This window comes from Thermococcus aggregans, assembly GCF_024022995.1.
Lineage (GTDB): Archaea > Methanobacteriota_B > Thermococci > Thermococcales > Thermococcaceae > Thermococcus_A > Thermococcus_A aggregans.
In genome coordinates this window covers 1,517,594-1,572,968 of the sequence record NZ_CP099582.1, presented here as the reverse complement: position 1 = coordinate 1,572,968, position 55,375 = coordinate 1,517,594, and the positions used below count along the sequence as shown (strand labels likewise).

62 protein-coding genes, 1 tRNA gene and 1 pseudogene (2 of these 64 cut by a window edge) are annotated in these 55,375 nt (G+C 43.0%); 18 read left to right on the top strand and 46 right to left on the bottom strand.

The genetic code is table 11. The annotated features are described in order from the left end of the window. On the bottom strand, positions 1 to 432 hold the 5' portion of the coding sequence (locus NF865_RS08585) for a TldD/PmbA family protein (RefSeq protein ID WP_253304319.1). Its footprint begins 894 nt before the window's first position; 432 of the gene's 1,326 nt are visible here — the first part of the coding sequence; its start codon is at positions 430 to 432; the stop codon falls past the left edge of the window. A gap of 5 nt (positions 433 to 437) precedes the next feature. Next, a complete protein-coding gene (locus tag NF865_RS08580; protein ID WP_253304318.1) occupies positions 438 to 1,856 on the bottom strand; it encodes a TldD/PmbA family protein in 1,419 nt (472 codons plus the stop codon). 155 nt (positions 1,857 to 2,011) lie between these two features. On the opposite strand from NF865_RS08580, the gene NF865_RS08575 reads away from it, so the two are divergent. Further along, complete coding sequence (locus NF865_RS08575) at positions 2,012 to 3,163, top strand: MFS transporter (protein ID WP_253304317.1); 1,152 nt, start codon at positions 2,012 to 2,014, stop codon at positions 3,161 to 3,163. A gap of 133 nt (positions 3,164 to 3,296) precedes the next feature. Then, a complete protein-coding gene (locus NF865_RS08570; protein WP_253304316.1) occupies positions 3,297 to 3,449 on the top strand; it encodes a hypothetical protein in 153 nt (50 codons plus the stop codon). Between the two features lie 111 nt (positions 3,450 to 3,560). Here NF865_RS08570 and NF865_RS08565 read toward each other — a convergent pair whose 3' ends face one another. Next, positions 3,561 to 5,684: a DUF4350 domain-containing protein gene (locus NF865_RS08565; RefSeq protein ID WP_253304315.1), complete on the bottom strand. Its 2,124-nt coding sequence runs from the start codon at positions 5,682 to 5,684 to the stop codon at positions 3,561 to 3,563. Between the two features lie 132 nt (positions 5,685 to 5,816). Here NF865_RS08565 and NF865_RS08560 point away from each other — a divergent pair, with 132 nt between their 5' ends. From NF865_RS08560 to NF865_RS08550, 3 genes and pseudogenes are all read left to right on the top strand, one after another. Beyond that, positions 5,817 to 6,332, top strand: coding sequence for a cob(I)yrinic acid a,c-diamide adenosyltransferase (locus tag NF865_RS08560; protein ID WP_253304314.1), 516 nt, complete (start codon positions 5,817 to 5,819; stop codon positions 6,330 to 6,332). Positions 6,333 to 6,338: 6 nt separating this feature from the next. Next, positions 6,339 to 6,497 (top strand): annotated as a pseudogene (locus NF865_RS08555) (aspartate/glutamate racemase family protein); the annotation flags it as partial. Positions 6,498 to 6,540: 43 nt separating this feature from the next. After that, positions 6,541 to 6,822 (top strand): hypothetical protein, encoded by a 282-nt coding sequence (locus NF865_RS08550; protein WP_253304313.1) that lies wholly within the window; start codon positions 6,541 to 6,543, stop codon positions 6,820 to 6,822. 8 nt (positions 6,823 to 6,830) lie between these two features. Here the strand turns inward: NF865_RS08550 and NF865_RS08545 are convergent, their stop codons facing one another. The 8 genes from NF865_RS08545 to NF865_RS08510 all read right to left on the bottom strand — a co-directional run bounded on the left by NF865_RS08545 (position 6,831) and on the right by NF865_RS08510 (position 15,259). Beyond that, on the bottom strand, positions 6,831 to 9,338 hold the full coding sequence (locus NF865_RS08545; RefSeq protein ID WP_253304312.1) for a DEAD/DEAH box helicase: 2,508 nt from the start codon (positions 9,336 to 9,338) through the stop codon (positions 6,831 to 6,833). A gap of 5 nt (positions 9,339 to 9,343) precedes the next feature. Then, the gene (locus NF865_RS08540; protein ID WP_253305638.1) at positions 9,344 to 9,826 is read right to left on the bottom strand and encodes an Lrp/AsnC family transcriptional regulator; all 483 of its coding nucleotides are present in this window, start codon (positions 9,824 to 9,826) and stop codon (positions 9,344 to 9,346) included. 41 nt (positions 9,827 to 9,867) lie between these two features. After that, positions 9,868 to 10,566, bottom strand: a complete 699-nt coding sequence (upp, locus tag NF865_RS08535) for a uracil phosphoribosyltransferase (protein WP_253304311.1) — start codon at positions 10,564 to 10,566, stop codon at positions 9,868 to 9,870. 5 nt (positions 10,567 to 10,571) lie between these two features. Beyond that, positions 10,572 to 11,855: a uracil-xanthine permease family protein gene (locus tag NF865_RS08530; RefSeq protein WP_253304310.1), complete on the bottom strand. Its 1,284-nt coding sequence runs from the start codon at positions 11,853 to 11,855 to the stop codon at positions 10,572 to 10,574. Between the two features lie 111 nt (positions 11,856 to 11,966). Further along, a complete protein-coding gene (locus NF865_RS08525) occupies positions 11,967 to 12,338 on the bottom strand; it encodes a cupin domain-containing protein (RefSeq protein ID WP_253305637.1) in 372 nt (123 codons plus the stop codon). Positions 12,339 to 12,421: 83 nt separating this feature from the next. Continuing rightward, complete coding sequence (locus tag NF865_RS08520) at positions 12,422 to 12,601, bottom strand: hypothetical protein (RefSeq protein WP_253304309.1); 180 nt, start codon at positions 12,599 to 12,601, stop codon at positions 12,422 to 12,424. A 1-nt stretch (position 12,602) separates the two neighbouring features. Beyond that, positions 12,603 to 13,298, bottom strand: coding sequence for a SagB/ThcOx family dehydrogenase (locus NF865_RS08515; RefSeq protein WP_253304308.1), 696 nt, complete (start codon positions 13,296 to 13,298; stop codon positions 12,603 to 12,605). A 56-nt stretch (positions 13,299 to 13,354) separates the two neighbouring features. After that, positions 13,355 to 15,259: a S16 family serine protease gene (locus NF865_RS08510; RefSeq protein WP_253304307.1), complete on the bottom strand. Its 1,905-nt coding sequence runs from the start codon at positions 15,257 to 15,259 to the stop codon at positions 13,355 to 13,357. Positions 15,260 to 15,386: 127 nt separating this feature from the next. Between NF865_RS08510 and NF865_RS08505 the strand changes: the two genes are divergently transcribed. The 3 genes from NF865_RS08505 to NF865_RS08495 are packed head-to-tail and all read left to right on the top strand — an operon-like array spanning position 15,387 to position 17,673. Next, entirely contained in the window at positions 15,387 to 15,929 is a 543-nt protein-coding gene (locus NF865_RS08505; protein ID WP_253304306.1) for a universal stress protein, read from the top strand. 11 nt (positions 15,930 to 15,940) lie between these two features. After that, positions 15,941 to 17,218 (top strand): ArsB/NhaD family transporter, encoded by a 1,278-nt coding sequence (locus NF865_RS08500; protein WP_253304305.1) that lies wholly within the window; start codon positions 15,941 to 15,943, stop codon positions 17,216 to 17,218. 5 nt (positions 17,219 to 17,223) lie between these two features. Next, entirely contained in the window at positions 17,224 to 17,673 is a 450-nt protein-coding gene (locus NF865_RS08495; RefSeq protein ID WP_253304304.1) for a universal stress protein, read from the top strand. On the opposite strand, the gene NF865_RS08490 is transcribed toward NF865_RS08495, so the two are convergent. From NF865_RS08490 to NF865_RS08440, 11 genes are all read right to left on the bottom strand, one after another. Further along, entirely contained in the window at positions 17,670 to 17,900 is a 231-nt protein-coding gene (locus NF865_RS08490) for a hypothetical protein (protein ID WP_253304303.1), read from the bottom strand. The two genes, NF865_RS08495 and NF865_RS08490, sit on opposite strands and share 4 nt — an antisense overlap. 1 nt (position 17,901) lies before the next feature. Continuing rightward, the gene (locus NF865_RS08485; RefSeq protein WP_253304302.1) at positions 17,902 to 18,174 is read right to left on the bottom strand and encodes a hypothetical protein; all 273 of its coding nucleotides are present in this window, start codon (positions 18,172 to 18,174) and stop codon (positions 17,902 to 17,904) included. Then, positions 18,171 to 18,683 carry a winged helix-turn-helix transcriptional regulator gene (locus NF865_RS08480; RefSeq protein WP_253304301.1) on the bottom strand — a complete coding sequence of 171 codons (513 nt, stop codon included), beginning with the start codon at positions 18,681 to 18,683 and terminating at the stop codon, positions 18,171 to 18,173. The genes NF865_RS08485 and NF865_RS08480 overlap by 4 nt, the downstream gene beginning before the upstream one ends. Positions 18,684 to 18,753: 70 nt before the next feature. Continuing rightward, positions 18,754 to 18,830 (bottom strand) — tRNA-Thr (locus NF865_RS08475). A gap of 81 nt (positions 18,831 to 18,911) precedes the next feature. Continuing rightward, entirely contained in the window at positions 18,912 to 19,937 is a 1,026-nt protein-coding gene (locus NF865_RS08470) for a polyprenyl synthetase family protein (RefSeq protein ID WP_253304300.1), read from the bottom strand. A 4-nt stretch (positions 19,938 to 19,941) separates the two neighbouring features. After that, the gene (locus tag NF865_RS08465; protein WP_253304299.1) at positions 19,942 to 21,264 is read right to left on the bottom strand and encodes an RNase J family beta-CASP ribonuclease; all 1,323 of its coding nucleotides are present in this window, start codon (positions 21,262 to 21,264) and stop codon (positions 19,942 to 19,944) included. A gap of 336 nt (positions 21,265 to 21,600) precedes the next feature. Then, positions 21,601 to 22,722, bottom strand: a complete 1,122-nt coding sequence (locus NF865_RS08460) for a hypothetical protein (RefSeq protein ID WP_253304298.1) — start codon at positions 22,720 to 22,722, stop codon at positions 21,601 to 21,603. A 147-nt stretch (positions 22,723 to 22,869) separates the two neighbouring features. After that, the gene (gene fni, locus NF865_RS08455) at positions 22,870 to 24,000 is read right to left on the bottom strand and encodes a type 2 isopentenyl-diphosphate Delta-isomerase (RefSeq protein ID WP_253304297.1); all 1,131 of its coding nucleotides are present in this window, start codon (positions 23,998 to 24,000) and stop codon (positions 22,870 to 22,872) included. Further along, positions 23,994 to 24,776, bottom strand: coding sequence for an isopentenyl phosphate kinase (locus NF865_RS08450; protein ID WP_253304296.1), 783 nt, complete (start codon positions 24,774 to 24,776; stop codon positions 23,994 to 23,996). Before NF865_RS08450 ends, fni begins: the two co-directional genes overlap by 7 nt. Continuing rightward, positions 24,773 to 25,774 (bottom strand): mevalonate kinase, encoded by a 1,002-nt coding sequence (locus NF865_RS08445; protein WP_253304295.1) that lies wholly within the window; start codon positions 25,772 to 25,774, stop codon positions 24,773 to 24,775. The genes NF865_RS08450 and NF865_RS08445 overlap by 4 nt, the downstream gene beginning before the upstream one ends. A 351-nt stretch (positions 25,775 to 26,125) precedes the next feature. Beyond that, positions 26,126 to 27,004: an MEMO1 family protein gene (locus tag NF865_RS08440; protein ID WP_253305636.1), complete on the bottom strand. Its 879-nt coding sequence runs from the start codon at positions 27,002 to 27,004 to the stop codon at positions 26,126 to 26,128. Positions 27,005 to 27,101: 97 nt separating this feature from the next. Here NF865_RS08440 and NF865_RS08435 point away from each other — a divergent pair, with 97 nt between their 5' ends. Beyond that, complete coding sequence (locus tag NF865_RS08435) at positions 27,102 to 27,815, top strand: maleate cis-trans isomerase family protein (protein WP_253304294.1); 714 nt, start codon at positions 27,102 to 27,104, stop codon at positions 27,813 to 27,815. A gap of 84 nt (positions 27,816 to 27,899) precedes the next feature. Further along, positions 27,900 to 29,279, top strand: a complete 1,380-nt coding sequence (gene pfkC, locus NF865_RS08430) for an ADP-specific phosphofructokinase (RefSeq protein ID WP_253304293.1) — start codon at positions 27,900 to 27,902, stop codon at positions 29,277 to 29,279. A 1-nt stretch (position 29,280) separates the two neighbouring features. Here pfkC and xerA read toward each other — a convergent pair whose 3' ends face one another. From xerA to NF865_RS10505, 5 genes are all read right to left on the bottom strand, one after another. Then, positions 29,281 to 30,117 carry a site-specific tyrosine recombinase/integron integrase gene (gene xerA, locus NF865_RS08425; protein ID WP_253304292.1) on the bottom strand — a complete coding sequence of 279 codons (837 nt, stop codon included), beginning with the start codon at positions 30,115 to 30,117 and terminating at the stop codon, positions 29,281 to 29,283. A gap of 29 nt (positions 30,118 to 30,146) precedes the next feature. Continuing rightward, on the bottom strand, positions 30,147 to 30,983 hold the full coding sequence (locus tag NF865_RS08420; RefSeq protein ID WP_253304291.1) for a toprim domain-containing protein: 837 nt from the start codon (positions 30,981 to 30,983) through the stop codon (positions 30,147 to 30,149). A 67-nt stretch (positions 30,984 to 31,050) separates the two neighbouring features. Beyond that, positions 31,051 to 31,239 carry a DNA/RNA nuclease SfsA gene (locus NF865_RS10515; protein ID WP_436317652.1) on the bottom strand — a complete coding sequence of 63 codons (189 nt, stop codon included), beginning with the start codon at positions 31,237 to 31,239 and terminating at the stop codon, positions 31,051 to 31,053. A gap of 32 nt (positions 31,240 to 31,271) precedes the next feature. After that, positions 31,272 to 31,388, bottom strand: a complete 117-nt coding sequence (locus NF865_RS10510; protein ID WP_436317651.1) for a DNA/RNA nuclease SfsA — start codon at positions 31,386 to 31,388, stop codon at positions 31,272 to 31,274. Further along, on the bottom strand, positions 31,358 to 31,741 hold the full coding sequence (locus NF865_RS10505) for a PDDEXK family nuclease (protein WP_436317650.1): 384 nt from the start codon (positions 31,739 to 31,741) through the stop codon (positions 31,358 to 31,360). The genes NF865_RS10510 and NF865_RS10505 overlap by 31 nt, the downstream gene beginning before the upstream one ends. Positions 31,742 to 31,828: 87 nt before the next feature. On the opposite strand from NF865_RS10505, the gene NF865_RS08410 reads away from it, so the two are divergent. Then, a complete protein-coding gene (locus NF865_RS08410; protein ID WP_253304290.1) occupies positions 31,829 to 32,875 on the top strand; it encodes a M42 family metallopeptidase in 1,047 nt (348 codons plus the stop codon). Here NF865_RS08410 and NF865_RS08405 read toward each other — a convergent pair whose 3' ends face one another. After that, positions 32,876 to 33,157 carry a hypothetical protein gene (locus NF865_RS08405; protein ID WP_253304289.1) on the bottom strand — a complete coding sequence of 94 codons (282 nt, stop codon included), beginning with the start codon at positions 33,155 to 33,157 and terminating at the stop codon, positions 32,876 to 32,878. It abuts the gene before it with no gap. 49 nt (positions 33,158 to 33,206) lie between these two features. On the opposite strand from NF865_RS08405, the gene NF865_RS08400 reads away from it, so the two are divergent. Further along, on the top strand, positions 33,207 to 35,138 hold the full coding sequence (locus tag NF865_RS08400; protein ID WP_253304288.1) for a helicase C-terminal domain-containing protein: 1,932 nt from the start codon (positions 33,207 to 33,209) through the stop codon (positions 35,136 to 35,138). Here the strand turns inward: NF865_RS08400 and NF865_RS08395 are convergent. After that, positions 35,135 to 35,320: a PLDc N-terminal domain-containing protein gene (locus NF865_RS08395; RefSeq protein WP_253304287.1), complete on the bottom strand. Its 186-nt coding sequence runs from the start codon at positions 35,318 to 35,320 to the stop codon at positions 35,135 to 35,137. The two genes, NF865_RS08400 and NF865_RS08395, sit on opposite strands and share 4 nt — an antisense overlap. A 195-nt stretch (positions 35,321 to 35,515) precedes the next feature. Here NF865_RS08395 and NF865_RS08390 point away from each other — a divergent pair, with 195 nt between their 5' ends. Beyond that, positions 35,516 to 36,349 carry a hypothetical protein gene (locus NF865_RS08390; RefSeq protein ID WP_253304286.1) on the top strand — a complete coding sequence of 278 codons (834 nt, stop codon included), beginning with the start codon at positions 35,516 to 35,518 and terminating at the stop codon, positions 36,347 to 36,349. Here the strand turns inward: NF865_RS08390 and NF865_RS10415 are convergent. From NF865_RS10415 to albA, 10 genes are all read right to left on the bottom strand, one after another. After that, positions 36,335 to 36,466 carry a hypothetical protein gene (locus NF865_RS10415; RefSeq protein WP_301281855.1) on the bottom strand — a complete coding sequence of 44 codons (132 nt, stop codon included), beginning with the start codon at positions 36,464 to 36,466 and terminating at the stop codon, positions 36,335 to 36,337. The genes NF865_RS08390 and NF865_RS10415 overlap by 15 nt on opposite strands. A gap of 46 nt (positions 36,467 to 36,512) precedes the next feature. Continuing rightward, positions 36,513 to 36,989 carry an MFS transporter gene (locus NF865_RS08385; RefSeq protein WP_366513869.1) on the bottom strand — a complete coding sequence of 159 codons (477 nt, stop codon included), beginning with the start codon at positions 36,987 to 36,989 and terminating at the stop codon, positions 36,513 to 36,515. Beyond that, positions 36,959 to 37,282 carry an MFS transporter gene (locus NF865_RS08380; protein ID WP_253304284.1) on the bottom strand — a complete coding sequence of 108 codons (324 nt, stop codon included), beginning with the start codon at positions 37,280 to 37,282 and terminating at the stop codon, positions 36,959 to 36,961. Before NF865_RS08380 ends, NF865_RS08385 begins: the two co-directional genes overlap by 31 nt. Before the next feature lie 90 nt (positions 37,283 to 37,372). Next, positions 37,373 to 37,741 (bottom strand): MFS transporter, encoded by a 369-nt coding sequence (locus NF865_RS08375; protein ID WP_253304283.1) that lies wholly within the window; start codon positions 37,739 to 37,741, stop codon positions 37,373 to 37,375. A 129-nt stretch (positions 37,742 to 37,870) separates the two neighbouring features. Next, positions 37,871 to 39,217, bottom strand: coding sequence for a cyclic 2,3-diphosphoglycerate synthase (locus tag NF865_RS08370; protein ID WP_253304282.1), 1,347 nt, complete (start codon positions 39,215 to 39,217; stop codon positions 37,871 to 37,873). A gap of 169 nt (positions 39,218 to 39,386) precedes the next feature. After that, the gene (locus tag NF865_RS08365; RefSeq protein WP_253304281.1) at positions 39,387 to 40,481 is read right to left on the bottom strand and encodes an eCIS core domain-containing protein; all 1,095 of its coding nucleotides are present in this window, start codon (positions 40,479 to 40,481) and stop codon (positions 39,387 to 39,389) included. 22 nt (positions 40,482 to 40,503) lie between these two features. Next, positions 40,504 to 41,103, bottom strand: a complete 600-nt coding sequence (gene psmB / locus NF865_RS08360; RefSeq protein WP_253304280.1) for an archaeal proteasome endopeptidase complex subunit beta — start codon at positions 41,101 to 41,103, stop codon at positions 40,504 to 40,506. A gap of 97 nt (positions 41,104 to 41,200) precedes the next feature. Next, a complete protein-coding gene (locus tag NF865_RS08355) occupies positions 41,201 to 41,734 on the bottom strand; it encodes a CBS domain-containing protein (RefSeq protein ID WP_253305635.1) in 534 nt (177 codons plus the stop codon). 58 nt (positions 41,735 to 41,792) lie between these two features. Next, positions 41,793 to 42,383, bottom strand: coding sequence for an ArsR/SmtB family transcription factor (locus NF865_RS08350; protein WP_253304279.1), 591 nt, complete (start codon positions 42,381 to 42,383; stop codon positions 41,793 to 41,795). A gap of 112 nt (positions 42,384 to 42,495) precedes the next feature. Continuing rightward, a complete protein-coding gene (albA, locus tag NF865_RS08345) occupies positions 42,496 to 42,771 on the bottom strand; it encodes a DNA-binding protein Alba (protein WP_004067437.1) in 276 nt (91 codons plus the stop codon). Positions 42,772 to 42,957: 186 nt separating this feature from the next. Between albA and purB the strand changes: the two genes are divergently transcribed. Further along, positions 42,958 to 44,310, top strand: a complete 1,353-nt coding sequence (purB, locus tag NF865_RS08340) for an adenylosuccinate lyase (RefSeq protein ID WP_253305634.1) — start codon at positions 42,958 to 42,960, stop codon at positions 44,308 to 44,310. On the opposite strand, the gene tiaS is transcribed toward purB, so the two are convergent. Beyond that, a complete protein-coding gene (gene tiaS / locus NF865_RS08335; RefSeq protein ID WP_253304278.1) occupies positions 44,307 to 45,590 on the bottom strand; it encodes a tRNA(Ile2) 2-agmatinylcytidine synthetase TiaS in 1,284 nt (427 codons plus the stop codon). The genes purB and tiaS overlap by 4 nt on opposite strands. Positions 45,591 to 45,672: 82 nt before the next feature. On the opposite strand from tiaS, the gene NF865_RS08330 reads away from it, so the two are divergent. Beyond that, entirely contained in the window at positions 45,673 to 46,632 is a 960-nt protein-coding gene (locus NF865_RS08330; protein ID WP_253304277.1) for a transcriptional regulator, read from the top strand. Here the strand turns inward: NF865_RS08330 and NF865_RS08325 are convergent. Both NF865_RS08325 and NF865_RS08320 read right to left on the bottom strand, forming a co-directional pair. After that, entirely contained in the window at positions 46,625 to 47,875 is a 1,251-nt protein-coding gene (locus NF865_RS08325) for an HD domain-containing protein (protein ID WP_253304276.1), read from the bottom strand. The two genes, NF865_RS08330 and NF865_RS08325, sit on opposite strands and share 8 nt — an antisense overlap. Positions 47,876 to 47,946: 71 nt before the next feature. Continuing rightward, complete coding sequence (locus NF865_RS08320; RefSeq protein ID WP_253304275.1) at positions 47,947 to 49,227, bottom strand: AMP-binding protein; 1,281 nt, start codon at positions 49,225 to 49,227, stop codon at positions 47,947 to 47,949. Positions 49,228 to 49,407: 180 nt separating this feature from the next. Here NF865_RS08320 and NF865_RS08315 point away from each other — a divergent pair, with 180 nt between their 5' ends. Both NF865_RS08315 and NF865_RS08310 read left to right on the top strand, forming a co-directional pair. Next, the gene (locus NF865_RS08315) at positions 49,408 to 50,493 is read left to right on the top strand and encodes a hypothetical protein (RefSeq protein WP_253304274.1); all 1,086 of its coding nucleotides are present in this window, start codon (positions 49,408 to 49,410) and stop codon (positions 50,491 to 50,493) included. Then, positions 50,462 to 51,568: a DUF835 domain-containing protein gene (locus tag NF865_RS08310; RefSeq protein ID WP_253304273.1), complete on the top strand. Its 1,107-nt coding sequence runs from the start codon at positions 50,462 to 50,464 to the stop codon at positions 51,566 to 51,568. Before NF865_RS08315 ends, NF865_RS08310 begins: the two co-directional genes overlap by 32 nt. A 7-nt stretch (positions 51,569 to 51,575) precedes the next feature. Here NF865_RS08310 and NF865_RS08305 read toward each other — a convergent pair whose 3' ends face one another. From NF865_RS08305 to NF865_RS08295, 3 genes are all read right to left on the bottom strand, one after another. Further along, positions 51,576 to 52,217, bottom strand: coding sequence for a Ribonuclease P protein component 3 (locus tag NF865_RS08305; protein WP_253304272.1), 642 nt, complete (start codon positions 52,215 to 52,217; stop codon positions 51,576 to 51,578). Next, the gene (locus NF865_RS08300; RefSeq protein WP_253304271.1) at positions 52,214 to 52,669 is read right to left on the bottom strand and encodes an RNA-binding protein; all 456 of its coding nucleotides are present in this window, start codon (positions 52,667 to 52,669) and stop codon (positions 52,214 to 52,216) included. The genes NF865_RS08305 and NF865_RS08300 overlap by 4 nt, the downstream gene beginning before the upstream one ends. Before the next feature lie 163 nt (positions 52,670 to 52,832). Next, a complete protein-coding gene (locus tag NF865_RS08295; RefSeq protein ID WP_253304270.1) occupies positions 52,833 to 53,417 on the bottom strand; it encodes a 50S ribosomal protein L15e in 585 nt (194 codons plus the stop codon). A 156-nt stretch (positions 53,418 to 53,573) separates the two neighbouring features. Between NF865_RS08295 and NF865_RS08290 the strand changes: the two genes are divergently transcribed. Then, positions 53,574 to 54,644 (top strand): mRNA surveillance protein pelota, encoded by a 1,071-nt coding sequence (locus NF865_RS08290; protein WP_253304269.1) that lies wholly within the window; start codon positions 53,574 to 53,576, stop codon positions 54,642 to 54,644. Here NF865_RS08290 and NF865_RS08285 read toward each other — a convergent pair whose 3' ends face one another. Then, positions 54,645 to 55,375 carry the 3' portion of an AIR synthase family protein gene (locus NF865_RS08285; protein WP_253304268.1) on the bottom strand. It continues 256 nt past the right edge of the window, so only the last 731 of its 987 coding nucleotides appear in the window; its start codon lies beyond the right edge, outside the window — the gene reads right to left on this strand; the stop codon is at positions 54,645 to 54,647.

Below are 55,375 nucleotides of genomic sequence, written 5' to 3'. Positions count from 1 at the left end.
GTAAAGCACACCGGCAGTTCTTTTTGCGCCTTCCTCAAGTGCAGCGTTTATTGCTCTTTCAACGTATTCATTCGGCTCATCGAGCTCAACTATGGCTTTGTCGAAGGTTTCGGGGATATCCTTGTATTCAAAAGGCCCTTCAGCTATTCCGTAGTAGTCTTCCTTGGGAGCCAAGTTTTTAACGCTCTTCAGCAGTGCTTTGAGGGCATTCTCAATGGTATCTTTGTCAAGAGAGGTAAGCGTAGTAGTGCCGAGCCTTTTTTGGTATTCAACAAAGATATCAACTTTCTGTTCGTGCCAGTTCTTTGCAATCGTTATCTCGTTGTTGGCAAATCTCACCTGCCTTCTGTTTTGTTCGTGTGCCAAAACCACAACATCGCCAAATCCGAGTTCCTTTGCCTTTTTAAGGATGAATTCATTAACGTCGAACATTTTTCTCACCTCCTCAAGACGACATCCCTAAGCCTTGCATGTGCTCCTCCCATCCAAACCGGGACTCCCTGTCCAGGTTCGCCCTTTCCACATGTGCCTGGGTAGAATTCCACTTCCTTTCCTACGGCATCGACACTGCTCCAGAGACCTTTGGTGGTTATCTCAAGAATTGGTCTTCTCACGGGGTGCTTTATCTCACCGTTCTCAATGAGGTATGCCTCTCTTCCTATGTACCTCTGTTGGAATCTTCTGTCATCAATGTTCCACTCGTTAAAGCTCACCATGTAAACACCCAGCTTAACGTCTTCAATGAGTTCTTCGAAGGAATAATCTCCCGGAGCTAAGTAGGTGTTTGCCATTCTAACTATTGGCTCGCGGTTGTAGTTTAAGGCACGAGCTGCTGCGTTTGATTTCATCCCAAGATAAGCGGCATACTCTCTGTTCATGAGGAACTCGTTTATTATCCCTTCTCTGATGAGGTATCTCGGCCTTGCCTTAACGCCTTCATCATCGTAGAGGTAGAAGCCCCAGCTGTTCGGAATTGTTGGGTCTTCTATAACTGTAACGACTTCGCTTCCAATTCTCTCGCCGAGCATGTCTGGTTTGACGAAGCTCTCTCCGGCTTGAGCCGCCTCTCTTCCCATTATTCTATCGAGCTCGTATGGATGCCCAACGCTCTCATGAACGGCTATTCCAGCTACTTCGGGGCTTATGACAACGTCAACCTTTCCTTCTGGCGGCTTTTGTCCCTCCTTTATGAGCCTCTGGAGGGCTTTGACATCCTTAAGAGCCCACTCCCATGGCTTGTCTTTCTCGATGAGCTCAAGCCCACCAGAAAATGCCCTCTGGACGAAGGGAGCCTGCTCCATCTGGCCTTCTTCAAAAACGACGAGGTTGTATGTTACAGAAACCCTTGGAATAAGGCTCTCGACAAGTGCTCCCTCGTTGTTCATGAAGATTTTGTGCCACATAAAGTCGCCGTACCTTAAGAAGCGCATTGGAGTGTTAACTCCGCTATCTTTAACCGTCTCCTCAATGAGCTTAAGATATTCCATTTTTTCTTCAGCACTGATATCCCTAAAGTCTTTTTTCATTTTTACCTCGTAGAAAACTTGGTGGAAATCCTCCTCACTGAACTGTACCGGCTTTTTTCTCAACTTTGCAGCCGCTTTTGCAAGCTTTACGGCTTTTTTAACGGCTTCGCTTATGCTTTCCTTTGTCAGAACATTCGTTGAGGCAAAGCCCATCCCACCGTTTACAAGAACTCTAACACCAATGCCCCTATCGGCTATTATTCCAAGCCCCTCTGGATTGCCGTTTTTCATAACTATTTCAGTCCCGTTCTTTTCCTCGAACCTTGCCTCTGCATAACTAGCACCCAGTTCTTGGGCTTTTTCAACGGCAAATTCAACAAGCTCATGCATGCACATCACCTCGGTTTACTGCATAAAATAGTGCGCCCGGAAGTATAAAAGTCTTTTCGTTAAGATATGCATCTAAACGGTTCTCATGTGAGATTAACGGACCATACACTCCTAGAGGCAAAAAAACATATAAGGCCCATAACAAACTGTAAATTATGAAATCTAGGGACGGAACCATGGACTACGTTAACCGCTTCTACATTTCGAGTCTTCTCCACATAGCGTTTTATTCCGGGTTCTACCAGATTTACCTCCAGAGCCTCGGCCTTTCTAAGGCCCAGATCGGGCTGTTAATAGGTCTGTCTCTTATCCTCGTTGCCCTGCTTGAAGTCCCTACGGGAGTCGTTGCCGACAAGGTCTCAAAGAAGGCAAGCGTCCTTATTTCGAAGGCACTCACAATACCTAACGTGCTTGTCCTGTACCTCGCGCATTCCTTTCCAGAGGTTCTCCTCGCAACGCTCTTTGGCGCTCTTTCACTCGCGTTCCTGACCGGAGCGGAGACAGGCTGGGTTTACGAGCTTCTCAGCAGGAGCGGCAGAGCGGGTGAATATCCAAAGGTCTATGGCCGGCTCAGGTCTTTCGAGATGCTGGGCGGATTCGCCGGGACGATTGCAGGTGGATTCCTCGCTGGCTTCCTCGGCATGCGGGCGACGATACTCCTGACGGTGCCCTTCATCGTGGCGTCATTCCTCGTCCTCGCCACGATCCCAGGGGATACGGCAAAGAGCGGGCTTTCCTATGGCCTCCACCTCTGGGAAAGCCTGAAATTCATAAGAAAATCTCCCGAGGTCATGCGGCTTCTACTGTACGCCAATGTTATCGGCCTTCCTGTTACGGCATTCACAGCCTTTATGCAGCTCTACTTCTACGGTTTCCTTGCGTCAGTTATGGCGGTCTCCGCAATTTCCGCACTCCACACGGCCATCAACAGCGCCTCGTGGTTCTTCGATGCTGGAAGGTACAGGGAAGTTCTTTACCGCTATGCCTGGATAATACTCTCCTTCGTTCTTCTCCTTGCGGGGCTTAACGAGTGGTTCGGTTTTGTTGCGCTGACTCTGGGCACTTTCACCTTTGCCCAAGCATTCAAGGAGTGGCAGGGGAGGTTTCAGGCCACCGTTCCCGATGAAAAGAGGGCAACGCTTGGGTCTCTCTACTCACTTATCGCGGCGGTGACCAACGGCGTCCTAAACACCCTCCTGGGGCACCTCTTTGACTTGGTCGGCATAATGCGTGGGTTAGTTGCTGCGGCCTTGTTCTTCCTTGGAGTGGGCTTTTTGTTCTCGATTGCTGACAGGAAGCATGACTAGATCTTTTGGTCTGTCTGCCGAAACGAGTTGGACGCTTCTTTAAAGCCCACACTTGCAGTTTGTCCTTCCTAATAATCCCCGGATCGTTGGAATGTGGAACCCCTGGGGAGAAGGCTAAGAAGGAGCTTGATCCTTGAAGAAGTCCGTTGAGGAATTAAGACAGATATTAGAGCCATTTGAAGTGGCAGTTTACGTAATAGAAACTGGAGACGAAAAGGAATACTTAAAACTCAACCCGGAGAGCCGGAGGATTGCAGAGGAAACAGTCAAAAAGTTGACTACATGAGGATAAATCAAAATCCCTTCAACTGCTCAAAAACAAAAACATGTACCTCACCCTAGGTTGAAGCGAAAACAATTGGAACTAACAGAAATGCATAAAAAGGAGGAAAAGAAATCAAATTTCTCCAGCCAGCCACAGAAGAACTCCTTTAATGAAAGGCCAGTTGGTAGTTATGTATCTTCCGTAATACTCGTCACTTAAAGCTCTGCTGGATCCGTAAGCTACTATCCTTCCACTACCCACTTCAACGGCTGCTGCCACTATTGGTTTTGAGCCTTTCTCTTTTACTACCTTTCCACTGTTATCAACGGCGTAAGCACTTGAGTAGCCCCTAATAACCCATACTGCATTCCGGCTCACATCTAGAGTGTCTCCGTTGTAGTAGAGCTGCGAAGTTTCGTTAAGGAACTTTGTGACTGGATGTCCAAAGTTGAATTCACCAACTACTGGATAATACGGCCTTCCAGTATTGCGTTCTTCATCCATGAGTTCGTCATTATTGAATTTAATCCCAAATTCCTCTGTGACCCTGTTGAGACTCTTGTAGTAGACGTATCTATACCAGTCACCTGTTATAAGCAATCCTCCTCCTTCTCTGACCCAGTTTTTGATCGTTTGCGCTTCTTCTTCGGTTATATCTGCCTCTGGGTTTGTCATGATTAATATGTCGTACTTGGACAGTATTTCACTTGTCAGTGGTTTTTGATAGTTTACATCTACTAACCATCCAAGCTCTTCTTTTATCCTGTTTATCAACCCCGTGAGTCTCTTGTCATTGTAATATTGCTCATGACTTGCATCAACAAGCACTCTAACTACTTTAACCTCTATTTGGGTCTGATTCATGGTTTGGTTTGATGGCTGGGTGGTATTACTTGGGCCCGGAACTGTTTGATTTCCTAGTGTGGTAGTTTGGTTTGCCTGTTGAGCAATTAACTCTCTCACCTCTTGCAATGTAGCATTTAATACAGGCAGTATCTCCTTTATCTTTTCTTCAGTTTCTCTTGTAAGGAAATATGCCCTCCTGAGATATCTCAGAGGTACTACTGGATACTGAGTTAAATACCTCGGCTTTAGTTCAAGATACTTCGAATAGTACTCTTCAATTAGCTTAACATTCTCATTTATCTCCATTATTTTGTCCTCAATTGATCCAAAACCAACTCCATATCCTTGTAATTCTGAAAGGATGCTTGAATATTGGTTATATTGTTTCTCAAAGGCTGGCTTTAAGTCCCATGTGTACCTAAAATCATAGAACTTTAAGAGGTAGTTGGTTACTATTCTCGGATGCTCAACCACATCTACTACCGAATATTTTGTGTCATAGCCCAGAATTTCTGCCTTAATCTCATAGCTTCCAAGAGCTTGTGGCGTCCATTGGTATTGAACTGTCTTAGCTTCTCCCGCTTTGATTTCCAACGTTTTGTTTAGAACAACTACATCCTCTATCGAAAGGAGCACCGTTATATTTTCGGCAAAGACTCCTTCGTTTTTGATGTACATTTCAATTGAGACTGGAGTGCCTCTATAGGCCACATCTGGCACTGTGAGGCTTGTTATTCTCACTGAGGGAATGTACTCCTTTATATCATCCGCACTTCTAGGTTCAAGCTTAAAATTGCCAAAGGAATAGTAAACCACTCCGACGACATATTCTAGCTTCTGTCCTCTAGAAGGGTAGTATCTGTAAATGAGATCATCCACCCTCAAGGGGCCACTGCCATCATCTACTTCCCACTCACCATAACCCAAGTTCTCATCGGTCACTATTATGTTTTCCACCTTAACCAGAACACCTTCCCATTGCTCTTGGGAGACATTGCCTGTTGGGAGAGTCACGGGATCGGGAAGTGGGGCTGTCCCAATTACACTCACATAATTGCCATAGTCCTTATCTACGGAGAGTTCGGTGAGTCCATAGAATTCCTTCACATAACCCTTAACTTCGACGTAGCTTCCGATAGTTAAGTTAGCGGGCATTGAATAATCGGCAAGATACACGTAGACGCCACTCCAAGGACCAGTGCCATCCTGTATGAAGAAACCCTTAGTTCCATAAACGGCTGTAACAACTCCTCTCGTAATCACAGTTTTTCCTTTATACGGGGAGTCTCCACTTGGGTCTGTAGTATACTGGATATCGTGTATAGAGAGGTAGGGAACAGAGCCGGCAGCTGTTGCTGGAAGCATGCTCAAAAACAAAATAGCTATCAGGAGAAGTGCTTTCTTATTCATGGGATCACCTTAATAAAAGACGAGTTTCAATGTTATTAACTTTTCTTTCATGCTCACCACAATACCATGACGTCCAAGTAGTAGCGTAGCAATGCTTAAATCAAAACTGGCATAATTTACCCGGGTGGTATTATGCCAATAACAACTAAAACTGGAGACAAAGGAACAACGGGAATATTCACTGGAGAGAGAATAGCAAAATTTTCTCCAATAATCGAAGCAAACGGCGCGATAGATGAACTGGGTTCATTCTTAGGCGAAGCGAAGCATTACGTTGATGGGGAACTTAGGGAAATTCTGGAAAAAATCCAGGTTGAGCTTTATTCCATTATGGCTGAAATTGCGAGTAAAGGGGAATACAAAAAGGTTGGAGAAAAGGAGATATCCCACTTGGAGGAGCTTATCAAAAAGTTTGAAGAGGACATTAAGCTTGAGGGCTTTGTTATCCCAGGCTCGACACTGGCGAGTGCAAAGTTTGACGTATGCCGAGCAGTGACAAGAAGGGCAGAAAGAAAGGTTTCTAAGGTGGTTCTGGAATACGGCATTGCCGAAGATGCTCTAAAATATCTCAATCGCCTGAGCGACCTGCTTTTTGTAATGGCACGTTACGTTGAGCTTAAAGAGGGTAAGATCAAGTACGTAAGGTGAGCAGTTATGGAGAAGGTTATAGGAATTTTGGGTGGAATGGGTCCGCTTGCAACAGTAGATTTATTCAAGAGGATAGTCCTCAAGACCCCAGCAAAAAGGGACCAAGACCATCCAAGGATAATCATCTACAACAACCCGAAAATCCCTGACAGAACTGCTTACATCGGACTTAGACTGGTTCTTCAAGGAATGGTTTTACACCCCAAAAGTGCCTGATTATGAAGTAAGAAACTTAAGTGTAACTCAGAGGGATGATAAATACTTCCTAACTTTTGAAATTGTTGACAAAAACAACTTCACAATGCCCCTCGAAATTGAGGTAATAACATCAAAAGAAAAACTCGTTAAGAAAGTTTGGATTAAAGAGAAAGCAAAGGTAATCTTTGAACTAAAAGATAAGCCCCTGAAAATAATCCTCGATCCAAATGAATGGATAGTAAACGAGAACAAAAAATATAATATTGAAGGAATAGAGATAATAGTCGAGTAGTGGATTCTTTAATCCCTTCTTAACTTTCTTCCCTCTTCTAGCTCTCTTCTCAAAGTTCTTGCCTCGAATTCCGCTTTCTTTGCCCTAAACACCTTTGCGATTCTCTCAATAGCTTCGAGCTTCCTTATTATGCCGTCAAGCCATGTAAAGACGTCTCCCGGGTAGACCACAAGGGAATACTGTCTTCTGAAGTACTCCGCTATTTGAGTCGGATGTTTCCCCTGCCTTCTGAGCTCGATTATAAGCAATGAAACCCTCTCCATGGCGTATTCGGTGCACTCCTCTTCCTCACACATGAAGAAGTCCTGGTAAATTAAAAACAGCTTATCCTGTACGTTTGGGCTAACCTCTGGCAGAACTTTTTCAAGCTCCTCTAAAATCGAAGCAAAGCTTGGGGAAAAGATGTTGCTGCTCAGCCTTCCCCTAACGGCCTTTTCAAGCTCTCTCTGGACAACTCCGGAAAGATAAACGTTCTCAAATGGCTGCAGCTTAATCGCAATTTCCCTTGGATGCTTCTTGAAGAGGTTTTTCCTTATAAACTGAGCTTCTTTTGGCAGTAAAAAGCTCATACTAACGGCTCTTCCATAGGGTGTAACGTTTACAAGCTTGCCTCTTAATTTCACAAATTCAAACTCTTCGAGCTTTTCAAGAACTTTTTCTGCGCTTTGATTTGCACCCAAACATTTGTTTTGAACCTCCTCTACATCATCCAAATATGAAAAAATACATGAGTGGGCTAAAACCTGGTCTTGCTCCATTTCATCGCTCCACTCTACGCAAACGGGCTCTATTGGTGCTGTGAGTAGCTTAAACGCTATTTCGTCTTCAGTGCCCTCCATTTGTGCAGAATATTTCCTTCCGGGCTCGACTATGAGATAGACTTTGCCCTTCTCATGGTATAGAGGCCTTCCCGCTCTCCCCAGCATCTGGTGGAACTCCCTAACGCTAAGCCATTTGTTGCCCATTGCAAGGCTTTCGAATATTACTTGAGATGCCGGAAAATCTACTCCAGCTCCTAGGGCTGCTGTAGTTACTACCACATCGAGCATTTGGGCTTGAAACTCCATCTCAGTGAGCTTTCTTTGGTGGTAGGGCAGACCGCTGTGATACGGCTTTGCCTTCAGGCCTTTACTCGTTAAAAACGCCGCAAGCTCGTGACACCTCTTTCTTGAGAACGTGAACACTATACTCTGGCCTTTAAACCCTTGCGGGGATTTTCTCATTGTTTCGGCCTTGCACAGCTGAGCCACATAGCGCCACTTCTCGCTTTCATTTCTCGCAATTATCACATGTCTCTCTAAAGCCACAGGCCTCTCATCATAAAGGACGAGCTTTAATCCAAGCTCCTTTGCAAGTTCCTGGGGGTTGCCAATTGTTGCGCTGAGCCCTATGAACTGTGCGTTTGGATATAGCTTTCTGAGCCGTGCAATAAGACCATCGAGCCTGGCTCCCCTCTCTTCGTCGTCAAGCATGTGTATTTCATCTACAACTATGGTTCCAACGTCTCCTATTTTTCTTCCTGCCCTAAGGAGATAGTCAATGCCTTCATAAGTTCCGACGATTATATCTGCATCGATTCCGGTATCTACTACGACAAGTTCATCTTTGGTCTTTATGCGGCTCATTCCTACTCTTATGGCCACTTTAAGCCCGAGTTTTGAATACCTTCTTTTAAAGTCCTCGTACTTTTGGTTTGCCAAGGCAACAAGGGGGACAAGGAACAAAAATTTCTTGCCCTCAATGGCTTTCGGGACACCTGCAAGCTCGCCAATTAAAGTCTTTCCACTCGCTGTTGCAGAAACCACCAGTAAATTTTCTCCCTCAAGAAGACCGTTTTTTATGGCCAAACTTTGGACTGGAAGGAGCTTTGAAACGCCTTCTTCTTTTAAAACTCTCTTAAATTCCTCGGGAATGTTTATCTCGTCTATGGACAGCTCTTCACCTTTAATGTGTTTTGGCTCAAGTTCGTCCCACTTCGTAACGTCTGGGTTCTTTGTTGGGTCAAAACGGGGATCAAAAATAGCCATTACTTTGTCCAAATCTCTAAACCGTTCGAGGAGTTTCTTTGCTTGATCAAACATCCCAAGACTTCTAAACCTGTAGCGGAGCTCATTCTTCAGCTCTTCCTCTGCACAACTCTCGCAGATAAATTCGTGGTGGTATCTTATTCTGTTTCCTTCGGTTAGCACAGTTATTTTTCCATTTAACAAACAGAGTCTGCAAAGCCCTGCTTTCTCTACTTTCTTGTTTTGAAGCCTGATTTTAAAATACTCCTTCCATTCCTCTGCGTCAGAAGTTAAAACAATTCTCGCAGTTTTAAGCATCTTTTCAATCTCTTTTGGATTTTGGTATTTGCTTCCTTCCAAGACCTTGAAAAGTCTTTTATCTCTCATTATCAGCCTGAAAATTCTCTCAGCTTTTAAATTTTGGATCTGAGAAAGCTTTTCGGGTTCATTTTCAATGTAGAATGCCTCAAGCTCATTATCTTTCCTTCCCTTTCTGATAACAAAGAGCATCTTTATCATCTCCTTTGTGAGCCTTTGGAAATCTGGACGCCGTTGTCTTTTATAACATCGAGGATTATGGCGACCCTCCATCGCCTGAGGTTTTTACGCAGGTATCTTTGAGAAAGGAATCTTAAAAAGCTTTTCAATTCGTCCATGTTCCTGAAGTTAGCTCTTATCATTATCTGAAATTCACCGGTCTTTCTATAAATGCCCAAGACGTTTTCGAGCTTTCCTATCTCTTGGAGAGCTCTCTCAGCTTGGGGATCGTCAGCTAAAAGCTCAAGTTCTATTAAAGTCTGTAGGTATTCGTCAAGAAAAGCGGGCTCCACAAGAGCAGAATAACCTTTTATCGCCCCAAGACGCTCGAGTTTATCCACTCTATTCTTTATACTTGCCACAGATAGCCCGAGCTTCTTGCTAAGCTCTGTAAAGGTAATCCTGCCGTTCTTTCTAAGCTCCACCAGAATTTTTTTGTCTATCTCATCTACGTCTACCATTTCAATCAAAAAATATTAGAAGGGGAATATTTAAATTTTCGCTACTCTATTGGGTGCACCTGGGGCAAATTCGAAAGCTTTATTGGTGCTCCAAATGCCCTGTCGCCGGCGTCTCCAAGGCCTGGGAGTATATATCCCTTGTCGTTGAGCTCCCTGTCTATTTTTGTTACGAATATCTCAACATCTGGGAATCTTTCCTTTATTCTACTAATTCCTTCTGGAGCTGCGAGAACGCCCAGCACGATCAGTCTCTTTGGAGTGCCATACTTTTTGACCTCTTCGATAACTCTCACCAAAGTTGATCCAGTGGCTATCATGGGATCGGCTATGATTACCGTATCTTCCGGTGTTATCTGGGGGATTTTGACGTAGTTCATCTCTATTTCAAATTTTGGAGGTTTTCCTCTTGACGCAGAGACTATTCCAATTCTAGCATGCTCAAACACCTTCACGAGCCCTTCCATTAGGGGCACTGCTGCTCTAAGGACAGTTACTATAACCACGTTTCTTCTGTCCTTAACTATTATCCCTTCAGTTTCCTCTAGGGGTGTCTCGACCTTCACTTTCTCTGTTTCCATTGTTTTGATTATTTCATAGCCCATGAATCTCCCGAGTTTCACAAGCCCTTTTCTAAAGGCTATGGAGTCCGTTTCCTTATCTCTGAGCTCTGTTAAAATTTCCATTAAGTAGGGAGAGTCATCAAAGGAGTAAACACCCTTCCATCTTTTGTCCTCTATCATCTTTATCACCTCAACAATTGATCAAGCAAAATGGCCGTTAACGCCCCAACGGCCATTCCTGATTCCAAAATGCTCCCCACAATTTTTGGAAAGTGTTCAATGAATTCCGGAGGCAATTGGGGAGCTCCGAGCCCCACAATCAGAGCACTTGCAATTATAAGCATATTTCTGTCGTTTAGCTCTACTTTTTCCTTTATTAATCTAAGCCCTGTAACACTTATCATGCCATAGAGGGCTATCGTAAGCCCCCCAAGTACCGGCTGAGGAAGGGAAGCCAAAATACCGGAAAACTTTGGAATCATCGCCAGGACTATTAATATAACTCCTCCCATCTGCACCGCTTGCCTGCTCGCAACCTTTGTTAAGGCCACTAATCCTATGTTCTCGGAATAGCTTGTTGTACCGCAGGCTCCTAGAAATCCGGCAATTGAACATGCAAGCCCTTCGCTCATGATTCCCCGGTTGATGTTCCTGTTTGTTATTGGAGCTTCAGCTATTGCAGAAATTGCATGGTAATCTCCAACGCTCTCTATTATGCTTACAATAAATGCGAACAGCAAGGTTATTATAGCAGAGGCTTCAAAGACCGGAGTGCCCCATGGTAGAGGTTTTGGGAGGTTGAATAATGGTAATTCCTTGACCAAACTGGTGTCTGCCATTCCGAGTGGAATGCTGATGAGATACCCAACTGTTGCACCCACTATTACGGGCATTGCCCTCAAAGAGCCTTTCCCCTTGAGTGCAACGTAGACAGTTGTTGAGAAGGTCACAAGTGCAATGAAGAAAGCCTTTGGTATTGTTGCACCGCTTGGATCGGCAAAGAAGTTGAAGGTGTACTTTACCGCAACATGCGCCAGAGAGAAGCCTATAAGCATTATTGTAACCCCCGTAACTACCGGGGAGAAGAGTCTTTTAACTTTTCCAACAACTCCAAATGCGCCTATTGCGGCTTCGATTAGACCTCCCACTATCAAGGCTCCTTCCACTGCTGCTAACCCCAAGCTCTTTCCTATACTAATGAGGCCCGGAATGAATGCAAAGCTGGAACCCTGAACTATTGGGTACCTAGATCCTATCGTGGTTTGAAGGAGAGTCGCTATTCCCATTGCCAGAAGAACCACTTGAATTAATAGTGCTATCTCTCTCTGCTCAAGTCCAATTGCCGTTCCCACGACAAGAGGCACTGTAACCGTTGCTCCAAACATTGCAAGGACGTGCTGGAATCCTAAAAGAACAGCCCTCTTTGATTCAACTTTTTCCTCTATTCCAACTTTAATTCCGTTTGCCATTAAAGCCCGCTCGAGCTATGTTTGAATGGATTTAAAAAATTTTCGGATTTGGTGCTATCTTCATATCAATGTTGAATAGGAAATTAAAAAAAGTTGACATTAAAATGAAAATCACTCGCCCATTTCTTCCGGCGGTATAGCGCCTTCCTTTACTGGAATTAGGCATAAGAACTCAAGGGTTTCTGAATCTGGGTTTTCATATCCATGTGGCTCATTTGGAGGGATGTAGAGAAAGCTGCCTGGCATGACTTTCACTGTTTTCCTTCCGTTTGTTATGTATCCCTCTCCCTTTATGATGAATATCTCATGCTCCCAATCGTGTTGGTGGATTGGTATTTTTCCGCCTTTTCTAATAACAAAATATCTCATTGCAAAGTTTTTGGCTCCTACCTTCGGGGAGATGAGCCATCTTATTGTTGTGTTCTCAACTCCTTCCATTGTAACTTCTTTTTCTTCTACGTCTTTGTAGTGTCCAACAAACATTTTTATCACCATAAAATGTGGGGATGAGAGATTAATAAGTTTATCTTTTTTGGGCAGGAGGAGCCCTTCCGAAAGGGGGTAGTTCACCTGACCACCCATATTGTCCAGACCATAAAGAGGTAAGCGAGTATGCTTATCAGTACATGTATCTTTATCCATAACTGCCTCTTTTTGGAGAGAAATATGAAAGCACCGCTGAGCATTGAAAGCGTCATAAGTCCAAAGGTTACGTATCCGAGGGTGTAATGGTCTAAAGTTACCATGCTAAATCCTCCCCACGGGGAAGATATAGAGTGGAGCTCCATTCGTTCCAATGATTTTTGCCACTTCTTCATCATAAAATGCTCCAACAGCTACTGTTCCCAAATTCAAAGCCGTAGCCTGGAGATATATATTCTGTCCTATATGCCCTGCCTCCATGTGGACGTATCTAATTCCCCTTTCTCCGTAGTATTTGGTTGTCCTTTCGTAAAAGGCAACCAGCACAATATCAACAGCGGCTTTTCCTACCCAATTTTGGTTCAATGCCGCTTTTTGAAGCTCCTTCCTAAAGTCTCCCTCTTTGATCATTGTTAAACTATGTTCAAAGGGGTCGTAGTGATATATCCCCGGCTTCAAACCCTCCACATTTCCAACCACAACAAAAATCTCAAATGGATAGGTTGCTCCAGCACTTGGAGCTACCCGCTTGTTGTCGTGGGTTATTCCTTGACACGCCCATAATAGTTGAGCGAGTTCCTTTATAGTGAGGGGCTGATTTTTATATGTTCTGATGCTTTTTCTCTTCGCAATAGCCTCTTCTACACTCATTTCTCCTTCCAATCTTGGTTCTGGTAGAAGAATTTTCTCTCCAGAGTACATGAGTTCCCCTCCTCTAGGAAAATAAGGTTTTAGGAATAAGACAACTGACGACACCACTACAAGAACCACAATGAAGATTGAAATCTTTCGATAGTTCATGAATGTTAATAAGTTTTTGTAATATTTTAGAGTTTCGTAGGAAAAAAGAGAAAGGCTTAAGTCTTTCTTCCAGCTATAAAGCCTAGAAGGAGGCCAATTACAAGGGTGCCGGCTATTAAGGGTATTGGATATCCATTAGTTTCCTGTTGAACTGGAGAGGTGGTGTTTTGAGGTACCGTTTGGTTTGTAAGCGGCGTAGTGAGGGGGATGAGAGGCTCTTCTGTTATCTTTGGTGGAGTCGTTGTGCTTAAGAATACCGTCGAGGTTTCTTTTACATACTGGTAGAACACCATTGCAGTCTGAATGTTTTCTAAACCGCCCTGCTTTTCATAACTTTGGGCAAATTCATAGTAAGCCAAACTTAGGAGGGGGTAGATACCTTCTTTTTGAGCTATTGCAATAGCGACTTTGGCGTCTTCCTTCATTCTCTGAAGCTTGTCCATAAGCACAGTCTCATTGTCAATTCCCAGGGTATCTAAGATTATCTCAGCTCTTATCCTAGCTTCCATTGCCGAAAAAATAGCCGCCGAATATTTGCCGTCCTGGTAGTATTCCTCCCCTTCGTTCATCAAGTTCACGAGATCCTGAAGGTTTGCCTCCCCAAACATTGAGGTTATGTATGTTATTATGAGCCTCGAATTATCTAGGTATTCCCTTGCGGTGTCTTTTAGGTTATCTCTCTCAATTATCTCTCCTTTTGCATATCTTTCTCCTAAAGATGCCCAGAATCTCGCTGTTTGTATTCTCTCGTATGCGAAGGCAGCATTACTTATTGCATCCCAGTAATTTCCAGCGTAATAGGATGACCAAGCATCTTTCAAAAGGGACTTTGCCTGTTCAACTCTCTCTTCACTCGCAGCAACTGCTTGGAGCATCGTTATTCCTTTTATCGTAAGATTTGAGACATAGTTCTCGGTGTCCTTTATTTCGTCATCAACCTTTTTCAGCAGATTCTCTAAATCGGCCTCGTTTTTCACATCTAAATACCAGTCCACATGTCTTATAGCGATCCTCGCCTGAAAGTCAAGGCTTAGGGCTGTGTAATACATGCCTTCATCTAAGTTCTTTTTGGCTTCGTCTAGCTTGTCTTTGGCTTCATTTAGAGCATTTTTAAGATAGGAATATGTTGTATAACTGACATCGCTGTTTTTGAGCTTATTCTCAACCTGGTTGTAGTAATCTAGGGTCTCATCATAATCCTTTAGCGCATCGTCCTTTAGGAAAGAGGTGTCAACTTTCAAATCTGCCGGTACTGATGGTTTCTCTATCTTCTTTCCCGTGAAATAGTAAACGGCCTCATATATATCCCTAATCTCCTTAACTTCAAGACCCCATCTCTCTTTTGCGTATTCAACCACGTCAACTTTCTCGGACTTGCTTGTTATTTGCACTATTGGGCCTATTTGCTTTTGCTCCGTCTTTTGGACTATCTGTATTCTCTGACCTTCAGGAATTAAGAAGAGCTTTGCCCCGACACTATGAGCAGCTGAGGCTTTCTCCAAAATTCCCCCCACTGGCCCGATGCTTCCATCGGGATTTATCATACCCGTCATCATTACGTCTTTTCTTATTTCCCATCCCTCTAAAGCGGCTATTATGCCGACGGTCATGGTTCCCCCAGCGGAAGGACCTCCAATAATTGGAGCATCGGACTTTACTTGAATAAAAACATCGTATTTGCTTATGTCTACGCCAAGAACTTTCCCAGCTACCTGAGCTGCTAATCTTGCCGATGCCTGCATATCCACTTCTGCCAGTGGCCAAGTTTCCACATACACGTGCCCATTTCCTGGAGCAACTGTGATCACAAAATCCGTTGCTACACCTATTAGTTCGCCGCTTGATGTTCTCGATACCGCTGGAGCTTTTAGGACAACGGTGTTTCCCTTCTCTGGACATTGAGCATTCGCAAGGGGCAAGAGCAAAAGGATCAACGCCAGCGTTGAGAGCATTTTTTTCATATCCTCACCTCCGATGGTTTAGTTCCCTGTGCTCTTTAATATCTCTTGTGGTTCATGATTCCAAAAATTGGAAGTCTAAACCAAAGTTTTTTTAAGCTTATCATCAAAACGGTTAAGGGGAGACAATATGGGCCTGTATTCCTCTTTCATTGGCCGAAAGTTTAAGCATATAGCCGGAAAAAAATATGAGGACATAATAAAGCACTATAGGGAGTTTCTTTTAACTGAGGAGGAAAGACAAATCCCTGAAATTCGCTCCATATTGATGCCACTTGACAGGTATGTTAAGAACATTCCCACAGAGTTGTATGAAACAATAAGTGCCTATGACGCAAGGATTTTGCTTGTTTACATTCTGGATTCCCAAGTATTTGAACTTGTGCGTCAAACACTTAGTCCGGAAGCAAGTGAGGAATTCAGGCGAAGGGAGGAGATAATGGGGGAAGAATTGCTTAACAACGTAGCGAAAAAGCTCGAGAGCTATGGTCTGAGGGTGCAAAGACGTATATTCTTTGGAAACAAGAGCGATGATGTAATAAGGATGGCTGGGAATTATGACATGCTAGCAATTTCGAGAAACTACGGCGCCGAGATCACAAAAACCTCTCCTCTCAGCCCTTTGGTTCTTAAGATAATTCAGCATTTGGAAATTCCGGTAATAGTCTATTAGGAGGTGTCCGAATGACCCCATTGGAGGTATTCGCTCTTGCAGTGTTCATCTTTACTTATGCCCTCATAATAAGCGAGCGGATACACAGAACTGTTGCCGCAATGGCCGGAGGTTCTTTAGTGCTTCTCGCCAACATAGTCCCATGGGAAAAAGTTCCCGTCTATCTTGATCTTGATACAATACTTCTCCTTGCTGGAATGATGATAATTGTGAATACAACAAGGCTGAGTGGTCTATTTGAATATATTGCAATAAAAACTGCCAAATTTGCAAAAGGCGAACCTATAAGAGTTCTGCTTCTTTTTTCGGTCGTGACGGCCCTTATAAGCGCTTTTCTTGATAACGTGACCACAGTTCTCCTGCTCACTCCGATGCTTATCTACATTTCCAGACTTATGGAAGTTAACCCCCTTCCCTTCCTTCTCTCCGAGATTTTCGCTTCTAACATTGGTGGAATGGCAACCCTTATTGGTGATCCCCCGAACATAATGATAGGATCCGCTGCGGGGCTTAGCTTTAACGAGTTTCTCTTCAACATGGGCCTGATAGCGTTTCTTGATTTGATACTCATGATTTTCGTGGTATACCTCGCCTATCGGAAAGTCCTTAAAGTCAGTAAAGAAAAAAAGGAGAGGATTTTAAGAACACTTGGCAACTTGGATGAAAGAGCAGCAATTAGGGACTTGGCTCTTTTTAGGAAGTCCATCATAACAATCGTTGTTGTTGTGCTCTTCTTTTTCGTCCACGACAAGCTTAGAATAGAGCCAGCTGTGGTTGCACTATTTGGAGCATCTTTGATTCTTTTCTGGAGCAGGGAAAATCCTGAAGGGATTTTGGAAAAAATCGAATGGGCAACTTTATTCTTCTTTGGAGGGTTGTTCCTCATTGTGGGGAGTTTAGTAGAGACGGGGTTCATAGGCCAGATGGCTCAGTGGATAACTTCTCACATCCATTCGGAAGGAGAGGCAATTCTAGTTATAGCATGGCTTTCAGCTCTGGCATCTGCGGTTATAGACAACATCCCATTCACAGCGACGATGATACCCTTAATAAAGGCAATGGGGATGTCTCTCAATACTTATCCTCTCTGGTGGGCTTTAAGCCTGGGCGCATGTTTAGGTGGAAATGGAACCGCCATTGGAGCTTCGGCAAACGTTGTTGTTATAGGAATAGCAGAGAGAGAAGGTATAAAAATAACCTTTATGGACTTTCTTAAGATGGGCATCATTGTAATGATCTTAACGGTAGGAGCGGGTGTTGGAATTTTGTGGGCTAGATATGTGTGGTGATAAAAATGAAGATACTCGTGTTGATAGACGGGTCAAAGTGGAGTCAAAAAGCCGCACTCCATGCAGTTGCAGTTGCCAAGAAGAAGAATGCAAAAGTGGTACTCTTTTCAGTTTTGGATAGAAGGGAAGCCAAGGCATTTGCATTCAACTTGGGAGCAAGGCAAGGGGACTTTGAAAAAGTGCGCAGTTTTGAAGAGGAAATCTGGAGCAATATGAAAAGAGACATTCAAGACGTAATGGCCGAAATGCTAAAGTTCTGCCGGGGGGAGGGAGTAAACTGCTCCATAAAAATCGTCGAGGGAATTGCAAAAGATAAGATCCTTGAAGAAGCTAACAGTGGTGAATATTCACTTGTAATAATGGGGGCATATGGAAAGAGCGGGAAAACGAGAATAGGAAGTTTGCTGGAAGAAGTAGCTGGTAATGTGAAGCCCCCGCTCTTAATAGTACGCTAGTCTCTGGCTTCGAGGTATTTAACCTCTATGACGCCCTCTAGCTTTTCCAGTTCTTCTTTTAGGCCGATTAATGCTCTTCTAGTGAGGGGTATATGAACCTTCCCGATTATATCAAACGAGCCTGTAACTACATAAACTTCATCAAAGTTCATCTCGTTTAGCAGTGTTTCTTTGATCTCCTTTTCTCTTCCAAGTCTCACCTTTATTAAATATATTGCAAACGGCATTTCAATCCCTTCTTATCAGCGCTATAAAAAACAATATCAATATCAAGAGTTCAAATGTAGTTGAAATCACATCGAGGATTTCTGAAGATAATGAGATTTTGATTAGATGAAAGTTTTCAATGACCTTCTTGGCAACAAACATTAGAAATGCCAAAAAAAGAAGCAAAATGCTTTTCATTCCGCTTTTTTTGTATGCTTTCCATGCTGCTACTGACAGCACCGCCCCTAGAATAATTACAAATCCATCAAGGAGATACCCCAGACTGTCAATCACTTTTCCTCCCCCCTAAACGTTAACGTTAAATCAATCAATTTATCCGCCAGCTTATCCCAGATTTTTGGTTTGTACTCCTTAATTATGCGAAGTAGAACATCAACATCACAGTTAAGGGAATAAACAGTGTTCTTTCCATCTTTTACCCTTGTAATAATCCCCAAAGTCTCAAGCCCTTTTGTGTGATAAATTATAGTAGAGGGGGTTAAATTAAGCTTTTCTGCAATTTCGCCCTGGTTTTTGTCTCCTTCTGCAAGCAAAAGGAGTATCTTTCTCTGGCTTTCATTTGAAATAGCTATCATAAGACGCCTGTACTCTTCTTCAAAACCCGCAGGGAAGAAATATTTTTTCCCTCCAAGCCTCTTTGAAGTAACCCTCCCCTCTTTTTCAAGATGCCGTAGGTGGTATTGAAGGTTTCCTATCCCCATGTTGAGCTCTTGGGCTAATTTACGAAAGGTTATCCCGGGATTCTTTGTGATATACTCCAAAATTTTTTCTCTGGTGCTCATGAATATCAAACTAAAGTATCGTTTGGGTGTTTTAACTATTTGTGGTACGGTTCTCAAAAGAGTCTTTTATTGGAGCCCCGGGCGGGGTTTGAACCCGCGACCTGCCGCTTACCAAGCGGCCGCTCCACCAGGCTGAGCCACCGGGGCACCGAAAGAAAGAAGCCAAGATTGCATATATAAACTTTTCGCTCAACTACTTTTCAAATTAAAAAGATATAGATGCAAAGATCAGTACTCTCTCTCCACTATAAAGTCCGCCAAAAGTTCGAGCTGTCCTCTTGCCTCACTCTCAGGGAGTGTTTTTAGTGCTTCCTTTGCTTCATCTGCCAGCTCTCTTGCAACTTTTGCGGCATAGTCTATGCTTCCATATTTTCTGAGTAGCTCAATGGCTTCTTTGACATCTTCTTGAATGTCCTCCTCTATGATTCCTTCTCCCTTTACGTCCCCTGCATATTTTCCAAATATCTTGAAGAACTTTGCTTTATCTTCCTCGCCTGCGTTTTCAAGGAAGTGAGCAACTATGAGCGTTTTTTTGCCCTTTCTTATATCGCTTCCCACAGGCTTCCCAAGCTTTTCTTCGTCCGCTATCAAATCAAGAACATCATCCCATACTTGGAATGCTATGCCAATATTCCTTCCGTATTTTGATAATGCTCGGATGTAATCCTCGTTTTCCGTTCCTATGATCCCACCTATTGTAGCTGAAGCATCTATTAGCGCGCCGGTTTTTCCACTTACCATTTTCATGTATTCCTCTATGGTAACCGTTCCTTTGTTTTCAAACTCCAAGTCCATTGCCTGCCCTTCGCATAACTCATTGGAAGTCTTTGCGATAACATCCAGAACCCTTACAACTTTCTCAGCCTTGACAGGTATTTTTGCCACAGCCTCAAAAACCTTTGAGAAGAGCAGATCTCCAGCCAAAATTGCCATGTTTATTCCCCAAACCTTATGAACCGTCGGCCTGCCTCTTCTTTTCTCGTCCATGTCCATTATGTCATCGTGCACTAGGGAGTAGTTGTGGAGCAGTTCTACGGCTGCTGCTGCATAAACGGCTTTCTCCGGATTTCCTCCAACAGCCTCGGTAGAGGTTAAAACTATGAACGGCCTAACCCTCTTTCCTCCAGCTAAGGGGTAATGTCTGGCTGCATCATAAATAACTTTGGGCTCCTTTTCAGGTATGAGCTCAAAAATAGCCTCATCGACAACTTTGGCTTTCTCTTTTAATGCTTTAAACAGTGGGTCAAATTTCATGCTATCACCTCACATCAACTTTGTAACCGTTTCTTGATACGAAAACATCTTTTCCGATTAAATAGCCTTCCTCTTCAGCAAGCTCAGCATAGTGGGTGAGCATTCTAAATTCTCCATGAGCGGGAACTATGTTCTCCGGATTTAGAAGCTTAATTAAATATCTGTGGTCCTCCCTGCTTGCATGGCCTGAGACATGTAAATCCTTAACCATCCTCACACTCCTCATTCTGAGCTTTGTTTCAAGGGCATAGCGCTGGGCTATGTTTAGTGGATTTGGAATCACCCCAGCTGAAAACACAACAGTATCATCTTTTCCAATGTCGTAAAGCTCTCCATTTGCCATTCTCGTGAGCACAGCTCCAGGTTCACCTTGGTGTCCCGTTACTATCAGCAGGTAGTTTTCTCTTGCTTGGGAGACCTCTCTAAGCGTTTTCTGGACAGCATTTGGACTTCTAACTGCTTTTGCTCCTTTCATTTTTATTAGACCCAGCTGTTTTGCTATTCCGGTGTATTTTGCAAGCGATCTGCCCACGAGAACTGCCTGTCTTCCCATGTTGTTTGCTATCTCTATCAGCTCTTGGAGACGAGCAATGTGGGAGGCAAATGTAGTGGCTATTAATCCCTTCTCCTCCATTCCCTCGTAGTAGAAAAAGTCTTCTAAGAGCAGCTTTGCGGAGGCTTCACTTGGTGTCTTTGTTTCTTCAGCAACCCTTGTGGATTCCGGTATAAGGACTTTCACCCCTTCTTGCCCTATTTCCTTGAGCCTCTTGTAATCTGGCTTTTCTCCAAGGGGATTGTGGTTATCAAACTTATAATCGCATGCATAAACCACAGCTCCCTCTGGAGTATGTATTACAACCATTGAGGAGTGGGGGATTGAATGAGTAATCTGCACGAACTCTATCGCTAAGTTCTCACTAACCTGAACAATCTCCCCATACTGAGTTTCATACATCGGATTTGTGACCTCAAAGTATTGCTCACTCCTAACTTCCCCTTTTGCAAGTTTTATTGTGTATGGAGTCCCATAAATTGGGACGTTTGGATAATGAGGGGCGAGCTTTGCTATTGCCCCTATGTGGTCGAGATGACCATGAGAAAGAGCAATGGCAACGACCTTTTTGTTTTTGAGCGAGGAATCATCGGGAATTGCACCCAATTTTCTTAAATCTCTAGAACTCATCTGCTGAAAATTAACATCCTCATGGATGAGAACCCTATCGAGCCTTATTCCCATATCAATAATCACGACTTCCCCTTGGTATTCAATAGCAGTCATGTTCTTTCCTACTTCCTCGTAACCGCCTAGTGTGTAAACAGTTATCATTTCTTTTCCTCCCGTGTTTGACCTCTAAGCTCTCATGAGCATAAGGTCAAGCTAAGTAATAATTGAGAGTGGGGTTTAAAAAGGTGTGCATTCTTAGGTTGATACTCTTCGAGAGCGTTGGGTTGCCAACACACTTTGGCAAGGAATGGAGGAAGCACTAGGTGGTATACGCTGTAGATAAGCCTTAGAAATCTTAGGAATCGGCAACACGGCTAAAAACACTTATATCTAAACGCCTTGCATTCAAAAACAGAAAAAATTATAGAGGGGTTGTAGAGAATAAGGATTAACGTCTTCAGCTGCTTTCATAAAATAAAGGAGAGAAAGCTACAAGTATCAAGGGCTACCAAGAGACTGCATGAAAAACTCTTCAAATACTGTTTCAACAACTTTGTAGTCCCAGTATGGGGACAGAGTGTTTTCCGAGGCCAAGGGGGTTATTCCCAAAATTTTATCTGCTGAATACATTCTTCCGTAAATTCCCATATAAAGAGCGTAGGCTTGCTCTTCAGTTATATTCCCGCGATAGTTCTTCATCTCTATCTTCAAATTGTATATTTCCTTCAGCTCTTGGAGGACGTCAATCTTATCACAGGTTTTGTGGAATGCTTTAAGATATGCTTCTGCCAGCTTAACATTTGCCTCAGCCAAGGCATAGTATCCAAGGCTGTACGCTTTCTCCGCAAGGTTTAGCAAACCGATTGCATCTAAGATAATTGAGCTGCTGTTGTTCTTAAGCTCTGGCTTATTCTTGAGAGCTTGAATTTTGGTGTAAATACCTTGGGGGTCATATGCCTTTTTATCAGCAATTTCCCAGAAAACCTCAGCATAAGCAATTCTCTGTTTTGCTGATTCTAAGCTTCCGTATGCTCGTGAGAGCCTTCTCCATGCCGGTAAATCAGAGCTCAGCACATGTTCTGTATTCTTCAATGCTTGTTCTGCGTATATTAGGTTTAATTCGGCAAATATCGAACCTCTATAGTTTATTTTTGCTCTTTCAAGCTCCTCTTTGGTTCTTTCGATTTCTCTTCGGAGTCCTGCTTCAACAACTTCAGCAGAGGAGCTGTTCTTTAAGAGTTTGTTCTCTACGATTTTGGTGGTTGCATATATCTTAAACCTCCTGGCAATGACAAGAGCGTGGAAATCTGATGTAATTTCTTTCTTGATGTTTTCGAAGTCTTGTATTAGAAGAGCGTCATTTGACTCCTTTACGAGTTTTTCTGTGCTATTCAATGCACCTGCAACATAGACATCTGGTATGCGGTCGAAGTACCCATAATAATCGGGGACAATTTCTATGCTTTTAACGTTCTGTAGTAGCTCGGAAGCCTCGGCTTGTTGGTTCTCTCTTTGATAGTCTATGTATTCATGGATAACGAAACCAGTGATAAGAATTAGTCCGCATAAAAGTGCCATTGCTTTTTTCATTACTATCTCTCCAATCAATATTCCGAACATACTTTTTGACTTGGAGACTTATATGGTTTTCTTTTGCGAGTTTTAATAGAGTATAGGCTAGTGGGTTATCACTTTCTTTCAAAGTGCATTTTCAAGAACTTCAATTAGTCAAAACGCTAGAGTAATAAAAGAGCAGAAAGCAAAAAGCTAAGCTTTTCTTCGCCTTTCCCTGAGAAACTCAGCTAGGTCAATTCTCTGCTCAAGCCATTCCCTTGCAAATCCTGTGACAACGAGGGGCACTTTTCTAAGCTCTTCAAGGTTCCTTGCCCCAACGAGAAACATCGCGTTCCTCAGCTCATCTATGTACCTTTGAAGAATCTTAATCACACCCTCAACATCGCCCTTAACTGCCGGCTTCAGCAGAGGTAAAGCAACTCCTGCCAAGTTTGCACCAAGGGCTAAGGCCTTTGCAATCATTATGCCGTCCCTTATCCCACCTGTGGCAATTATTGGGAGCCCTGTGGCGTAGCGAACTTCAGCAACGCTTAGAGCAGTTGGAATTCCCCAGTCCCAGAACTTCAGAGCCAGGTTTTTGCTTCTCTCATCCTTAGCTCTGTAATACTCAACACCACTCCAGCTCGTGCCTCCAAGACCTCCAACGTCAATGGCATCTATGCCGATGCTCTCAAGCCTTATTGCAACCTCCATCGAAACTCCGGCCCCGGTCTCCTTGGCTATTATTGGGTATGGGAGCTCATTTTTGAGTTCTGCCAAGGCTTTTAGAACGCCCCGGTATTGTGTATCTCCCTCAGGCTGGACGCTCTCTTGGAGAGGGTTCATGTGAATGGCGAGGGCATCAGCTTGAATCGTTTCAACAGCTTTTAACGCCTCCTCAACACCATAGCGGTTGGGCATTGTTTCGGCAAACTGGGGAGCTCCGAGATTGCCGACCAAAAAGACATCGGGCGCAACATCCCTAACGTAGTAGCTCTCCCATGTCTCTGGGTTTCTAATCATGGCCCTCTGACTTCCAACCCCCATAGGGATGTTAAGCTCTTGGGCAGCTTTAGCAAGGGTTTTGTTTATTTTCCCAGCGATCTGTGAGCCTTTTGTACCTCCGGTCATTCCAGCTATCATTATTGGGTAGTCAAACTTTCTTCCAAGAAATTCCACGCTTAAATCAATTTCATCCTTGTCTATCTCCGGCAAGGATTTGTGAACAAAATGTATGTTCTCGAATTGGGTGCTTACATGGGCTTCAACCTGCTTCTTTAGGCAGTGCTCAATGTGCTCAAACTTCCTAATAATTGTGAGCTCTTCTTTATCCACATTTACCACCTCTTAATAGCAGTCCCGGGATTTTCTCCCCGAAGGACTCTTGTAATGTTCCCTTTAACCTTTCCGTTTATGAAGTAAACGTCTGAATGGTGGGCAATCTCAAGGGCTTTTCTGAGCTTGTTTCCAATTCCTCCGGTAACGTCAATTCCCGCTGAGTCTGAACTTTCCAGTAAATGTCTAATTTCCTCGGTGTCAAGTTCTTTAATCAGCCTTGCTCCCTTTTCCTTCGGATTCTTGTCGTAGATTCCATCAACGTTCATCAAAAAGATCACTTTGCTCGGCTTGAGCATCTTTGCCAGATAGCTAACTATCTGGTCTCCGGAGAGGATGTCTATTCCCTTGTCGAGAGCTATCGCCGTGTCTCCAAAGAGGACGGGAATAAAGCCCTTTTCAAGGAGCTTTCTTAAAATCTCAAGCTCTCCATAAACTATATCGCCTTTCTCTATCATGAATATCGATGAGGAGGAAACAGAATAAGCTGGCAGTCCTTTTTCAAGGAAAACCTCTATTATCAGGTCGTTGAGCTTGAGCATTGCTTGATGGGTCTTTGAAAAGCCTATTCTCTTGCGCTTTACATCTCCAACTAGCCCCTCTCGGATTTTGTATTCCCTTGCATTCGGGTGTCCAAAGCTCCCGCCGCCGTGAACAAGGATAAAGCTTTCTTCTGGATAAAACTGTGCTACTTCTTCAGCTATTGCCTCAACAACTTCTTGATTAAACGAATAGGCCGTATTTTTGTCACTTATCACACTTCCGCCGAGTTTGATGATTATCATTTCTCAGCCTCCTCTATTCTGAGCCCTTCCCTGCTTATCTTTGTTATCATTGGCATTCCTCCGGCAATCTTTATCGCTGTTGCAACTTCGCTTTGCTTTCTTGGAGCCAAAGCGTACATACAGCCGCCACCGCCAGCCCCAGTTATCTTTGCTCCTAAAGCTCCGGCTTCCCTTGAAGCGTACACCAAATCACTTAGGCTTTTTGTTGAGACACCAAGGGCGTCGAGGAGACCGTGATTTATGTTCATTAACGTCCCAAGGAGTTTGAACTTGATTTCCCTGTCGTATTCTGCAAGAATGACCTCTCTGGCCTTTTCCACGAGCTTGCCCATCGAAGTGAGTATTGGTTCGATTATCTCGGGCATCTCCTCGTAGTTTTTCCTAACTTTTGCAACAAGCTCTTTCGTGGAGCCGCTTGAGCCTGTATAGCCGACTACTATTGGTAATTCAATTACGGGCAATCTCTCAAAAGAGCCCTTTTGGTAGTAGAGGAATCCACCAATAGCCGAAACGGTTGGGTCAATACCGCTCGATGCACCTTGGACGAGGAGCTCCACCTTATGCCCAAGCTTTGCCACTTCTTCAGGCGTAAGCTCTAAACCAAAAAGCTTAGATACAGCACCTATCGTTGCTACAGCCACAGCGGCTGAACTTCCGAGTCCTGCACCTACGGGAATTTGAGAAGTAATTGAAACCGTTACTCCCCTTTGCTTATCAGCTTCTTTCATGACGAGGTTTATTGCTTCCCTAACATAGCTCAAAACTTCAGCGGCCTTTCCATAATCGGTTTCAAAATATATTTGGTCTTCCGAAAAAGAAACCGTCAGACCGGGAGTTCTTATGTCCTTTGCTTCTATTCTAATTCTTCCATTTTTGTTAAACTCTGCTTTCACGTAGGTTCTTAAGTCTATTGCGGCAGCTATTGCGGGTTTTCCATACACAACGCTGTGTTCCCCAAAGAGAATGATTTTGGCCGGAGCTGAAGCGAGTACTCTCATTTTTATACCCTCCTTTTTGGCAATTTTTATTAGCCCGAAATTTTATATCTCATTAAACTTCCAACAAGCCCGTGAATTCAACTAAAATGTCAATACTACTCGCTTTCCTTCTGTGTTCTCAATTTTCATGGTCTAGAGTATGCCTCTGAGTTTATTTTTCTTTTGGTCTTGAGCTATGAAACGTTTGTGAATTTTAGAAACCGCATCAGCGCGTCCTCCCAACAGGATAAAAAACGTGGCAGAATTTACAATGAACCCTATTGTGTCGTTATGATGCAGCTAAAATAAGGAGAGAAACACTATACCTTGAATCGGCTTTTGTGTTACACGCATCATTTGTTTCCTTCGATTTCATGCCTTCCTCATGACGATGCTAACGTAGCCAACTATTGCATCCGTGCTTCTGCTCACTTCAAAGCTGGTTGTGTAGTGCAGAACTTCTGCCTCAACAGCTCCACTAAGCCTTGAAAACACTATTGCCGTTGCAACTCCACCTGGTCCGCACATCGTGTGGTCCATTTTCCTAATTTCATCGAACATTCCCTTGTAGTCAAATTCGAGAATCTTCTGAATTACTCTGAAGTCCCATTCCTTTATCCTGCCGAGCAAGTCATCTCCCCTCGCTCTAAAGGGCACGTAGCCGTAGGCATAGCCATAGTGCATCATGTCAGTACTCGCTATAACAACGATATCCCTTCCAAGCTCGTGGGATGCTTCAAATATCGCTCTTCCCAAGTCCTCAGCAACTTCTTCATCCTGCAGTCCAAGGGTTATGGGGACTATCCTGACTTCTTTTCCCGCCTTTTGGGAGATGTACTGGATAAAGGGCACCTGTACTTCAAGAGAGTGCTCATATTTGTGTGCAAGTTCGTCTAAGTCTGCCAGATTGGAGTGCTTTGCTATTGCTTTTGCAAGCTCCTCATCAACCCCAATATCTCCCATTGGCGTTCTCCAGATCCCATCAGGATAAATGGCCACTGGAGAGCCTATTCCGGTGTGGTTGGGCCCTATTATCACAAAAGTCTCTGGGAGCCCATCTTCGTAAATTGCTTTGTAAGTTCTTGAGGCAGTGTAGCCTGAGAAAATGTACCCCGCATGAGGTGCAACTCCGGCTGTAATTTTTCTCTCCTCTCCAAGCTCTCCAAGATCGCTGAAAAACTCGTCGAGCATTAGCTTAAGCTCGCTCCCAACAGGATAAAAACTACCGGCAACTGCGGGATACCTTATCACTTTCATCACCAGAATTTATTTGCACCGCAAGTTTATTAGAATTTTCCCGTGGAAAACTTTAATATACTCCTTTACCGAGACTTCTTTAGGTGAAAACATGTATGGATGGAGAGGTAGAATTGGGTTAATAGTGCCATCATCAAACACAACAATGGAAATGGAATTACACTCGGCTTTGCCCGAAGGAGTATCACTTCATACAGCGAGGATGCCTTTAAAGAACGTTACAGAAGAGGAGCTTTTGGCCATGAGTGGGCTTGCAGTTGAAGGTGCGAAGCTTCTAAGAGATGCAAACGTCGATCTAATACTCTACGGGTGTACTAGCGGTTCTTTTATAGGTGGAGGAGAGTTTGACAGAGAGCTTGCAGAGAAAATAGAGAACGAAGTGAAACTACCGGTAATAACGACGAGCACAGCGATTCTTGAAGCCCTTAAGATTCTTGACTCCCAGAGGATACTTGTCATAACCCCTTACACAGAGGAAATAAACCAGAGGGAGAAGGAATTTTTAGAGGCAAATGAGTTTGAGGTTATTGACATCAGGGGTCTTGGAGTAGTTGACAACACAAGAATAGGAAAACTGGAACCTTACGAGGCTTACAGAATGGCCAAAGCACTTTTCACCGATGAAGCAGATGCAGTATTCATAAGTTGCACTAACTTAAGGACTTTCGAGATAATCGAACCCCTTGAGGAAGATCTTGGAGTTCCCGTTGTTACAAGCAATCAGGCATCTTTATGGCTGGCTTTAAGAGAGCTCGATGTGGGAGAAAAAATTCCATGGCTTGGAAGGCTTTTCAGGGAATTTTAATCCGCTTAAGGTCTCTTAATTTTCATGCAAATATTTTTAAGTATTTTCGCAAATTTTTTCCAAGTACTCACTGAGGGTGATACCATGATGGAGTTCCTCAAGGACTTCCAGAAGATGGGCATGTACTTAGCCTACAACGTGAACGTTGACGCGATAGTCTATTTAAATGAAAAGCACATAGAGAGCCTCATAAAGGAGTTTGGGGCAGAGAACATTAAGAAGAGAATGGACGAGTACCCAAGAGAAATTAACGAACCCTTGGACTTTGTTGCAAGATTAGTTCATGCCCTCAAGACTGGAAAGCCCCAAGCTGTCCCGTTAGTGAGCTATGAAACCGATAAGTGGTTTAACTCCCGATTTAAATACGACATCGAGAGAATTGGCGGGCAAGTAGGGATAATAGCGAATCTTCTTGCCAACTTGAACTTCAACAGGGTAATTGCGTATTCCCCTCTTCTTGGAAAAAAGCAAGCCGAAATGTTTGTGAATAAGGACAACCTCCTCTACCCGGTTGTCGAAAATGGGAAGCTTGTACTAAAAAAGCCTTTGGAGGCATATAGGGAGAGCGATCCGGTAAAGATCAACAGAATTTTTGAGTTTAGAGCAGGCACAAAATTCAAGTTAGGGGATGAAACAATTGAAGTCCCTTACTCCGGAAGATTCATTGTGGCGTGCAGATTCGAGGATTTTGCCAGAATTGAAACTTCGCCAGAACTCAAGCCTTACCTTCCCGAGATAGGGGAAATGGTTGATGGAGCTATTCTTTCTGGTTATCAGGGGTTGAGAAAGTACTACAGTGATGGAAAGGATGCCAACTACTACCTGAGAAAGGCGAAGGAGGACATAAAGCTGCTCAGAAAGAAGAAGGACATTAAGATACACGTTGAGTTCGCATCTATTCAAGACAGAGAGCTAAGAAAGAAGGTAATTTACAACATTTTCCCACTCGTTGACAGCGTAGGGATGGACGAGGCTGAGATAGCCCACATATTAAGTGTTCTTGGGTATAGAGAATTAAGCGATAGGATTTTTACATATAACAGAATTGAAGATGCCGTTTTAGGGGCTAAAATCCTACTTGATGAGCTAAACCTCGAGATTCTGCAGGTGCACACGATTTATTATCTGATGTACATCACCCACAACGACAACCCGCTTACAGAGGAAGAGCTTAGAAAGTCTTTGGAAGTAGGAACGGCCCTTGCAGCTGCTAGGGCTTCTCTTGGAGACATTAAAAGTCCAGAAGATGTCAAGGTTGGCCTAAAAGTCCCGTTCAACGAAAAAGGAGAATACGTAAAGCTGAGATTTGAGGAGGCAAAGGCCAAGATGAGAACAAGGGAGTACAAGATAGTCATCATCCCCACAAGGCTCGTTAAAAACCCTGTATCCACAGTGGGATTGGGAGACACGATATCTGCTGGAGCTTTTGCCAGCTATTTGAGCCTCTTGGGAAGAAAGGAATGAATTACTCTTCTATTATTTCTTCAACAAGCCTTGCTTTTTCTTGTGCTCTCTTCAAGTGTTCCACGGTGACCTTTGTGTATATCTGCGTTGTTGAAAGGTTTGAATGGCCGAGGATCTCTTGGATAACCCTTATATCTACACCTTTTTCCAGCATGTGGGTTGCAAAGCTGTGACGGAGCATATGGGGAGTTACCCTTACTCCGGCTTTTTCGCCGTACTTTTTGAGGAGATACCAGACGGTTTTGGGGGAAATTTTGTCCTTCTTTTCTCTCCTAACCTCAACAAAGAGGTATTCGCTTCCATCGTCCCTTGTTTTTAGGTAATCTTCAATTTCCTTTAACAGAAAGCCTGGGACAGGGACTACTCTGTCTTTAGCTCCTTTACCACCTTTCACAATTAAAATTCCCCTCTTGAAATCTATGTCCTCTATTTTGAGATTGCAAACTTCGCTTACTCTTAGTCCCGTTCCGTAAAGGAGAAGAATTATCAGCCTGTCCCTTTTTCTTGTGGGTGGAACAGCTTTTATGAGCTTTTTCACGTCTTCCTTCGTAAGGCTCTTTGGTAGGCTTCGTGGTACCTTTGGGGATTTTAATCGTTCAGCTTCATCATCCAAGCCTTCAAATCTGAAATATGCCTTTAATGCCTGAACCACAAGGTTGAGGCTTTTGTTTGAGTACCCACTTTGCTTAAGCTTTGCCAAGAATCGAAGTGCAGAGCGATAGTTTGGGGTTTTGGCCTCTTTTAAAAACCGGTCTACATAGTAGGCATACATTCTAACGGTCTGAGGGCTCTTTCCTTCAAGTTCGAGGTAAGTTTTGAATTCTTCTATGACGTCCATATAAATCACAAAAAATAAATTTTAAAGGCTCAGAAGTTCTCGAATTCGGGTATGTGTTCTTCTACTTTCTCTTCCTTTTCTTCGGGCTTCTCTTCCTTCTTGCTTTCCGCTATGCTGAGGCTTAAGTGGACTATTCTGAGCAGCTCGATTACTAAGTCTTCGTCCTCGGAGTAGATATATCCTTGTCCAACAATGATCTTTCCGCCGAGGTTAAGTTTTTCAACCGCTTCTGCTATGTATCTCTCTTCTGGCGGTTCTGTTTCACCAAAGAGTTCCTTCCATATCTCGCTTATCTTGAAGACGTTAGCTCTCTTCTTTAGAGATTCTCTCAGCTTGTTGTTTTCTTCAACCAATCTGCTGTATTCTTCCAACAATTCTCCGTACTTCCCTTCAAGCTCCTGATAGTCATTTTTTAGCTTTTCGTTTTCTTGCATAAGCATTTCATATTTTCCTTTTAAGTCGAGAAGCTGATTTCTCAGTGCCATGTACTCTGGTAAAATCTGGAGGCTTTTTAGGCCTGCCCTTACCAGCGTATTTTTGATTTCCTTCCTTACAAGCTCAACGTCGATGTGCTCAAGATCATGCCCCAGGGGTATCTTCATTCTCTCTACATGCCCAACGAGCTCGCTGAGTTCCCTAAACATTCTCTCTGCTAGTTCTCTTCCAACTCTATCCGCGTCAGTGGCTATTATTAGCAAATCTGCCCCAGCTGCGGCGCTTTTAGCTATTTCTAAGTTCGTTGTTGGAATTATTGCGGAGATCGTTATGTTGTACTCACTACCAAGAGCTAAGCCTTGAAGGGCTTTACTTACAACTTCTACATCACTTGCTCCTTCTACCAGAATCCTAACATCTACGATAGTCATTCCCAACACCTCCACGGGGGTGTTACCCCCGAGTTTTTATTGGGTGAGCGTTATAAAAGCCTTTGGGCTACACCTCAATTAGGGGATCATCGTTTTCTAGGATGACTTCTCCGCTGCGAAGGAGGTTTATTGAAATTCCCTTAATCTCCACACCTTTTCTCTTTGCTTCTTTCAAGAGTTCGGCAATTTTGGGGTCTCCCTGTGCATAGGGTTTGAACCTCCTAACTCTAGGCAGAGCGCCTATAAAGACTATCATTGCTCTCTTGCCATTTCCTGCAGGCGTATAAGCTATTTTATATGCTTCTGTCCCCTCAAACTCGGACAGTCGGGATATATTGCATAATCTCCCCCTCTCAGAACAGCGCTTTTCATTTCTACCAAAATCTCTTCGCCGTTGCAATCCAAGAAGTAATCCAGCCTTGAATTGCCAACTTTAACTTCTCTTTTTTGATTTTGCACCCTCTAAGCAATTCAATTAGACCCAGATCAACTGCCCTTTCAAAAGCCTTTGTTTGTGTTCTTGTGTCTATAATAGCTCCTTTCCCATCTTTTTCCAGAAATCCGATTAGGACGAACTCCGTCTTCCCTCCCTGCTTGGGAACGCAAAACGCTCTTCTTTCTTTAATCATGAACTCCTCTAATCTGCCAGTGTTTGTTATCAAGGCCTTTTTAATCTCTCCATTGACCTCTATTACTCCTACAAATTTGTTTAGCCTTTTTACAAAAGTGCACTCGACTATTGGGGGCTTTAGTAGCATTTTGTATCCTCCCGGGTAAATTCCAACCTAAAACCTTAAATATTATTCATCCTACAGTAAGATGAACGTCTAAACGAGGTGGTAGTGATGGTGGATTATGAACTATTAAAGAAAATAGTCGAAGCTCCTGGAGTTACTGGCTATGAGTTTATGGGAGTTAGAGATGTTGTTATAGAAGCTATAAAGCCATACGTCGATGAAATTAAAGTTGACAAGCTTGGAAACGTTATTGCCCACAAGAAAGGCGATGGTCCAAAAGTCATGATTGCTGGACACATGGATCAAATTGGACTCATGGTAACACACATTGAAAAGAACGGATTCTTGAGGGTAGCTCCAATAGGAGGAATTGACCCAAGAACTTTGATTGCCCAGCGCTTCAAAGTCTGGATTGACAAGGACAAGTTCATCTACGGAGTTGGTGGAAGCGTTCCTCCACACATCCAAAAACCCGAAGAGAGGAAAAAAGCCCCAGACTGGGATCAAATTTTCATTGACATAGGTGCTGAGTCAAAGGAAGAGGCAGAGGAAATGGGAGTTAAGATTGGAACCGTGATTACCTGGGATGGAAGGCTTGAGAGACTTGGCAAGCACAGGTTTGTCAGCATCGCTTTTGATGATAGAATAGCCGTTTATACCCTCGTTGAGACCGCAAGACAGTTGAAAGACTCAAATGCAGACATATACTTTGTTGCAACTGTGCAGGAGGAAGTTGGCCTTAGAGGAGCAAAGACAAGCGCCTTTGGAATTGATCCCGATTACGGATTTGCTATAGACGTCACAATAGCCGCTGACGTTCCTGGAACACCAGAGCACAAGCAGGTCACACAGCTCGGTAAGGGAACAGCAATTAAAATCATGGATCGCTCCGTTATATGCCATCCAAAGATAGTCAGATGGATGGAGGAGCTTGCGAAGAAATACGAGATTCCCTACCAGTGGGACATCCTCCTCGGCGGAGGAACTGACGCTGGAGCAATACACCTCAATAAAGCTGGAGTCCCAACAGGTGCAATAAGCATTCCCTCAAGGTATGTCCACTCCAACACTGAAGTTGTTGACGAGAGAGACGTTGACGCAAGCGTTAAGCTGATGGTAAAAGTCCTCGAGCACATACACGAGCTTGAAATCTGATTAAAGGCTTTCTAAGTTTTCTTTCCTTATTACATCTCCTATCTTTTCCTTTTGCATCAGCGGATAGATTCTGTAGAGTTTGTACATTAGATAAGCTGCCCCCGTGAGAATTCCAGCAATTGCAAAGGGGATTTTTGAGGGCAGCGAAAGACCGCGGTGCCATTTGTAGAGAAGGTAGTTCTGGTAGTAGAAGAGGTAAGAGAATACCATTATTATAACCCCTTCAACTCCAGCTTCTACCAGTTTCTTTTGGTATTCTTTCATTTTAATCCCTCTCTTCACTTTGGGAAAAGTTAAAAACCCTCATTAATAACCTTTTTGATGAGTTAAGATGAGCGAATATTTCCCATATCATTCCCTAAGGCCAAATCAAGAGGAGTTCATCAAGCTAGTGGATAATGCAGTAAGGAATGGCGAAAACTTAGTTATTGAAGCCCCAACAGGTTTTGGAAAAACTATAAGCGTATTAGCTGGAGCCTTGCCCTATGCCAAAGAGATGGGTTATAAGATAATCTACCTTGCGAGAACGCACAAGCAGATGGACAGAGTCATAGAAGAGCTCAAAGCCATAAACAAAAAGGTTCATGTAAGTGGAGTTGAATTTAGGAGCAGAAAAGAACTTTGTCTTCATCAGTATATCCAGAACTTTGCCCCCGATGCCTACAACGCAATGATAGTGTGTAAAAACCTCAAAAAGCTTGGCAAATGTGAGTTTTTTGAGAACCTTAAGAAAAAGAAAGAGGAATTCGACGAGCTCGTTCAATACTTTCTCCAGACACCTGCAGAGCCCATATCGATACTTACGTATTCCAAAATGTTCGACTTCTGCCCTTATGAGCTTACCCGGAAGGTCGCCCTCGAGTCAGATGTAATAGTGGCCAGCTATCTGTACATGATAAGCCCGTCTATAAGGGAGAATTTTATGAGCTATTTTGATTTCGAGTACTCTGACTTGATACTTATCTTTGATGAAGCTCACAACCTACCAGATCAGGCAATAAACGCCCTGAGCGACAAGATAAGCATCCACAGCATCAACAGGGCAATAAAAGAAGCCGATGAGTATAAGGAACACGAAATCGCCAATTTCTTAAGCATCTTTCTAAAGGGCTTGGAGAATCTCTATCAGGAGAAATTGAAGGACATGCAGATTGAAGAAGTGCCCATACTGCCGGAGAGCATCTTTTATCATGTTTTCGACGTTTTGGGAATCAATGAGAGAGGACTCGTCAGAATTCTTGACCAGATGGTTAAGGCCGGAGATGCCATAAGAGAGGACAAAATCGAGAGAAATCTACCCCCAAGGAGCTATGTTGGTAGGGTGGGAGAGTTTTTACTCCTCTGGTTTGCCCTTATCGGAAAAGAAGACTATCTCTTTCTTCTAAGCAGGGATAAAGGGCTGTCTCTTGAACTTGTAGCGCTGGATCCCTCAAAAGCGCTCAGTTTCGTTAAACATGTCCAATCGACAATTTTCATGTCAGGAACGCTGACTCCTCTAGAGGCTTTTGTGGACATAATGGGGATAGAGGGCAAGCTTAAGAAGTTTCCCAGAATGGTTAAGAGGGAAAATGCCCTTGTTCTAGTGGCTAAAGATGTTTCAACCAGAGGAGATGAGAGAAGCCTTGGGCTGTACAGAAAACTCACAAAGTATATCGTTGAGGCTGCGAAGCTTATTCCAAAGAATGTAGGCGTTTTCACGGCTTCTTATGAAGTTCTTGAGGGGCTTTTATCTGCCAACGTGGACATACAAATAGAAGAGGAAACCGGAAAAAAGGTATTCATTGAAAAGAAAGGGGCTTCTTCAAAAGAGAACGATCTTTTGGTGATGGCATTTAAAGAAGAGGCAAAGAAAGATGGAGCTGTTTTGCTTGGGGTTATGGGGGGAAGAAACAGCGAAGGGCAGGACTATTCTGGAGATGAAATGAACGGCGTTGTTTTAGTCGGCATTCCCTATGCGAGGCCGACGCCAAGGGTACAGGCTCAAATAAGGTACTTTGAAAACAAGTTCCCCGGGAAGGGAAGGTACTATGGATACGTATTACCGGCTCATAGAAAGCTGGTTCAAGCTGCTGGTAGGGTGCATAGAAGTGCAGAAGATAAGGGAGCAATAATAGTCTTAGATTACCGCTTATTGTGGAGCAATGTTAGAAAAGACCTGCCAGATTGGATGAGGGAAACAATAAAACCCGTGACTTTGGCTTCAATGAAGCGGTGCCTTATAGACTTCTATAGGGAAGAAAAAATTAAGGTGAAGGAGAATTAGCTTCTCTTCTCCACCACGTAATACACTCCGGCTCCTATTACGCCGAATAGGAGTGTTAAAACTATCCAAAAGCCCTTTCTAGCCGTGCTCATATCTTTTTGGTTTTTGAAGACATCATAAACCACCCACAAGAGGCTTAGGAGCGCCACAACTAAACCCATTACCCACCATGCCCATGCCATGATTTCACCTCATAACTTTATTACTATGAATATTTATAAATTTTTTCAATGGCAAATAGTAACGACAAGATAAATCCTTCTTACGTGCATGAGGGTTTAATTATTTTAGGAGGTTTTTTAAATACTCCCACCTATTGTGTATTTAGACTAAAAATATGGAAAAATCTTGTAAAGGAATGTTAAGGAGTTGATGAAATGAATTTGCGAAATTTCTCGGTGAAGATTGTTTTTCTAGCACTAATTCTAGCTCTTCTGTACTGGCTCCCTATTCCAGGGATAAGAGCATCGTCAGAAGCTGGGAACTTGATATACTGGCTCCCAGTTGCATTCCTTGACATATTAGTGCTGAGTTACATGATAGTTAATTCCAAGTGGGGCGGTTGGAAGCTTGTTTTAGCAACTTTTGTCGTGTTTTATGGGGTAACGACGTTTCTGACCCAGATAGAGACCGTTGTGTTCTTAACTTACTTTGAAGAGATAATTCCCGCTGAGATGATTCCAAAGCTTTTTGTAGAAGGATTTATTGTTGCAGCGGTTTTCTCTCCAGTAGCAGTGGCAATTCACAATAAAATGAAAGAAACTCCTCAAGAACATGTCAGAGAGTTTTCTCTCCCTCTAAAGACTTGGATTTGGAAATTGCTTTTAATCGGAATTGTTTACATGTTTATTTACACTGTGTTTGGAGCTCTGGTCTTCAAACCCTTAGCGGGAGAAGCCTTTGATGAATACTACGCTAACCTGCAGATGCCAGCATGGATACTTCCATTTCAAATCTTGAGGGGCATAGTATGGGGCCTTTTGGCGATCCCAATAGTCAAGATGATTGGGGACTGGAAGAAAGCCCGCTTGGCTGTGGCTCTACTCTATTCAGTACTCATGGCTGGTCTCCTTTTACTCCCCAACCTATATATGCCCGACGTCATAAGAAGAGCCCACTTTGTGGAGGTCATTTTATCGAACTTCCTATTTGGCTGGCTTGTTGTGACTATACTTCACTGGAGGTATGAGGGGACGTCAGGAGGCATCTAGTGGGATTACTTTTCGCAGCTGGGCTTGGATGTCCTTTAGTTTTTCGCTAACATCTTCTTTATCCAGCACCTTCCTCAAACCGTAGAGCTCATAGAAAACTGGCAGTATCTCCTCCATATCAAGCCTCTGTCTAGAGTTATGTGGATACCCTTCCTTTGGTATTTTATCCCATCATTTCCCTTACTTCGGCACCAATATTCATGATAGTTTCTTTAAAGTTGATGTAGCAGTATATCGATGCAAGGAGACTGAGGGCAACTAAAGTAGCCACAAGGGTTGAAGCCTCAAGGATGTCCAAAAGCGGCCCCGCAACTGCCATTCCAAGTGGGGTTGCTGCCATGAGTGCCGTCTCGAATGCCGAGAAAAACCTGGCACGAACTTCATTAGGAACGGCTTTTTGGAGCTTTGTTATTAGAGGAACATTTATCAATGTGTTGAAAAAGCCGAGAGCTGTGAAGATTCCCAAGAGCATGAAATATGCGGCTTTTTGGAAATATGGATACGTGACAACTGATAGCGGGAATAAACAGATAATCTCTGCGAAAAGAGCTTTGAACAGCAAGTTTTCGGAAGAATCTTTGAGTTTTCCTGCTATAATAAGGTTTCCTGCTAATGCTCCAACTGTTGTAGCGGTTTGAATGCTTTCAAATTGTACAGAGGATAACCCAAAACTACTCGTGATATATATGGGAGAATAACCGCAAAAATCGGGTTTAGAAGAGTGTTTAGGACTATTGCGAGGCTAACAAGGACGAGTAAACTCTTTGAATCCTTTATAAATCTAAAACCTTCAAGCATATCCCCCCATACTTCATGAATGCTGGAAATCTTTCTGGTTTCCCAGTGATATTCTATGAGCATTTCAAAGAGTCCAGAGCCGAAGAAGCTCACTGCATTTATGAGTATCGCTAACCTAAGTCCACCAAAAGGCATAAACTACTCCTCCCAATATGGGACCAACGATCCTTATTACTTGAGCTCCACTTTGGAGTATGGAGTTTGCTTGGGCAAGATCCTCTTTCTTTACAAGGTCGGGAAACATCCTGACACTCCTGCCGAGAAAAATGCCCCCATAATGCTCATCACAACTTGGACTGCAAGCAAGCTTTGGATATCTAGGAGGTTAAAGGCGATAACTCCAAAAAGAAGCACTCCTCTCGCTATATCGAGCCATACCATTAGCTTTTTTCGATTATAGCGGTCACCAATTACACCGGCTATTGGGTTTACTAGAAGTCTTGGAATCAGTTCAACCAGTATGAAAAGGCTCATTATAGCTCCGCTACCGGTTTTATCAAGTACGTAGAGGGGGACTGCTATATCTTGAATCACCCATCCTGCTTGAGATACCCATCTGCCAATTGCATATAGCCAGAAGTTTTTGTTGAGCATTTTCACGCACCTGACTTAATAATAAACATGGTCAATCGCAATTATATTTGTGATCAGTAGAATGCATGGAAGGATACATCAATAATAAATTCCTCCCGATAAAGTAGAAGATAAAAGAAGGAAAGGAGTTCACTTCTTGAGCTTCTCGCAGTTCTTGGCCCACTCTTCGAGGATGTCCTTGAGTTTTGGCTGGCCGATTTCTTCGAGCTCGTACCTGACCCTAACGGCCGGCTTGTTGAGGTTCATGAACCTTCTGAGGTCAACAGGGGTTCCCATTATGACAACATCGGCATCTGCCCTGTTGATTGTCTCCTCAAGCTCCTTGATCTGCTTCTTGCCGTAACCCATTGCTGGAAGGATGACATCAAGGTGTGGGTACTTCTTGTATGTCTCAACGATTGAGCCTACGGCGTATGGTCTTGGGTCAATGATCTCCTTAGCTCCGAACTTCTTTGCGGCAACGTATCCAGCTCCGTACCTCATGCCTCCGTGGGTGAGTGTTGGACCATCTTCAACAACTAAAACACGCTTTCCTTTAATGAGTTCTGGCTTGTCAACGAATATTGGTGAAGCGGCTTCAATAACAGTAGCATTTGGATTGATCTTCTCAATGCTCTCCCTGACCTTCTGGATGTCATCTCTGTTAGCAGTGTCGATCTTGTTGATGATTATGACGTCAGCTGCGCGGAAGTTGGTCTCACCTGGGTGGTACTTGAGCTCGTGGCCTGGCCTGTGTGGGTCAGTTACAACTATCCAGAGGTCGGGCTCGTAGAACGGGAAGTCGTTGTTTCCTCCATCCCATAGAATTATGTCGGCTTCTTTTTCAGCCTCTCTTAGTATCTTCTCATAGTCAACACCCGCGTAGACAACCATGCCCCTTTCGATGTAAGGCTCGTACTCTTCTCTCTCTTCGATAGTACACTCGTGCTTGTCGAGGTCTTCGAAGGTTGCAAATCTCTGGACAACCTGCTTTCTAAGGTCTCCATATGGCATTGGGTGTCTTATTGCAACTACTTTGTATCCCATCTCCTGGAGAAGCTGAGCAACTTTTCTTGAGGTTTGGCTTTTTCCACAACCAGTTCTAACGGCTGTAACTGCTACCACGGGTTTGGAGCTCTTTAGCATTGTGCTCTTTGGTCCGAGGAGCCAGAAGTCAGCACCGGCAGCATGTGCCCTTGAAGCAAGATGCATAACGTGTTCATGGGAAACGTCTGAATAAGCGAAAACAACTATGTCAATGTCGTGCTCTTTGATTATTTTCTCAAGGTCATCTTCGCTCCATATTGGTATTCCGTTTGGATAAAGTTCACCAGTAAGCTCGGGAGGATATATTCTTCCTTCAATGTCTGGAATCTGAGTTGCAGTAAATGCAACTACTTCATACTCGGGGTTGTCCCTGAAGAACACGTTGAAGTTGTGGAAATCTCTTCCAGCAGCACCTAGAATTACCACCCTTTTTCTTTTCTTTTCAGCCATTTCTACCACCTCAAAATATTTTGGTTTAGGCAGATAATGTTTGATTTTTGGCATTTATAACTATTTTTGTTGCGTAATGAAATGTTTCGTCCAAAAATCTTCATTCCGTTCCTAATGATCAAAAAGAAGTTTCGATAATGGTAGTACAAAGCTAGACATAGGAGAACACTTATTGTTTTTTTGGAAGCACTGTTTTAAGCGTAAGCTCATTTCCGCTGGTAATTACTCGAGCTTTCAATTTGCTCGACTCTTCCGACTTTTTGATGAAAAGATTCTGAAACTCTTGAAGAGCTTTACCATCGCTCCACAGGCTCTTCCAAATCAGCACGTAGTGCGTGGAATTTTCTGCCAAGACTAGTTTATCTCCTTTCCATGCTATGGAGATTTTCAGCGCTTCCTCTTGATTCATACCGTTTACTAGGAGAAGGAGATAGAAATAGAACTCTCCAAGCCTGTCTTCGTGAATTATCTTGTACTCTCTGTCTAATTCTACCTCTACCTCTTGGGGGAGAACTTTGGCCAAATAAAGTTCTGGATGCATTACCTGCTGGGTTGTCTGAGGAGGATTGGAGTAGGCATCGTTAACAAGCTCCCACCCTCCTTTTTGGTAAAGATACTCGACAAATTTATCCCCAAAAACATAAGGAAAGTACCCGAAGTTCATAGGAGGGTCTCTGAGGTTTAGTGATGTTATCTTCTCTATTTTGATGCCATGCTTCTTGCAATAAAGGTCAGCTGTTAAATCTGCATCTCCCTCAACTAGGGCTTTGACGGCTAAACTCCCATCGAGTGTTTTTGGGTACTCTGGGTCGAAATACTGCTTTTGTAGTACATGAGTAAACTCGTGAGCCAGAACTCTCTTGGCTGTGTCCTCGGTTTTAAAGAAATTTTCCGAGATTATGTAGACCTTATTTCCCGAAGTTACTGCTATCCAAGAAGCGGTTTCTTTTATCTTTGTTTTTGTAAGGTTGTAATCGAGGGGGACAAGAAAAGTCATCTTATATATTAGCTCCCACTTCTTGATTTCTTGGTGATCTTCTCTGCCTGGTCCCCATTTTTTGAGAGCTTCTTCTCTGGTGAGAACAATTATCTTTGGAGTTTCCTTGAATTTCAACCCCCTTATTCCCTCTACTTCTTTTGAGATGTTGGATGCAATTTGGAGCACTTGCTGGGCATCTTCACCCGGATAGGAGTAGTTATGGTAAAAGATCGCAATAAAAAAGACGCTTATTAGAAAAAGGGCAAAAAGAGATTTGTTCCTCATTTAATCACCAGAAAGCATACAATCACTCCTTAAACTCAACGAATTCTTCCTTCATGCCATCTTTGGTTATTGTGACTACCTGTATTTTTCTTTCTCCGGTATACACGTCCCTCTTACCCGCTGTCCTAACAGCTCTTATGGCTAATTCTTTGGCCTCTTCAATGGCCATGTCTTCCTTGTATCCGTCCTCGAGTATGGCTATTGCAAATGGACTCCCTGAACCTGTTGCGGTGTAGTTATCAAAGATTAAACCACCCAGTGGGTCAAGGCTTGCGAGTGTTGGTTCTTCAACGTACCCACCAATTATTATCTGGACCATGTAGGGGAACCATTTGCTCTCGTTAAGTATGTTGCTGAGTAAGTTCGCCATTGCTTTCGCTGTCATTGGTCTTCCCCATGTGAATTGGTAATACCTCGCCTCCGCTTCAAGCATTCTTGCCAGAGCCTGCAAATCTCCAACGCTTCCTGCAGTTGTTATTGCTATCCTATCTGTTATAGGTAGAATTTTCTTTATGTTGAGTGTTTCCACCATGTGATCAAGAGAAGCTTGAGTGTCTGCGGCCAGCACTACTCCATCTTTCAACTTAATTCCGACGGTGGTTGTTCCAGTTTTCTTTTCCATATTCTTTCACCTCTAGATTTGTATTCCTTAGAAGAGTTTTAAACCTTTGGGAATATAAACTAAGCTAAAGCAGATTTAAAAATAATCGAAGGAGTATTCAACTCTCAAGCATGTCTTTGCAGCTCTCGCATACCCATCTTTCGTAGCCTTCGTGGACGACTCTGTGGAGCTGGGCATACTGCCCGCAAACCTCGCATATTCCGTAAACTTCTCCCTCTTCTTTTTCAGATTCCTCTTCCTCGTGATTGTAGGCATTTACCGCTGCAAGCAGATCTGCTGCTGTGACGAAACCCATCGGCATTCCAAACTTTGTTACAAGGAGTCTTCTTACACCTTTCTCCATCATTAGCTCGATTGCATCTTGAATGTCGTAGTCATATTCTATTGTTACAGGGTTTTTTGTCATTATCTCGCTGACTTTTACCTTTTTAGGATCTTTTCCTTTAGCGACTATCTTATTAAGGATATCCCTATCTGTGACAATACCTATTATCTCGTCTTTGTCCATAACAACTGCACTGCTTACTTTGTTTCTCGCGAGGATTTTCGCAATTTTCTCTACAGTCTCGTCTGGTCTAACAACAACTGCCTTTCTTTTAACTATTTGCTCTACAGTAATTTTTGGCATCATTGCTATTCCCTCCTGATTCATATTGGACTACGATAGGGGACTTAAAAATGTTTTGGGATTAGATTTTCTTTTTCATCAAGTGTCGGGAAATTAGGAGAGACCCCACCACAAATACTAAAATTGCTAAAATGTATGGCACTATGAGAGTTTTAGTTGAAGGTTGCATAACGGTTTCATTAAGAGCTTTGGAGGTAGGGATTGCTTTTTCAATGGTGTAAGTTATGTTCTCCTCCCTCAAGATATTTTTCGTGAGCAGTTTATTGGAGAGAGCATACACCCCCGAGGCCAACAAACCCGAAATTCCCAGGCTTATTATTTGTATCTTCTCAAAAACTCTCAGAAAATGTTTTTTGATTGGCATTCCTCTGGGAAGCAGAAGAATTGGCTTTGATGATGCCCTATAGAGCTTTACCTCCTGCAGTCTTTTGCCGTACTTTTTCCCTGCAACCTCCACGAGACCTACCCGTATCATTTTATCCAGATGATAAGAGACAGTTGACATTGGAATTCCAAGCTCCTTTGCTATCTCTGACATTGAGAGTGTCTTCTCTTGCAGGAGCTGTAGTATTAGAAGAGACGTTTCATTTGCGAGGATCTGGGCCAATTCTTTGGCTCTCTCATCCCTCACATCAATCCTTTCAAATTCCACTAATCACACCAAGAATACTTGACTGCGAGACTATTAAAACCTTTGTTTTCACTTCAAAAGGAATTGAAGTAAAAATTCGAGTAAAGTTGTGAAAAGGAAAGAAAAGCTAAATTCATGGCTTCTCGAGGATGATCTCAATTGTTGAGGTGTTGGCTGTTCTTCCATCAGCTGTTGGAAGCTCCTCTGTACCGATCTTTATCTCCTTAACTCTAACCTCTGGAAGGAACCTGTTTCTGACGATCTCTGCAACGTCAACAGCCCTGCTGATAGCCCTACCTCTTGCTCTGATGCTAACTTCCTTTGCACCCTCGTTGAACTGGGTTATTACGGCCAATACATAGTTCATAACAGGCTTCTTTCCTATGAAGACAACATGTTCCTCTGCCATTTTTGACACCCTCCGAAAGTTTTGTCAATAGCAAACTGTGGATATATAGTTAAATACTTTTCGGTTAAATACCAGAGTTTCCAAATATGCTCTAAAAAGCTGAGGAGTTGAGTTTCGGTTTTAACATCTTTATGTACATTAGAAAATCTTTTTAAGGTTGATTATTACAAAAAATTGGTGATATTAATGGCCATTCATCCAATTGATTACAGGTATGGTAGTGAAGAAATGAAACGCATTTGGGACGAGGAGAACAAACTTCAAAAGCTTCTCGATGTAGAGGTTGCTCTTGCAAGGGCCCATGCAAAAGTCGGCAACATTCCCGAAGAAAGTGCCCGCGTTATTTCCGAGAGGGCCAATACAAAGTACGTAAAGCCTGAAAGAGTTAAGGAAATTGAAGCTGAAATCCACCACGATATAATGGCAGTCGTCAAGGCTCTAAGCGAGGTATGTGGGGAACACGGAAAATACGTTCATCTTGGGGCAACGTCCAATGATATAATCGATACTGCGAATGCCCTTTTAATTAAGGAATCTCTGGAGATTGTTTTGAAAGATTTGAGAGAGCTCCGTTCAATTCTCAAGAAGCTCGCAAAAGAACACAAATACACGGTGTGCATCGGGAGAACCCATGGCCAACATGCCGTCCCAACTACTTATGGGATGAAGTTCGCCATCTGGCTCGATGAAATCCAGAGACATATTGATAGAATTGAAGAAGCAAAAGAAAGAATCCTTGTTGGTCAGATGAGCGGCGCCGTTGGAACTATGGCATCTTTTGGTGAAAAAGGACTTGAGATTCAACGTCTGGTCATGGAAGACCTTGGGCTTAAGCCCGCCAGAATAAGCAACCAAATAATTCAAAGAGACATCTACGCAGAACTCATGGCGATTTTGGCTTTAATAGCATCAACTTTGGATAAGATTGCCCTTGAAATACGGAACCTCCAGAGAACCGAAATCTTGGAAGTAAGTGAGCCCTTTGGAAAGAAGCAGGTTGGCTCATCGACGATGCCCCACAAGAGAAATCCAGTAAGGTGTGAAAAGGTCAGTGGACTTGCGAGAGTCATTTATTCCAACGTTATTCCGGCTCTGCTCAACAACCCGCTGTGGCACGAGAGAGACCTTACTAATTCCTCAGTTGAGCGGGTTATCCTTCCGGAGACGTTTGTACTTCTGGACGAAATGTTGAAGACTATGAAAACAGTTCTCTCCGGTTTGGAGTTCTTCCCAGAAAACATAAAGAAAAACCTGTATTTGACAAAGAATCTGATAATGGCAGAACCTCTGATGCTTAAGCTTACAGAGAAGGGCATGGGGAGACAAGAAGCACATGAACTGGTGAGACAAATTGCCATGAAGGCATTTGAGAAGGGAAGAGATTTGCTGGAGGTAGTCAAGGAGAGCGAGGCTATGAAGTATTTAAGTGAGGACGACCTTAACTCGCTGAAGCCTGAAAACTATATAGGCCTTGCTCCTCAAATAGTGGACAATATAATAGCCTACATAGAAGAGGTTGAAAAGCGAGAAAAAGCCTAGCTCTTTTCAAATGCTTCCAAAATTTTTTCTTCTCCCAATGGGAGGACTAACGGTCTTGATAAATGCTTTCTTGCATCCGGCGGCACTTCATAAATTTTTTTCTCAATTTCACGGGGCAGCTTTTTTGGAATAAGGATTTTGGGCATTTTATGTCCACATTTCTTACACTTCAAGTAATCTCCCTTGCTTTTCATAGTTCCCCCGCATTTTGGGCATTTTGGCTTTTCGTAAGTTATTTTCTCGGCAAGCTTTATAGGATAGAATTTTTCTAGGTTTAGGGTCAAGACACCGTTGAATTCTTTGATTCCTCCGGCTGCAATGATTTCGTCACCTTCGATTAGCATTCTTACGTATCTTCTGAACCCCTTGGTGGGTTCAAAGGCCGCAACCCTAATCGTCCCGGTGTCATCGCTCAGCTCAAAAAACACATGCCTTCCTTTCTCCCAGTAGCTTCTGCTGACTCTCCCCTTTACAATTGCACTCTCCAATGGCTTTAGCTCGTCAATCTTTCTGAACCTCAAATGCTCATCTGTATTCTGGTTTGTTTTATAAATCTGGAAAAACTCGACCGGCTCTTCAATAATAATGTTCTCAAATGCCCACAAAACTTTGTTTTTATCTATCCCTCTAATACCGACCAAAACGGGGTCTTTTCCATGGGGAGTTATTAAGACGCTCCCCTTGAAGGGGTCAACGTTGTCGTAGGTGAATGGATACGTCAGCTTATCAGCTTCAAATACGCTCTCTTTGTTAACCCTCCGTTCTGTTCCCCAAAATTCTCTTTTCCTATATGCAAGGAGCTCGTAGGTAAAATTCCTCAATGGATGCCCGATTGCGGCAAGAGCTCCGATTATGCCCCTACCGAGCTTGAATTTATAAATCTCTGCGTTCGTCTCTCTTGCAACTTCCTCGGCTTCTTTAATGGTAACGTGTTCCCAAATGGCTCTATATGTAAAGTCTTCCAGCCTTTTCGGCACTTCTCCCTTCAAAAATACAACGCCAGGATTTGTGTTTTCGTGATTAAAATCTGCTAGAGATTCAACCATTTTCAAAACCAGCTCCTTTATCTTCGGCACATCGTCTTCTTCAACTTCAAAGCTCATTGCAACGGCTCCATTTCCCCTCGTCTTGTATGGGACGTTTGGATTCAAACGGATAAGCTTTGGTAGGTCTAAAGGCTCCGCTACCCTAGATATTTCTCTGTACAGCATGGCACCGAGGTAAGTGGTACACATCCCATTTGGGGAATCCGTATCGTCAATTCCTATGTGGAGCTTCATCATCCCGTAGGAAGCGTTTAAGGGTTAAAAGTTTATCCATCAATAGAAAACTTTTAAATTCTGAGTCCTATTTATAAATGGTATGGGAGAAAAAGAAAGACTATTGCGAATTGTTGAGAGCATATTCAGGGGGACTGGATTTAGGGTTGCTAGAATGGAGTTTAAAGGATCATGCTTCGACTTAGCGGCTAGTAGGCTCTTTCTGTTGCTCTTTGTGAAGGTACTTCAAAACATTGACTCTCTTACGGAGGAACAGGCGGAAGATTTGAAGCGTTTAGCCAAGCTTTTCGAGGCTTCTCCACTTATCGTAGGATTGAGGTCTAAAAACGAGGAGCTTGAAGAGGGAGTAGTGTACGAGAGGCATGGGGTTTATGCTTTAAGTCCTCAAACCCTTTACGACATCCTTGTGGAAAATGAACTGCCTGCAATCTTCGCTGAGAGAGGGGGCTTTTACGTCAGGGTTAACGGCGAATATCTGCGACAGCTCAGGGAAAGGCACGGTTACAGCGTTGGAGAACTCGCAGAACTTCTTGGTGTTTCAAGGAAGAGCCTTCAGAACTATGAACGGGGAGAGCAAGCTATGAGCATTGAGATTGCCCTGCGGCTTGAAGAGATTTTTGATGCCCCGGTAGCAAAGCCTATTGACATCCTTAACGCTAAAGTTGAAGCTAAGATGGAAGTTGAACCGGAGACAGAACTTGAAAAGGAAATCTTCAGGCGCTTAGAGGAGTTTGGAATGGGTGTTGTTAAAATCAAAAAAGCACCCTTCGATGCCATCTCAAAGGAAGAAGGGGTAAAAATTCTAACCGGTATAAGCGAGAGAAAAACTGTATCGACAATTAAAAGGGCGCAAATGGTAAATGAAGTTAGCAAAATTATCCAAAGCGATGGACTCTTTATTCTCGAAAAGACCAGAACCGAGGTTGTTGGAGAAATTCCGCTCATTCCAAAGGAGAAGCTCAACGAAATTAGGGATGCCGATGAGCTCATTGAAATGATTGAGGAGCTTAAAAAGAGTATAAATAGAAAACTTTCTAGCTGAAGAGGACTTTTCTCCATACTTCTCTAATTTTGTCAACGTATTTTGACGGTGATGCAATCATAACAGCCCATCTTGGTGTTTGGCGCCTCTTGAGAGCATTTGCAAGGGGTGTGACCTTTGTTAGGGGCTTCACTTCTCCATTGTGCATTATCACTCCGATTTCTGTTGACTTTAATCTTGGCTCTGTAAGCATTAGGTCAGCCGTCGAGAATTCTATAATGACTTCCCCCTCTCTCGCTCCTACAGCATCTGCTAATTTTCTTTCAAGTTCCTGCCGCTTCTTTATGTTCCTGTAAACTGTCAGCAATTCTCTTTTTTCCTCAGTAGTGAGCTCATCTGCTCCCAATAGCACTGCCGCCTTAAACAAGTCGCGGTATTTAATGCGCTTTACGATCTCTCTTGGGTAGCCTTCCAAGTCCTCAAGCTCTACAAGAACCCTGCAGTCGGTCATTTTCCAGAAGTCCCAGAGATGACCATCCTCAAGAGCGAACTCCAATGCTCTCGTTAGCATCCCCTCTGCTATCTTCACCGTGTGGTGGAAGTAAACTCTGGAGTACATTAGCGCCCTAGCAACCATCATCCCTTCAACAGCCTCTACTCCCTTTTCATCGACCACAAGTTCATTATTGTGGATTCTTATGACTTTCAAAAGCCTCTCAAGGTCAATTATCCCATGGGCTACACCGGTGTAGTGGGCATCTCTGATGAGGTAGTCGAGCTGATCAGCATCGACGTCTCCATGTAGTGCTTGTCCAAGGTACTTTTTCTCGTATTTTCCCAGAATAAGATTGGCAACTTCCTTTGGCTCGTAGCCGTAAAACTCCAGTATCTCGGGTATGAATTGCCTTCCATCTATGTCTCCGTCTATTATGTCGATTTTTCCGAGTATGATGTTTTGGCCAAGATGCATGTGATCGTATTCTCTGACGTAGTGCTCATATATTTGCTCAAACGTGTGCGAAAACGGGCCGTGACCAATGTCGTGAAGCAAAGCGGCTGCCTCTAGAAGAGTTTGTTCCTCCTCGCTGAGATCAAGCTCTGTACCAAGCCGTTTCGCAATGTTATATGTGCCGAGGGAGTGCTCAAAGCGAGAATGGTTTGCGCCGGGATAGACAAGGTACGCAAGACCTAATTGCTTTATGTTCCTTAGTCTTTGAAATTCTGGGGTTTTTATGAGATCCAATATGAGTCCGCTTACCTTCATACTCCCATGAATGGGATCGTGAATTATCTTTGGCTTCATAATTTCTCACCCAAAATAGAATTAATGCTCTCAAGTTAAATAATTTTGCCTCACGAAAAAAGAAAATAGTGTTAGATGTCTTTTCCAACTATGAATATTCTCTTTGTTTTGCCTGGTTTTTGGGGCAGGCCTTTTCTAACTTCTTCCGCTGGAACTGCCTCTACAATAAGCTCAGAAGACTTTGCTTCTTCCACTTCATACCTAACGGGGTTGTTGGCTTCATATATCAGCTCCCTTATTTCATCTTCTATGCCAGCGGGCTTTTCTCCAATGTATCCCACCCTTATTATGGCTTTTGGTTTCGGATTACCCGGCGAGAGAGGGTGGTAAATTATCACAAAGTCTACTAGGAAGGGATATCTATGAACGATGTCCATAACTTGGTCTATGTGGAGTTTTGCTCCAGATAAGCTCACAACGTCTTTTACTCTGATTATGTTCATGACTTTACCATCAACGACTTTTGCCAAATCTCCAATCTTGTAATTGAATAATGGCAATCCTGTAAGTTCTCCCTCTTTCATTATTTTGGTAATGTAGATTTCGTGATACTCCTTGTACTCATCGTCCCCATCCGGTTTTAATATAATCATAGACTCGGGGAAGGAAAAGGATTCTACTTTGTTCTTTGTTATTATCCTGTATCCTGTTATCCCATCTTCTGTGTTGCCGAAATTATCAACTATAATAGCATTCGGGAAATTCTCGAGGGTAGCTCTTGCGAGTTCTTCTGTCAGCGTTTCTCCGCCTACTACTATTACTTGAATGTCATTTTTGATATCTTCAGGGAGTGTTAAACCTAACACATAAGCTGCAGTTGTCAGAGCAAATAGGACGTTTGGTTTTATACTTTTGAACTCCTTTAGTAGTGCATCCTTCATTCGCAAGTATTGTATTGGGATCTGGTGGTATGCTATCTTTGCGTCTACTGATTCAAGAGCCCCAAAAGCGAATACTCCCGAAGAAGAAGGCAATTGTGGAAAAAACGATGCTATCGTGGATCCGTTGTCGAGATAAACACTTACCCATGGCCAAGCTTGCCGACCATATCTCTTTTTGTCATCCTTTGTAAAAGGTATCCTTTTTGGTTCTCCAGTTGTGCCGCTGGTCCTCATAATTCCATGGAAAACTTTTTTTTCTTTGATATATTCCGGGCATACTCTCTCTTTATCGTTGAGGTCATGAGGGGTTACATGTATCCTGTTTATATTGCTGAGAAAATATTCAGGGCATAAATCGTTTATGTTTAATTCTTCGAACCTTTCTTTCCATAATGCGGTGAAATTATAAGCAGTTTCAATGGTATATCTAAGTTCTTCTTTATCTGTTTTTCCAAGTATCAACCCGTTCATTAAAACTCACCTTCTTGTTTTAACTTATTTTGGTTTGGTGTTGTCAAAATATTTAAGGTTTTTTAGTTAGTTTTAGAAACATTAATAAACGTCAATAATAAGTAAGCATTAATTAAGAACTTCGAAACATAGTTATGAACCTTAATACCTCTATGATATCATTTTTGGAGGAGGGATATAATGGTAGTGTATGAAAATATAATAAGCGAATACCAAAATCCTCTAAAAATTGATAAAGAACAAATACGAGAGTACCTATGGAGGGTTTTTGAATACCACCTGTCACACACCCCATATTGGAAGAAACAACGGAGTAAGTTCAATTTGGAAGAAATTTTTGAAGGGAGCTTGGAGGAGATATTTGAGAAAATTTTTAATCAAGGTCTGTTTGTTGAAGAGGAATACTTAAGAAATAATTGGCTGGAGTTTCTCCCTGAAAATTATAATGGAAAGATACGGTTTTATCAATCATCAGGTACAACCGGGGAAAGAGCAATTGGACATTGGGACTATGAGTACGTAAAGGTTCTTGTGAAATACTTAAAATTGTCTTTCGATGAGGTTTACAAATTGAATGAAAAGTATGACGAAAAACACAAGATGAGGGCAATTGCACATGGACCCTATGGTTGGTACCAGGAAGAAATTAGTGAGCTAGTCTGGTCGTATAGTGGCCTTTTATATTTTATTGGGTTCGAAACCGATGGGATAAAAAGAGAGTTGTATGAAAAAGGACTGGAATATCTTTTAAGGGGCAGATTAGCGCCGCTAGTTAAATACACGAGGAGGGTACTCGAGAAAGATAAAATAAATACCATAAGAAGTGCCCCTCCATTGTTAGATCTCTTTTTGCACCAATTGGAGAACATAGAAACGATAATCCTTAGTGGGCTGGAGATTACAATCCAGTACCTCAAAGAGCTCCAGGAGGAGTTTCCAAATGGGACAATAATTCCGTTGTACGGCCATTATGCATTTGGTGACCTAGTGGGAATGGTTAAAAATAATGACATCGTATATTACCCTAACTATCCATTCACAATTGCACTTCCGTTGGTCAAAGAAGACAACGGTTACAGAGTGGTAAAGTATAGAGAAAGAGGAAAAATGGCTCTTGTTATAGCGAGACCAGAGATATTGATTATTAAAATTGAAAATGAGGAAATAACAAGAATTCCTCCTACAAAACCGTTTGCATGGGATGGATTTGCCAATCCTAAGAGGGGTGGTTTAGATGGTAAACTACCAGCTAATAGGGATGTTTGAAGGTGCAATCGTATTAATTGCGGATTTGCTCGCATTTGGACTGATACTTAGAGTTTACCTTAAAAATAGGAGAAAATCCGCTTTGTATTTGTCATTGACATGGCTTTTTGATTTTCTGCTTGTGTTGACTTACAATGCTGGTAATCCCTACATTGCTAGTATCTTGGTAATTCTAGTTTCAATACTGTTCTTTTTGGGAAGTATTAATTTGATTTGGGAGGAAAATAATGGATTACAATTAGACCCCACAAAGATATCAAAATTCCTAGCACTAGCTCTTGCCTTGACCATTTATACGGTTTTAGTGGATTACACAGCAGACTCCAAAGCTACAGGATTTGCTTCGCTTTTAAGTTCTCATAGTGTTGCAGCATTTTTCTTTGTTATTGCAGGGTTGCAAATAGGCGAAATTGAAGAGATTTATGGGAAAAAGATTGCTTATCTAAAAGGCGCACTTATTCTCTTTGGTTTACATTTGCTTCCGATCCCGCTAATCTACATAAACCCCAGTGAAGTGTATCCGCTTATAGGCTATGGAATCTCAATGGTATTAATTGTAATGTTGACTTCATTAACGATAAAATTGGCATCTTCGGAACAATTCCTCAAGCTAAAAACGATGGAAATCCATGAAGTCGAGATAGAGCCCGGTGTCAAGATAATAAACTCGGAAAAGTACAAAAGGATAAAAGAAAAACTGAAAGATGCGCCCGTCCTTGCATTTGTAAGAACTTTGACCAATATCCCGGAGACGTGGACTTATTATTTTGTGACTACAGCTACCAAAGAGAGCGGAGTAGAAGCAATCCCGCCTACGAACTTAGAGAAAATGACAGAGTTATCATACAAATACTTAAAAGCCATTGAAGAGGCTGGGGGTAGGGGAATTATAATAATAGACTGTCTGGAATATTTGGTCATGTACAATGAGTTCACAAGTGTAATAAAATTCCTAAACAGGTTGAAGGATTTTGTTGTAAGTCATAAGGGGACTCTAATACTCGTTGCAGAAAAGGAGGCTTTTGAAGACCAGCAGTGGGCATTGTTAACTCGTTTGCTTGAAGAAAACGAGTAACACCTTTCTAACTCTTTTTGAACTTTTTTAGTATCATTTCGGGGTAAAAACTTAGCGAAGCCTTTGCTTGCGGAATTTCCATGCCAATGTTTATCCCAAGGCTCATTAAATCTCTAGGAAAACGTACTTCCCACTTGGACTCAGCAGAGGAAGTCAAAAATCTTGGCACTTTATACTTATCCACAAGCCGCCAGTTTCTCATCATAAACTTCAGAATATTGGCTCTTTCATAGGAGTTTGCCCTTAGAAGAGGAGAAAGAGCAAATCCTATTGCGACGTCGTTCCTTGCTGCTAGTCTCGCAAGGACATGATCAAGGCCGGAATCTTTTCTCCCGTATTCTGGAGAAATTATTGCATCGACCTTGTTCTCTATCGCAAATCTAACAACCCTTAGATTGCCACCCTGCACGTAAATAAGTGCATTTGAAATCCTTTTCCTTACTTCCCTTACCAGAGAAGGCTTTTCTGTAATGAGTAGCAGGGCAACTTTTTCGTATTTTTCCCTGAGGCTTTTGACTTCACTTTTGAGCTCCTCAAAATTTGGGGAGCTTTTCAAATAGATCTTCTTTGTAAAGACAACCTCATCGTACCATTCCTTAGCTTGATTATAAGCTTCCTCGCTTCTGATGTCCATTTCAACCCACTTCATTCGCTCAGCCACTCCTTAATTGCTTTTACGACTGTTTCTTTCCTCATTGGGAAGGCCTTGACTTTTATCTTGACCTGGATAACGTCCTCTCCTTCTCCTATTACTGCCTCTCCTAAATATGCCTTCTGTTTGCTGAAGCGGATAAAGAACGTCCCGGTCTCATCAACTTTTTCTTCAAGGTTTTCCAAGAGATACTCTTTATCTTCTTCACTTAGGAGATTTTTAAGGTGCTCCAGCATCTTTTTTACGCTTCTGCTCCTCTTTACTTCAGCGTTTATCACTTTTATTGGATTTCCAAAATAACCCTCGGTTTCGATTATCTCAAACTCTATGTCTTCTGACGGAATATCCTCGGGAAAAAAAGTCCCCATGGCTTCGAGGACTTTTTCTGGATCCTCTGTTGCATGGGCAAAAGTTGATACCCTTATATGATGAGCCTGAAGCTTTGCCATGTCTCTCACCTCAGAGGTTCTTCACTCTTCCACTTTAAAACGTGTCGTTCATGAAATTTAAGCATTACTAAAAGACAGTTGCAAAGAGTCATAAAAGGATATTAGCAGTTGAGAATTAAACGCAAATGGTAGATTTAAGAGAAAAGAAGATAAGAAAACTAAATCACTTACCTCTACCCCTGTTTGCCCTGATGCTTGGTCTAATCTTCTCAGCACCCTTACCCTTGTTGAGCAGTCCTCTGCTTCTCTTTCCAGCACTTGTAAGGCCTCTAAAGACTCTACCCTTGTGATCCTTTCCAGCAATCCAGGCTATCTTTGGATCAGACTTAATAACTGGGTGGTGTGGGTCAACTAAAATTACCTCAAACCACTTGTACATCCCATCTTCGCCAACCCAGTAAGAGTTAAGAACTTCAAGGTTGGGGAACTTTCTTGCTGCCTTTTCCTCAGCAATCCACTGGAGGCTCTTCTTGGGTGAATACTTAACCTGACCCATCTTAGAGGGCTTTCTTCCGCCCTTCCACCTTGGTCTCTTCCTTCCGCCTCTTCTCACTCTAACTCTAACGACAACATAACCCTGTTTTGCCTGATAACCTAAGCTCCTAGCCCTATCGAGTCTTGTTGGCCTCTCAATTCTAACGACGCTTGGCTCTCTTCTCCACTTAATCATCCTCTGCTTGAGGAGTTCTCCGACGTAGCTCTTTTTTGGGCTTTTCCAAGCTTGCCTAATGTACTTGTACATTCCCATATTTTCCACCTCGTTTTCGCTGTTTGTGGTTCTCCGCAGAGCGGAACATCCCGCGGGCTAAACCCGCCTAGTCGTGGTGAATAAAAGACATTGCTTTTTAAAAGTTGCGCCCCATTATTTAAAAGGTAAGCCACAAATCTTGAGTTGGTGGTGAGAGTGAAGATAGTTCATCAAGACCCCAAAGAGGGTAAAATCAAAGTTAAAGTCGAGACTCTCGATGACCTCTGGCATCTTTATCACATCATTGAGGAAGGCGACGTAGTTTACGCTAAAACTCTCAGAAAACAAAGCCAGAGGAGCGATTCTCTAAGGCCAGAAAAAGTCCAAGCTATCCCGGTGTTTCTTGGGGTTAAGGTGGAGAAGGTAAACCTCCGCAAGTTTGCAAACGCTCTGAGGATAACCGGCCCCATAGTATATACCTCCAGAGAGGAAGTCCCTCTTGGGAAATACCACACGATAGCCGTTGAAGAGAACAGCACGATAACAATACAGAAAGAGAAGTGGAAAAGACATCACCTTGAGAGATTAGAGGAGGCTGTTAAAGCTTCTCAAAGAGCGAGGGTTATGATAGTTGTGATTGACGAGGGAGAAGCTGATATAGCGGTTGTTAGGGAGTATGGTGTTGAAATCATAGCAAACATAACCCACAACCTTGGAGGGAAGAGATATAACTCGGACAGGGAGAGCGAAGAGAAAAAGTTCTTCCATGAGCTCGCCAAGACAATGATTGACATAATGAAAAGGGAAAACGTGGACAAAGCTATTGTAGCCGGGCCGGGATTCACAAAGGAAAACTTCTACAAGTTCTTGAGTGAAAACTATCCTGATTTGGCTAAGAAAGTTGTCTTAGAGGATACAAGCGTTACCGGAAGAACGGGCATTTATGAGGTCATTAGGAGGGGTACCGTTGATAGGGTCTACCACGAAAACAGAGTCGCCAAGGAAATTCAGCTTGTGGAAAGAGTTATTGAGGAGATAGCAAAGAATGGATTGGTTGCCTATGGTTTGAAAGAGGTTGAAGAAGCCGCGAATTATGGGGCTATAGAGACTCTCTTAGTTTTGGATGAGCTGTTAAAATCGGATGTTAAGGATAAAATAGAGCAAATAATGGAGTTCGTAAGGAGCACGAGAGGAGAGGTAGTGATAGTGAGCTCGGAGCATGAAGGGGGAGAGAAGCTCAAGGCACTTGGTGGAATTGCTGCATTGTTGAGATACAAGATAGGATGATCAATAAACCTCTGTATATGCGTCGTTTTCAAATTCTGGGAACTCCTCCCTTCTGTCGTTTTTTATCAATACTCTCTCCCTCTCCTCTGTAAACTTCCCAATGAGAAATGCATCTACCCCATTTGCTTGGAGCGTTTTAATTAGTTCTTCTGTGTTTTCTGGGGGAGAAATGATAATTAAAGTCCCCGTTGATGAGACTGTTAGCGGATTTACGCCGTAAAGTTCCACAACTTTCTTTACAAGTGGGGGTATGTAGATGTTTTCGTAGTAAACTTCAAAACCAACCTTTGAGTTGTCTGCTATCTCATGTAAAGCTGTCAAGCCGCCTTCAGTTGCGTCATGCATTCCCCTTGCAAACCTTTTTGCCAAAAGCGCGTCTTTAATAACGCTTTCGAGCTTGTACATTTCTTTTAAAGCCGAAATCTCTGAAGGTGAGAGAATGCCCTTGAGCTCCTCAGTTTTAAACCACGCCACTCCAACCGCAAACTCCATGGCGACACCCTTTGTTATGACTATCTCATCTCCGGGCTTTGCGAGGGGAAGTTTTAGCTCATCTTTTTTCACAAGGCCAAGAGCCGTTGTTGTCGCCGTGAGGTCTCTAACGTTCTTATAAACCCCCGTATGCCCTCCAATTACTGAGGTGCCGTATTTTTTGCACTCCTCTTTTAACTCCTTCATAATAGCATTTAGCTCTTCTTTTCTGCTTCCTGGGGGCAAAAGAAGGTCGATGA

Bases quoted from the DNA above. Each gene is read 5' to 3' on its own strand.
- NF865_RS08305 (WP_253304272.1), bottom strand. From the start codon at position 52,217: ATGAAGTGGGTTGAAATGGACATCAGAAGCGAGGAAGCTTATAATCAA.
- NF865_RS08545 (WP_253304312.1), bottom strand. From the start codon at position 9,338: ATGCTCTTTGTTATCAGAAAGGGAAGGAAAGATAATGAGCTTGAGGCA.
- NF865_RS08500 (WP_253304305.1), top strand. From the start codon at position 15,941: ATGACCCCATTGGAGGTATTCGCTCTTGCAGTGTTCATCTTTACTTAT.
- NF865_RS08530 (WP_253304310.1), bottom strand. From the start codon at position 11,855: ATGGCAAACGGAATTAAAGTTGGAATAGAGGAAAAAGTTGAATCAAAG.
- NF865_RS08300 (WP_253304271.1), bottom strand. From the start codon at position 52,669: ATGGCAAAGCTTCAGGCTCATCATATAAGGGTATCAACTTTTGCCCAT.
- NF865_RS08460 (WP_253304298.1), bottom strand. From the start codon at position 22,722: ATGTTCGGAATATTGATTGGAGAGATAGTAATGAAAAAAGCAATGGCA.
- NF865_RS08365 (WP_253304281.1), bottom strand. From the start codon at position 40,481: ATGAGGAACAAATCTCTTTTTGCCCTTTTTCTAATAAGCGTCTTTTTT.
- NF865_RS08310 (WP_253304273.1), top strand. From the start codon at position 50,462: ATGGTAAACTACCAGCTAATAGGGATGTTTGAAGGTGCAATCGTATTA.
- NF865_RS08450 (WP_253304296.1), bottom strand. From the start codon at position 24,776: ATGATAATCATCAAACTCGGCGGAAGTGTGATAAGTGACAAAAATACG.
- NF865_RS08375 (WP_253304283.1), bottom strand. From the start codon at position 37,741: ATGCTCAACAAAAACTTCTGGCTATATGCAATTGGCAGATGGGTATCT.
- NF865_RS08320 (WP_253304275.1), bottom strand. From the start codon at position 49,227: ATGAACGGGTTGATACTTGGAAAAACAGATAAAGAAGAACTTAGATAT.
- NF865_RS08490 (WP_253304303.1), bottom strand. From the start codon at position 17,900: ATGCCGTTTGCAATATATTTAATAAAGGTGAGACTTGGAAGAGAAAAG.
- albA (WP_004067437.1), bottom strand. From the start codon at position 42,771: ATGGCAGAGGAACATGTTGTCTTCATAGGAAAGAAGCCTGTTATGAAC.
- NF865_RS08390 (WP_253304286.1), top strand. From the start codon at position 35,516: ATGAATTTGCGAAATTTCTCGGTGAAGATTGTTTTTCTAGCACTAATT.
- NF865_RS08400 (WP_253304288.1), top strand. From the start codon at position 33,207: ATGAGCGAATATTTCCCATATCATTCCCTAAGGCCAAATCAAGAGGAG.
- NF865_RS08370 (WP_253304282.1), bottom strand. From the start codon at position 39,217: ATGGCTGAAAAGAAAAGAAAAAGGGTGGTAATTCTAGGTGCTGCTGGA.
- NF865_RS08315 (WP_253304274.1), top strand. From the start codon at position 49,408: ATGGTAGTGTATGAAAATATAATAAGCGAATACCAAAATCCTCTAAAA.
- pfkC (WP_253304293.1), top strand. From the start codon at position 27,900: ATGATGGAGTTCCTCAAGGACTTCCAGAAGATGGGCATGTACTTAGCC.
- NF865_RS08575 (WP_253304317.1), top strand. From the start codon at position 2,012: ATGAAATCTAGGGACGGAACCATGGACTACGTTAACCGCTTCTACATT.
- NF865_RS08420 (WP_253304291.1), bottom strand. From the start codon at position 30,983: ATGACTATCGTAGATGTTAGGATTCTGGTAGAAGGAGCAAGTGATGTA.
- NF865_RS10515 (WP_436317652.1), bottom strand. From the start codon at position 31,239: ATGATAGTCTTTATAGGCGCTCTGCCTAGAGTTAGGAGGTTCAAACCC.
- NF865_RS08565 (WP_253304315.1), bottom strand. From the start codon at position 5,684: ATGAATAAGAAAGCACTTCTCCTGATAGCTATTTTGTTTTTGAGCATG.
- NF865_RS08580 (WP_253304318.1), bottom strand. From the start codon at position 1,856: ATGCATGAGCTTGTTGAATTTGCCGTTGAAAAAGCCCAAGAACTGGGT.
- NF865_RS08505 (WP_253304306.1), top strand. From the start codon at position 15,387: ATGGGCCTGTATTCCTCTTTCATTGGCCGAAAGTTTAAGCATATAGCC.
- tiaS (WP_253304278.1), bottom strand. From the start codon at position 45,590: ATGAAGCTCCACATAGGAATTGACGATACGGATTCCCCAAATGGGATG.
- NF865_RS08560 (WP_253304314.1), top strand. From the start codon at position 5,817: ATGCCAATAACAACTAAAACTGGAGACAAAGGAACAACGGGAATATTC.
- NF865_RS08465 (WP_253304299.1), bottom strand. From the start codon at position 21,264: ATGATAACTGTTTACACACTAGGCGGTTACGAGGAAGTAGGAAAGAAC.
- purB (WP_253305634.1), top strand. From the start codon at position 42,958: ATGGCCATTCATCCAATTGATTACAGGTATGGTAGTGAAGAAATGAAA.
- NF865_RS08330 (WP_253304277.1), top strand. From the start codon at position 45,673: ATGGGAGAAAAAGAAAGACTATTGCGAATTGTTGAGAGCATATTCAGG.
- NF865_RS08410 (WP_253304290.1), top strand. From the start codon at position 31,829: ATGGTGGATTATGAACTATTAAAGAAAATAGTCGAAGCTCCTGGAGTT.
- NF865_RS08525 (WP_253305637.1), bottom strand. From the start codon at position 12,338: ATGTTTGTTGGACACTACAAAGACGTAGAAGAAAAAGAAGTTACAATG.
- NF865_RS08480 (WP_253304301.1), bottom strand. From the start codon at position 18,683: ATGAGCACCAGAGAAAAAATTTTGGAGTATATCACAAAGAATCCCGGG.
- NF865_RS08435 (WP_253304294.1), top strand. From the start codon at position 27,102: ATGTATGGATGGAGAGGTAGAATTGGGTTAATAGTGCCATCATCAAAC.
- NF865_RS08510 (WP_253304307.1), bottom strand. From the start codon at position 15,259: ATGAAAAAAATGCTCTCAACGCTGGCGTTGATCCTTTTGCTCTTGCCC.
- NF865_RS08515 (WP_253304308.1), bottom strand. From the start codon at position 13,298: ATGAACTATCGAAAGATTTCAATCTTCATTGTGGTTCTTGTAGTGGTG.
- NF865_RS08395 (WP_253304287.1), bottom strand. From the start codon at position 35,320: ATGGCATGGGCATGGTGGGTAATGGGTTTAGTTGTGGCGCTCCTAAGC.
- upp (WP_253304311.1), bottom strand. From the start codon at position 10,566: ATGATAGAGGACAAAAGATGGAAGGGTGTTTACTCCTTTGATGACTCT.
- NF865_RS08470 (WP_253304300.1), bottom strand. From the start codon at position 19,937: ATGAAATTTGACCCACTGTTTAAAGCATTAAAAGAGAAAGCCAAAGTT.
- NF865_RS08445 (WP_253304295.1), bottom strand. From the start codon at position 25,774: ATGAGAGTACTCGCTTCAGCTCCGGCCAAAATCATTCTCTTTGGGGAA.
- NF865_RS08540 (WP_253305638.1), bottom strand. From the start codon at position 9,826: ATGGTAGACGTAGATGAGATAGACAAAAAAATTCTGGTGGAGCTTAGA.
- NF865_RS08520 (WP_253304309.1), bottom strand. From the start codon at position 12,601: ATGGTAACTTTAGACCATTACACCCTCGGATACGTAACCTTTGGACTT.
- NF865_RS08355 (WP_253305635.1), bottom strand. From the start codon at position 41,734: ATGATGCCAAAAATTACTGTAGAGCAAATAGTTAAAAGAAAGGCAGTT.
- xerA (WP_253304292.1), bottom strand. From the start codon at position 30,117: ATGGACGTCATAGAAGAATTCAAAACTTACCTCGAACTTGAAGGAAAG.
- NF865_RS08495 (WP_253304304.1), top strand. From the start codon at position 17,224: ATGAAGATACTCGTGTTGATAGACGGGTCAAAGTGGAGTCAAAAAGCC.
- NF865_RS10415 (WP_301281855.1), bottom strand. From the start codon at position 36,466: ATGGAGGAGATACTGCCAGTTTTCTATGAGCTCTACGGTTTGAGGAAG.
- NF865_RS08325 (WP_253304276.1), bottom strand. From the start codon at position 47,875: ATGAAGCCAAAGATAATTCACGATCCCATTCATGGGAGTATGAAGGTA.
- NF865_RS10505 (WP_436317650.1), bottom strand. From the start codon at position 31,741: ATGCTACTAAAGCCCCCAATAGTCGAGTGCACTTTTGTAAAAAGGCTA.
- NF865_RS08380 (WP_253304284.1), bottom strand. From the start codon at position 37,282: ATGCCTTTTGGTGGACTTAGGTTAGCGATACTCATAAATGCAGTGAGC.
- NF865_RS08295 (WP_253304270.1), bottom strand. From the start codon at position 53,417: ATGGGAATGTACAAGTACATTAGGCAAGCTTGGAAAAGCCCAAAAAAG.
- psmB (WP_253304280.1), bottom strand. From the start codon at position 41,103: ATGGAAAAGAAAACTGGAACAACCACCGTCGGAATTAAGTTGAAAGAT.